This is a genomic window from Streptomyces rhizosphaerihabitans (genome assembly GCF_025399795.1).
Classification (GTDB): Bacteria; Actinomycetota; Actinomycetes; order Streptomycetales; family Streptomycetaceae; genus Streptomyces; species Streptomyces rhizosphaerihabitans.
This window is the reverse complement of the sequence record NZ_JAODTZ010000010.1, coordinates 56,668-112,040: the sequence shown is the minus strand read 5'-3', so window position 1 is coordinate 112,040 and position 55,373 is coordinate 56,668. Positions and strand designations below refer to the sequence as shown.

The window sequence follows — 55,373 nt, the reverse complement described above, 5'->3', positions numbered from 1 at the left end:
GCGTATTCCCCGGACGCCACCGACTGGCGCATCCTCGACGTCCTCCAGCGCGAGGGCCGGTCCAGCTTCGCCGAGCTGGCACGGGCCGTCTCCATGTCCGCGAGCGCGGTCACCGAGCGGGTGCGCCGCCTGGAGGAGGCGGGCGTCATACAGGGGTACGCGGCTGTCGTCGACCCCGAGAGCCTGGGCCTGCCGATCCTGGCGTTCGTCCGGCTCAGGTATCCGAACGGCAACTACAAGCCGTTCCACGACCTCGTCGAGGTCACGCCCGAGATCCTGGAAGCACACCACGTCACGGGCGACGACTGCTTCGTCATCAAGGTCGCCGCGCGCTCGATGGGGCACCTGGAGACGGTGTCCGGCAAGATCGGCACACTGGGCTCGGTGACGACGAGCGTCGTCTACTCCTCACCGCTGCCGCGCCGCCCACTGGGCCACTGAGACCGCCCCCGAGACCGCCACGGGGAGGCTTCCCCGGACCGTCCGTGCCCGGGCGGACCGTCCGTGCCCGGGCGCCGGCACCCGGCACAAGTCTCAGGCCTCCGCGCCCCGCTGCCGTACGACCGAACCCGTTCTCCCCTTCACGACCTCCAACTGGGCATGGATGCGGCGGCGCAGGTCGGCGACGTGGCTGACGATGCCGACGCTGCGGTCGCGTTCCCGCAGCGAGTCGAGGACGTCGAGCACCTCGTCGAGGGTCTGGTCGTCGAGGCTGCCGAAACCCTCGTCGATGAAGAGCGTGTCGAGCCGTACCCCGCCCGCCTCGTCGGTGACCACGTCCGCGAGGCCGAGGGCCAGGGCGAGGGAGGCGAAGAAGGTCTCGCCCCCGGAGAGCGTCGCCGTGTCACGTTCCCGTCCGGTCCAGGCGTCCACGACATGCAGTCCGAGCCCGCTGCGTCCGCGGCCCGCCCGGTCGTCGGAGTGCACCAGGGTGTAACGCCCCGAGGACATCCGCTGGAGGCGCGCGGTCGCGGCGGCGGCGACCTGCTCCAGACGGGCGGCGAGGACGTACGACTCCAGGCGCATCTTGCGCTCGTTGTCCGCCGACGTGCCGGCCGCCAGACCGGCGAGCCGGGCCACGCGGTCGTACTCCTCGCGCAGCGGGGCGAGCCGGCGGGCACCTCTCGTCGCCCGGGTGGAGAGGGCGTCCAGCTCCGCGCAGCGCCGGGCCGCCGCGTCCTGCGTCGACGCGGTGTCCCGCAGGCGCCGGGCGGCGGACTCGGCCGTCTGCTCGGCGGACCGCAGATCGACGGACGGGCGCCGCGCCGCGGCCGTGGTGTCGGCCTCGGCGAGTACGGCGCGCACCGATGACTCCTCCAACTGCCAGGCGTCGAGCCGTCGTTGGAGATCGCGGTGAGCCGCGTCGTCGAGCAGCGCGGCGGCCGCGGCCTGCGGGGTCTCGAATCCGGCGCGGCAGGCCGCGTCGGCGAGGCGCGCGTCGGCTTCCTTGAGGCGCCGCGTGATGTCCTCGGCCGTTCGCACGCGGTCCGCGGCCTCGCCGAGCAACGCGACCATGCTCTCCAGCTGCGCGGCCCGCTCGGACACACTGCCGGCGGTGCCCCGCGCCTGCTCCAACTCCCCTTCCAGCGATACCTTTTCGCGGTCGAGGGAATCCCGGAGCGAGGCCCGTGAGGCGACCCGGCGGGCGGCCCCCTGCTGGGCGGTCAACCGCCGCTCGTGTTCCCGCTCGGCCTGTTCGCGGGCCTCGCGCGCGGCATGCAGCCCGGAGGCCACAGCGCGGGCCTCGGCATGCAGCCGCTCCAACTCCTCGGCCTGTTGCGCGAGTTGACCCGTAGGCGCGTCGCTCGCCTCGGCGGTCGCGGCGGCCAGCGCCTCGCGTACGACACCGAGCCGGCGCTCGGCCTCGGCGCGCTCCTCGTCGGCGTGCTGATAGGCGGCGAGGGCCCGCTCCTCCGTCTCGCGGTCGACGTGACCGGCGATCTTCCGGGCGGGCGCCGGGTGTTCGGTGGCCCCGCACACGGCGCAGGACTCGCCGTCCACCAGTCCGGCGGCGAGTTCGGCGGCGATGCCCCGGAGGCGTTGTTCCTTCAGGTCGAGCCAGCGGGCGTGTACCTCCGTGGCGTGCTCACGTGCGGCGAGGCTCCTCGCGTGGGCGTGCTCGGTGTCCCGGGCCAACTCGTCGCGCAGGCGGGCCGCGGCGAGCCGCTTGAACGCCGGTTCACGCTGGACGGCGAGCTGCTCGGCGCGCGCCGCGGCCTCCTGTGCGGAGTCGATCCGCGCCTCGACGCCCGCGCGGGTGTCCTCCCAGCCGGCCAGCCAGCTCTCGGCGTCCTGGAGAACGTCCTCGTCGGCGCGCTCCTGTCGGTCCAAGGAGGCTCGCTCCGTGCCGAGTTCGGCGAGGCGCCGCTCCGCGCGGCGTGCGGATTCCAGGCCACCCAGTTCCTCGGCGGCCTTGCGCGCGGCGGACGCGAGACCGGGCGCTCCGGCGTCGGCGAACGCCTCCGGCAGGGCGGCACGCGCGCGTGTCTCCTCGGCGGCCGCTCGCCGCTGCTCCGCTTCGGCGGTGTCGCGCAGGTCGAGTGCGGGGGCCACCGCCTCGGCCTTGCGCGCTCGCTCCATCCGCATCCGGTCGTCCCGATGGACGTCGGCGCGCTCCTCCAGACGCGCGGAGCGCTCCTGCGCCTCGGCGAACCGGCGCTGCAACCGGTCCACTTCGCGCACGTCGTCGAGCGCGCGGTCGGCCGCGGCCTGTGCCGATTCGGCGGCCCTGCGCGCGCAGTGGGCGATGGCCAGCCCCTCGCGAGCGGCACTGCGGGCCACCGCGGCCCAGGAGAGCACGGACTCGGTGAGGCCCGGATCGCCGGGCGCGAGGTCGGGCAGCGGCTCCTCGACGGTGGGCCCGGCCTCCTGGTGCATCCGGTGCGCGTCGGCCAGCAACGCGGCGTCACCGGCGCGCACTTCGGCCTCGGCGGCGCGCCGTCGCTCGGCGAGGCGCTTTTCGACCTCGGCGAAGCGGTGGGTGTCGAAGAGCCGGCCGAGCAGTTTGCCCCGGGCCTCGGCATCGGCCCGCAGGAAGCGCGCGAAGTCACCCTGGGGCAGCAGCACGACCTGGCAGAACTGCTCGCGGCTCATGCCCAGCAGCTGGGTGATCTCCTCGCCGATCTCCTGGTGGGAGCGGCTGAGGTCCTTCCAGGAGCCGGCCAAGGAGTCGTACTCGCGAAGCCAGCTCTGCGCCTTCTCCGTCGTGGTGCCCGTGCCGCGCTTCTTGGCGCGCTCCCACGGCGGCTGCCGGGTGACTTCCAACCGGCGTCCGGCGACGGTGAGTTCGAGGCGGACCTCGGTACGGGTGGCGGGTGCCGCGTGGTCACTGCGCAGGCCGAGGCCCTGACCGCTCTGCCGGGCGCCGGGAACCGCTCCGTACAGCGCGTAGCAGACGGCGTCGAGGACGGAGGTCTTGCCCGCGCCCGTCGGTCCGTGCAGCAGGAAGAGCCCGGCGGCGGACAGCTCGTCGAAGTCGACCTGCTGGGCGCCGCCGAACGGGCCGAAGGCGGTGATGTCCAGGCGGTGCAGCCTCATCGGTTTCCCTCGGTCTCCGGCCGGTCGGCCCCCTGGATGTGCGGCGGGCGTGATGTCACCGGGCGGTCTCCCGTACGCTCTCGTCGGCCCGGACCGCGTCGAACGCGTCCCGGAGCACGGCCTGTTCGTGGGCGTCGGGGCCCGCGCCGCGCACATGGGCCACGAAGTCCTCGGCGATCTCCTCTTCGCTGCGGCCCGCGAGTCGGCGGGCGTACGAGACGTCCGGGGCGTGCGGGGAGCGTTCGGGGTCGAAGACGAGGCTGAGCGTGTGCGGGAAGCGTTCGGCCAGCCGTGCCATGGGGTCTGCGGGCCGCACCGGGTCGGTGAGGGTCGCCTCGACCCAGGAGCCCGTGTGGCTGCCCAGCTCCGGGTCGGCGAGCAGGTCTTCCAGATGTCCGCGGACGCGGGCGAGCGGGCGGGGCACGGGGCAGTCGATCCGCTCCGTGGCCAGCGAGCCGCCGGGGCCGAGGTCCACGAGCCACATGCTCTTGCGGTGTCCTGCCTCCGAGAACGAGTACGGCAGCGGGGAACCCGAGTACCGCACGCGCTCGCCGATGATCTGGCTGCCGTGCAGGTGGCCGAGGGCGGTGTAGTCGACGCCGTCGAAGACTCCGGCGGGCACGGAGGCGACGCCGCCGACGGTGATGTCCCGCTCGCTGTCGCTCACCTCGCCGCCGGTGACGAAGGCGTGGGCGAGGACGACCGAGCGGGTGCCCGGAGCTCGGGTGGCGAGGTCGGCGCGGACCCGGTCCATGGCGGCGGCCAGCACTGCTTCGTGGGCCGCCTTCTCCACCCCGAACTCGTCCTTCACCAGGGCGGGTTCGAGATAGGGCAGGCCGTAGAAGGCCACGTCGCCGTGGGCGTCGGTCAGCACCACGGGTGTGCCGCACGCCGCGGGGTCGGTCCGCAGATGGACGCCCGCCCGCCCGATGAGTCCGGCGCCGACGCCGAGCCGGCGCGCCGAGTCGTGGTTCCCGGAGATCATCACGGTGGGCACGCCGAGGTCGGCCAGCCGGTGCAGGGCGTCGTCGAAGAGCTGGACCGCGGCCAGCGGCGGGACGGCACGGTCGTACACGTCTCCCGAGACGACCACCGCGTCCACCTCGTGCTCGCGCGCGGTCGCGACGAGATGGCCGATGAAGTCGGACTGGGCTCCGAGCATGTTCACCCGGTGGAACGCCCGGCCCAGATGCCAGTCGGAAGTGTGCAGGAGCCTCATGATCCCCGAAGGGTAACGGCCGGGCCTGACATCACGGGCGGTTACTCCCGTATCGGCCCGCCATACCCCTCACCGAAATACACCCATCATTTGACGATTGCCCGGATTGTCACGCGTCTCCGTAGGCCTCGCCGCCCAGCTCGAAGCCGGCCGTCCCCGCGGTCGCGTCGGCCAACCACGCCCGGAAGGCCTCCACATCGGCGTCCGGCAACCCGATCTCGATGGTGACCGCCTCGCCGTAACGCACATCACGTACCTCGCGACCGGTGGACCGCAGATCATTCTGCACCTTGCCGGCCCGCTGGTGGTCGACGGTCACCGTGGCCAGCCGGAACCGGCGGCGGGTGATGGTGCCGAGCGCGTCCAGCGCCTCGCCCACCGAGCCCCCGTACGCCCTGATCAGTCCGCCCGCCCCCAGTTTGACCCCGCCGTAGTAGCGGGTGACGACGGCGACGACGTACCGCATGTCGCGGCGCAGCAGCATCTGGAGCATGGGGACGCCCGCGGTGCCGCCCGGTTCGCCGTCGTCGCTCGCCTTCTGCACGGCGGCGTCGGCGCCGATGACGTACGCGAAGCAGTTGTGCGTGGCGTCCGCGTGCTCCTTCCTGACGGCGGCGATGAAGTCCTGGGCCTCCCGCTCGGTAGCGGCCGGGGCGAGGGCGCACAGGAAACGGGAGCGGTTGATCTCGGTCTCGTGCACGCCCTCGCGGGTCACTGTGCGGTACTCGTCCTGCATCACGCCAGCGTATGCGCTGCACGCGCGCGTGACCGACGGACCAGGACCGGGGCGATGACCGAGCCCGCGATCACGCACCGCACATACGAGGCCGACGAGCACACGGACCAGGACCGCTCGCTCAGATTCGCACGCGCCGCACGCGCGCGTGGCCCGCGGCGGACGGCAGACGGCAGACGGCAGACGGCAGACGGCGCCAGCTCGTCCCCTCGATCGGCGCGGGTCACACCTTCTCCTCGCCAGGCCACCGGCCCGCACCCTCGTCCCCGTGCTCCCGCTCGTCCTCGTCCTCGTCCTCGTCCTCGTCCTCGTCCTGCGTGACAACGCAAACGCGCCGTCACCCGCGAGGTGCTCCGCCGTACCGCATCCGCCCGTCGGTCCACGGCTCACGCCGCCAGGATTCATTCCTTCTTGCCCCTCGGCACGACGACGCCCGTCAACAGAGCGTCGCCGGGCCCGAGTTCGTTCCAGGCACTGCCGTGCCAGACCAGGACCGCGACGGCCGAGGTCGGGAACTTCGTCCGGACCTGGTCCAGCGTGTCGTCGAAGCCGTCCCCGGCCAGTTCGAGGACCAGCTCCTCAAGTCCCGGGTTGTGCCCGACCAGCAGCAAGGTCCGTACGTGTTCAGGAACTTCGCGCACGGCTTCCAGCAACTCCGGTACGTCCGCGCCGTACAGCCGCTCATCGAATCGTACGGGCGGCGGAGTGCCCCACTGCTCGGCGGCCAACTCCCAGGTCTCCCTGGCGCGTACGGCGGTCGAGCAGAGCGCGAGGTCCGGCAGCAGGTCGGCTCCCGCCATGGCGCGTCCGGCGGCCGGGGCATCGCGACGGCCGCGCGTCGCGAGCGGCCGCTCGTGGTCGGGCGCTCCCTCGGGCCAGGCGGACTTGGCGTGCCGCAGGACGACCAGTCTTCGCCTCGGGCCCGCAGCGGCGCGCGCGTTCACAGCGACGTTCCGATCTCGCGGGTGAGTTCGAGGCCGAGCAGTCGGTCGGCGTAGGCGTACGTCTCGAAGCGGGCGCCCTCCACGACGTCCGACGTCTCCACCCACCGCAGCACATCCAGCACGGAGAGGACGTCCAGGTCGTCCTCCCAGGCGGCACGCATCCGCAGGCGTACGTCCTCGGGGACCGGCTTGGAGGGCCGCGTCGCCCATCCGGCGACGGCGGCACGCCAGCGCTTGAGCGTGCCCTCGGCCTCCGCCAGGGCGTCCGCGTCGAGGCGCAGGGGCAGGTCCCGGCGCCGCGCGAGCAGAGCCAGACGCAGCGCGGTGGGATCCCCGGGAACGGGAGCGGGACCGCGCCCGGTGTCGACGGGGGCCACCTCGACGCGCAGCCCGTCCGTCGGGGCGGCCCCCGGAGCGAGGACGTCAATGGTCCGGGTCGCCACCGGTCCCGGCTCCGTGTCGCGATGGTCCTCGAACGGCCGGATTCCGAGTTGGGCGGCGCGCGCCCGAAGTCCCGCCTCATCCCAGGGGTCCGCCGGGTCATTCGGGTCCGCCGGGTCCGCCGGGTCCGCTGAGACTGCCTCGTCCGCAGTATCTGCCCGGTCCACGGCGTCCGCCGGGTCCGGCGCCGAAGTCAGCGTCGCCCAGACGGGGTTGCCGCCGATCTCCAGGGCGCGCACCAGGACGTCGGCGACCAGGAGCACCCGCAGACCCGTGATGCCGAACCCGGGCAGATGCACGTGGACGCGGACCAGACCGCGGGCGAGGGCTGCGTCGGTGGGTTCGCCCGTACGGGCGTCGAGGATACGGAGCACGAGGTGAGCCTAGGCGGACGTACGGCCGGGTGCGGGGAGGTGGGGGCCGTTCCGGACATGCGCCCGCGCTTCGCGACGCCTGCCGGGGGACTCCGGGGCCACACGCCCGGCAACTGAGCCCCCGCGCCGCGCACGGGCGCCCACCGGCTTCCGCAAGCCATCACGCGGCGTTCACAGCCGCGCCCTCGCAGTGGAAACTCTGCACTCCCTTTCCGGCCGAGATCGAATTCTGGGGGCCTGCCTGTTCGGTCCCGAGGAGTCGGGGATCGCCGCGTCAGGCCCCCGTGCCCACCATCACGATCAGGACCACCACGAGCAGGGCCACATACACGGTCGAGTGAACGCGGTCCGGAACACGGGCGGTGACGCGCCTCGCCATCGCGATGGTGGGCAGCGATCCGGTGAGCAGGGCGGCGGCCGCGGTGAGATCGATGTATCCGAACTGCCCTGTGCCGGCGGGTGCGGTGGGGGCGAGGGCGTAGACGAGGGTGCCGGCCACGGCGACGGGGACGCTGAGGGGGTTGGCCATGGCGGTCGCCTCGGCCATGGCCAGGCCCCTGCGTCGCAGGAGGGGAACCGTCATGACGCTTCCTCCCACTCCCAGGCCGCCGGCCACCAGACCGATGCCCATGCCGCCGAGCGTGGTGATGCCCCGGCCCAAGGGTTTGGGACGCGTGTGCCGCGGCAAGGATAGGAAGCCCTTCCGCAGCGCACTGTCGGCGATCGTCACCAGCAGGTAGGCGGCGAACAGCAGGCGCAGCGCGGTTCCGTCGACCAACGTGGCCACGAGAGAGCCTGCTGCGGCGCCGATCACGATGAACGCCGCCAGCGGCCAGACGTACGCGCGGCGCAGGCGGCCCGCACGCCACTGCGCCAGCGCCGCCGCCGCGGCATTCACGACCATGACCGCCGCCGAGGTCGCCACGGCGACATGCATGGCGTCCGTACCCGCAGGCGCCGTCGCGGTCAGGACGCCGTAGACGACCGGGACGGTGACAAAACCGCCGCCGAAGCCGAAGAGCACGGTTGTGAGGCCGGTCAGGCACCCGAACAACAGGAGAGTCGAAAACGAGGTCAGCACGGGCAAGACGCTAGGGATATCGCGGCTTGGCGGGCAATCGACGAATTGCCGACTTCCTACGTGGAGCAGACACGGGCGTGATCCCACGTAACCTCGCGGTATGCGCAACATCCCGGTCACGGAGGTGGACGACCTCGATCGAGCCGTTCTGGCCGTCGGCACCGACTACCCCCACGACCACCTGCTCGTCTGGCACGAGCACCGGCGCTGCCAGGTCCTGTACGCGGCCACCGGTGTCATGCGGGTCGAGACGGCGGACGGCACTTGGACCATTCCCACCGCCCGGGCCGTACTGATCCCGCCCATGACCAGACATCAGGTCACGATGGCGGGTGTCAGCACCCGGAGCCTCTACATCGAACCCGCCGCCGTGCCATGGTTTCCCGCCCGTTGCCGGGCCGTCGACGTCTCCGCCCTGCTACGAGCGCTGATCCTGGAAGCCGTCGAGATGGAGCCGCGCTACCCCGAGCACAGCCGCGACGCGGCGGTGGCCGCCCTCATCCTCCACGAGCTCAGGAACCTCACCCCCCTGCCTCTCGATGTCCCGATGCCGTCCGATCCGCGGCTGCGCCGCCTGTGCGAGGCGTTCCTGCAGAAACCGGACATCCACGATCCGCCCGCACGTTGGTGCGCGACCCTCAACGTCAGCGAACGCACCCTCGCCCGCCTGTTCCGGCGCGGCACCGGTCTGAGCTTCTCGCAGTGGCGGCAACGTGCCTGCATCCTGCACTCCCTGCAGCACCTCACCACGGGCATGCCCGTCACGCGCCTCGCCGCGCTGCTGGGCTACGACAACCCCGCCGCCTACACAGCCGCGTTCAAAAAGCTTCTCGGCCGACCGCCGACGGCGTACGGAAGTTCGGACATCAGCGGCAGGTAGACCGGTCACGCCGTAGATCATCAGTTGGTCCAACTCACGTGGAATCGGCGGCGGTTCGGTCGCGGAGCTTTGAGAATCGGCACCTGCGGGGCTCGACACCCACAGGGTTCGACACCAGTGGGGCTCAAACCCCGGGAACCCGACACCCGCGCCGGGGCGGACGAAGAGCACGACCTTGACAATCCCCTTCCGCTGCCTGAAGGCTGACCGACCAGTCGGTTTGAGGGAGTGGATCGTGGCCGAGCTGAGCATCTCCACCGCCGCGGGCGTGTTCGACGCCATCGCGGCAGGTCCGCCCGAGGGCCGCCCCGTACTGCTGCTGCACGGCTTCCCCCAGACGGGGCTGGCGTGGCAGCGGCAGATCACGGCGCTGGCCGCGCAGGGCTGTCGCGTCGTGGCGCCCGACCAGCGCGGCTACTCCCCCGGAGTCCGCCCCAAGCGGCCCGAGGACTACCACATCAGCGTCCTGGTCGACGATGTCGTCGCGATCACGGAGGAACTGGGCTGGTCGGCGTTCGACCTGGTCGGTCACGACTGGGGCGGCGCGGTGGCATGGTGGACAGCCGGCGCCCATCCCGGCCGCGTCCGCACCCTGACGGTCGTCTCGACCCCGCACCCCGGCGCTCTCGCCGACGCTCTGCGCACCGACGAGGACCAGCGCGCGCGATCCCACTACATGCGCGACTGGCGCGAGACGCCCGCGACCGAGGACCGCATGCTGGCCGACGATGCCGAGCTGCTGCGCACGCTCTACGCGGGAAAGGTCCCGCAGGCCAGTGCGGACGCCTACGTCCGGCATCTGTCCCAGCCGGGCGCCCTCACCGCGGCACTGAACTGGTACCGGTCCGGCCGCCCCGACGGCGCGATCGGCGTCATCGAGGTCCCCACCCTGTACGCCTGGAGCACGCAGGACACCGCGTTCGGCCCGGCTCCCGCACGGGATACCGGGCGGTGGGTCAACGGGCCGTACCGGTTCGAGATCCTCCCCGGCGTCAGCCACTGGATCCCCGAAGAGGCACCGGAGACGCTGAACCGTCTGCTGCTCGACCACCTGCAAGCACACGGCAAGCACGGCATCACAGCGAACAGCCCCGACGACGACGCACCGGACGGCGGAGCGGAGGACGCACACCGCCAGTGACCACCGGCCTCCCGAGGAATCACCGCGCTCCACCCACTGTTGTCGCTCACGACGGACCCTGACTGATTCTCCTGGAGGCCGAACGTGTACGGCGACGCAGAGACGATCCGCAAGATCCTCACCGAGAGGGGTGACACCTGGGCGATCGTCGGACTCTCGTCGAACCAGCGCCGCGCGGCCCACGGCGTCGCCGACGTCCTCCAGCGCTACGGCAAGCGGATCGTGCCCGTGCACCCGAAGGCCGAGACCGTCCACGGCGAGCAGGGGTACGCCTCCCTCGCGGACATCCCCTTCGACGTCGACGTCGTCGACGTATTCGTCAACAGCGACCTGGCCGGGCCGGTCGCGGACGAGGCCGTCGCCATCGGTGCCAAGGCCGTCTGGTTCCAGCTGGACGTCATCGACGAGGCGGCGTACGAGCGGACGCGCGCCGCCGGGCTCGACATGGTGATGGACCGCTGCCCGGCCATCGAGATCCCGCGACTCGGCTGAACCGACGGGACTGAACCGAGGCGCCTGAACCGACGTGCCGAAACCGACGGGGCCCCGCCGGCCCGGCGTTCGGCTGCGCGCTGCGCCAACCGACCCGGCCTGGCGGCCCGGCGCAACAGAGCCCGGCTCAACAAGGGCCCGGGCGCATGCTGTTGACGTCACGCGCCCGTACGGGTTTCCTGCTCCGGTGCCCATCCTTCACATAGAAGCACCGAACGACGAGGCCCGCCTCGCGGACTGGCAGTACGTCCACAACACGATCGTCCCGCCCGCCGCCATGTCGCTCGACGACGTGCGCGAGCGCGTCCGGCGCAACCGCCTGGAGGTCGCCTACCTCGGCGACGTCCTGGTGGGCTGCACGACCGTGCGTCCGCCCACCGACGACAGCGCGACGGCGACGGTGATCGCGCGGGTGCTCGCCGAGCACCGCGGGCAGGGCTTCGGCGAGGAGCTGTACGCCCGCGGTCTGGACCAGGCCCGCGCCCTGGGCGCCAAGGTGATCGAGACGGTCGTCCTGGCGGCCAACGAGGACGGACCGCGCTTCGCCCGGCGACACGGCTTCGTGGAGATCGAACGCTACGTCCTGCCGGGCGAGACCGTGGAATATGTCGACCTGAGACTGAACTGAGCGTCGGCGGTACCCGGCGACCGGCCCGAACCGTCGAAGCCGCCGCTTGCCCCGCCAATCGCTCTACCGGCCGACCCGCCGGTCATCGTCCCGGCCGGACGGCCGGACATCCTCCGGGTCGTCCCTCCGATCGTCCTTCCGGTCGTCTTCCCGGTCCGCCCGGTCGAGGAAGCCCGCGACGGTCTCGCGGAAGGCCTCGGGGGCGTCGAGCCACGGGAAATGTCCGCAGCCCGGCAGGACGGCCAGTTCGGCGCTGGGGAACAGGTCCGCGACGGCGGCGGCGACACGCGGCAGCGGTCCGCTGTCCAGCTCGCCCGCGACGAGCAGCACGCGCGCGTCCCAGCCGGCCGCGACCGCGCGGGCCGCGGCGGGCCGGAAGGCGCCGGGAGCCGCGTAGCGATCGGCGGCCTCCTCGTTGGTCTGCTCGACCTCGGTCGCGGCATGCGCCCGCGCCGTCGCGTCCCAACGGCCGTAGAAGAACGGGGTGGCCGCGTCCAGGTCGGCATCGGTCGCCGTTCCGGCCCAGATCCGCCCGTACGCCTCGTGCGCGCTCTCGAACCACGGTTCCGCCGTGCGCCGCGCCGCACCCTCCGCACGGTGCTCCGCGGTGAAGTCGACGCCGAGGGCCCGTGCCCGTCCGGTGACCAGCGTGAGGGTGCGAACGCGCCGCGGGTGGCGGACGGCGTAGAGGAGCGCGAGGTCGCCGCCCGCCGAGTGGGCGAGCAGATCGACCCGGTCGGGTCCGAGGTGCGCGCGGAACGCCTCGACGTCGTCGACCTGCCGGTCGCAGCGATACGTCGCCGGATCGGCCGGGAGCGCCGAGTCGCCGGTGCCCCGTAGATCGAGCACGCACAGCCGGCGGTGCCTCGTCAGTCCGCCGAGGTCTCCGAGGTAGGCGGAGGCACGCATCGGTCCGCCCGGCAGGCAGAGCAGCGGTTCGCCCTCGCCCCTTGTGTGATGGGCGAGTCGGGTTCCGTCGGGGGCGGTGAAGACCGGCACGATCGACATCGTCATCCGCACGGCACCGCGAGAGCAAGCGATTTGACGGATCATCAAGTGACGTACTCCGTCGGAAGGTTGCCCGATACGACCGTAAACATGTGTTCAGCTCGACTCGGGCACGCGTCGCCTTCTTCTCCGGTTCTCCCGCCGTACGCCTCCGATTGCTTCCATCGGGAGATGGACCACATCACGTTCCTCGTGGCGGTCGTCATCGTCACGGCTCTGGCCTTCGATTTCACCAACGGATTCCACGACACGGCGAACGCGATGGCCACGTCCATCGCGACCGGGGCCCTCAAACCGCGAACAGCGGTCCTCATCAGCGGTGTTCTGAACGTGGGCGGTGCGTTCCTGTCCACCGAGGTCGCCAAGACGATCTCCGGCGGATCGTCGACGACACGCTCGTCACTCCGGGCATGATCTTCGCGGGCCTGGTCGGGGCGATTCTGTGGAACCTGCTGACCTGGCTGCTCGGACTTCCCTCCAGTTCTTCGCACGCCCTGTTCGGCGGACTCATCGGCGCGGTGTGGGTCGGCGCCGGCGAGCAGGGCGTGCACTTCGACAAGGCGGCCGAGAAGATCCTCATCCCGGCGGTGGCCTCGCCGATCGTGGCGGGTGTCGCCGCGCTGCTGGCCACCTACCTCGCGTACCGGATCACCGCCCGCGCCCGCGAGAAGTCGGTGACCAGGGGTTTCCGGCTCGGACAGATCGCCTCGGCCTCCCTGGTGTCGCCGGCGCACGGCACGAACGACGCGCAGAAGACGATGGGCGTCATCACGCTGACGCTGATCTCGGCGGGCGCGCTCGGCCATGACGCGGGTCCGCCGGTGTGGGTCATCGCCTCGGCGGGGCTCGCCATAGGGCTCGGCACCTACCTGGGCGGCCGACGGATCATCCGAACCATGGGCAAGGGGCTCACCGACATCAGGTCACCGCAGGGCTTCGCGGCCGAAGCGGCCTCCACGACGGTGATTCTCGCCTCCGCCCACCTGGGGTTCGCGCTCTCCACCACGCAGGTCTGTTCGGGCGGCATCCTCGGCGCGGGACTGGGCAGGAAACTGGCCGAGGTGCGCTGGGGAACCGCGGGCCGTATGGCGGTCGCCTGGCTGGTCACGCTGCCGGCCGCCGCGCTGGTCGGCGGGGTGTCGGCGAGCGTGGTGAAGCACGGCGGGACCTTCGGCACCGTGGTGATCGCGCTCGTCGCGGTGGCTGTCGCCTCGTTCATCGTCGCCGCCTCGCGCCGCAACCCGGTGCACGCCTCGAACGTCAACGACCACCACGAGGTCACCGTCCGTACCGCGACGCCGGCCGGCGTCGGCACGGCCGCCTGAGCGAAGGAGGGTTCCGAAGATGCATCTCGACTGGACCGCACTCGGCGAGGTCGCCGCGGTGAGCGTCGGAGTCACCGTGGCAGCGGTCGTCGTCTTCGCCCTCGGCGTGCTGGGCCTCGCCCGCGTCGAGGCCGCGCGGGACGACGCCACCGGCGGCGACGCCCTGGGGTTCGCCCAGGCCACGCTCTGCTTCCTCGGCTGCGCGGCCGTGGTGGCGTACGGCATCTATCTGATCGTGCCGCAATTCCACTGAAACGGCGGAAACAAGCCGATCGACGGACAATCGGAGCACGGGAAAAGGAGGGCCGGATGACGGAACTGCTGGCAGGTATGCGGGTGGACTACTCCGACCACGACGACCCCGTACTGATCAGGCCGGACGGCAGCCCGGTGGACACCTGGCGGGAGAACTACCCGTACGAGCAGCGCATGGAGCGCAAGGAGTACGAGTGGCACAAGCGGCTCCAGCAGATCGAGCTGCTGAAGCTGCAGAGCTGGATCAAGGTGACCGGACGTCGGCTCGTCGTCGTCTTCGAGGGGCGCGACGCGGCCGGCAAGGGCGGCACGATCAAGCGGTTCACCGAGCATCTCAACCCGCGCGGTGCCCGTGTGGTGGCGCTGGAGAAGCCGACCGAGCGGGAGCGCGGGCAGTGGTACTTCCAGCGGTACGTGGAGCATCTGCCGACCGCGGGCGAGATCGTGATGTTCGACCGGTCCTGGTACAACCGCGCGGGTGTGGAGCGGGTGATGGGCTTCTGCACGGACGACGAGTACCGGCGTTTCATGCGGCAGGCGCCCGCCTTCGAGCGGATGCTCGTCGACGACGGCGTGGACCTGATCAAGTTCTGGTTCTCGGTCTCCCAGAGTGAGCAGCGCACCCGCTTCACGATCCGTCAGGTCGACCCGGTACGACAGTGGAAACTGAGCCCCATGGACCTGGCCTCGCTGGACCTCTGGGACGACTACACGGCGGCCAAGGTCGCCATGTTCCGCGAGACGGACACCGAGCAGGCGCCCTGGACGGTGGTGAAGAGCAACGACAAGAAGCGGGCCCGCGTCGAGGCCATGCGCAGCGTCCTGGCCCGCTTCGCCTACGCCGACAAGGACGAGGAGGTCGTCGGCAGCCCCGACCCGAGCATCGTGGGCGCGGCGGCGAACCTGCTGGAAGAGGGCGAGGAGAGCGAGGACGACGCGGCGCCCACGGGCGACCGCGTGGCCGCGGGCTGGCAGCGTCGCCCGGGGCACTGACTCGACCGCATGCCACCCCGGGTGCACGCGGGCTCGACCGTATGTCGCCCCCAGGTGTCGCGGGCTCGCCCGCACATCGGCTCCAGCACACGCCCGGAGCCCCCGCACGGTGGCCTCAGTCGTGCGCCGGACGGTCGGACAGCCGGTGGTCGGCCAGGCTCAGCGCCTCGTCGACCACCCGGCGCAGATGCCCGTCCCCGAGCGAGTAGATCACCCTGCGCCCTTCCTTCCTCGTGTTCACGAGCCCGGCGAGACGGAGCCGGGCCAGGTGCTGACTGACGGCCGGACGGGCCGCCCCGCACACCTCGGTCAGCGTCGTGACATCGGCCTCGCCGCCGGTCAGGGCGTGCAGCAGCGCGAGGCGGGTGCGATCACCGAGGAGGGCGAGGAGTTCGGCGGCGAGCGCGAACTGTTCCTCGCCGGGGGTGCGCGGGTGCGCATCGTGCGCAGGTGATAGGTGCATGCGTGCGCTCATACGCACATAATGGCGTCGTGGACACCCGCGCGTCCACTCCCGCACGGAAGGGGACGTACGTGAACGACCGGCACGACCACGACCACGGCCATCACCACGAGGACACCAACGGCAATCGCAACGGCAACGGCAACGGCAACCATGGTTCCGAGGACGCCGACGGGCGGGGCCACAGCCACGAAAACGGGCACGAGGGAGCCGACGGGCCGGGTCAGAGGCACGGAGACAGCCACGGTCAGGACCGTGGGCACGAGGACACCAACGGCCCGGGACAACACAGTCACGAAACCGGGCACACGCACGGGCACGGCCACACTCAAGCGCACCCTCACGCCCACTCCCCCGGTCGGCCGCACCCTCACCCTCACCCCCGTTCCCGTCCTCGGGGTCACACTCATCCGCGCGGCCTCGGGAGCCGGCTGCGTCATCTCCTCACCCCCCACTCCCACGAAACGGCCGACAAGCTCGACTCCGCGCTGGAATCGTCGGCCCGGGGCATGCGGGCGCTGTGGGTCTCCCTGGCGGTCCTCGGTACAACGGCCCTGGCACAGGCGGCCGTTGTCGTGCTGTCGGGGTCGGTCGCGCTGCTCGGCGACACCGTGCACAACGCGGCCGACGCGCTGACGGCCCTGCCGCTCGGGGTCGCCTTCGTGCTGGGCCGCCGTGCGGCGACCCGGCGCTTCACCTACGGCTACGGGCGGGCGGAGGACCTGGCGGGCATCGTGATCGTGCTGACGATCGCCGCGTCCGCCGCCTTCGCGGCCTGGGCGGCGGTCGGCCGGCTGCTCGATCCGCACCCTGTGCGGCACCTCCCCGCGGTCGCGGTCGCCGCGCTCGTCGGCTTCGCCGGCAACGAGTGGGTCGCCCGGCACCGCATTCGCGTAGGGCGTGAGATCGGCTCCGCCGCGCTGGTAGCGGACGGACTCCACGCCCGTACCGACGGGTTCACCTCACTCGCGGTGCTGGTGGGCGCGGGCGGCGCGGCCCTCGGATGGCAACTCGCCGACCCGCTGGTGGGGTTGACGATCACCGCCGCGATCCTGCTGGTGCTGCGCGATGCCGCCAGGGAGGTCTTCCGGCGCGTGATGGACGCCGTGGAGCCGGAGTTGGTGGACCGCGCCGAGCGCGCGCTGCGGGAGGTCGCGGGGGTGCGCGACGTGGGCGAACTGCGGATGCGCTGGATCGGGCACCGGCTGCGCGCGGAAGTGGCGGTCGTGGTGGACGGCGAGGCGACCGTGCGCCGGGCCCACGACATCGCCGTGGAGGCCGAACACGCCCTGCTGCACGCCGTCCCGAAGCTGACCGCCGCCCTGGTCCACGCCGATCCGGCACCCGCACCCGGCGAGGCGGATCCGCATCGGACGCTCGCGCATCACGCCGCCGCCTGAGCAGGCCACCGACCCCCGGCAGGAACGGATCCCCATCGGACACCGGCCCGTCGAGGAGGGCGGATCCCGTCGAGGACGGACGGTTCACGACCGGCGTGGACCGTCAGGCGACGCCCAGACCCTCCATCACCACCGCGTTCGGCAGTTCCGCGAACGCCCTGCCCGGTACCAGGAGTTTGCCGCGTCGGCGGCCACTGCCCACGAGGACGTACGGCAACTCGACGACGGCCGAGTCGATCAACACCGGCCAGTCGCCCGGGAGTCCGACGGGCGTGATGCCGCCGTACTCCATGCCGGTCTCGCCGGTCGCGGTGTCCATCGGAGCGAACGAGGCCTTCCGGGCGCCCAGTTGACGTCGTACGGCACCGTTGACGTCGACGCGGGCGGTGGACAGGACGAGGCAGGCGGCGAGCGTGGTCTCGCTGCCACGCCTGCCCGCGACCACCACGCAGTTGGCGGACCGGTCGAGCAGGTCCTTGCCGTAGTGCTCGACGAAGGTGGCGGTGTCGGCCCACTCGGGGTTCGTGTCGACGTAGACGATCTGCTCGGCGGCGGTGCCGCCACGCCAGACGCGCACGGCGTCGGCGACGGGACGGGTGAGTTCGTCCAGGCAGTCGGGGGCGGGGACGGCGTGGTCGAAGTGTCCGATGGGTGCGCGCATGACGGCACGCTAACAGCCGTGCGGACCCGCCCGACGGGAGCCGTCGACGCACGGCCGAATCGACCCGCCGAAGGCCGTCGGCACACGATTCGGAACGGCCCGGCGGAGCTTCGGTTCACGAATCGGGACGGTCCCGCCCAGGACTTCAGCGCACGACACGAATCGGGACGGCCCCGCCAGGGACTTCAGCGCACGAGTCGAGACCGGCCCACCGGGGACTTCAGTTCGCGAACAGGGACGGGCCCATCAGGGACTTCAGTGCACGAGCGGGACCGACACGGCCATGACCATCTCGACCGGGACCTCGCCCCTGTTGGCGTACGTGTGCGGGGTGTTGGCCTCGAACGACACGCTCGCCCCCTCGGGGACCAGATACTCGACGCCGTCGACGGTGAGGGTCATGTCGCCCTCGATGACGTGCACGAGTTCGACGGTGCCGGTCGGGTGCGGGTCGGAGGGACTGCCTTCGCCGGGCATGAGCCGCCAGTCCCACATCTCCAGCGGGCCGGGTGCCTCGGTGCCGGCCAGCAGCCGGTTGTAGCTGCCCGCTTCGGTGTGCCACAGCCGTACGGCCTGGTCGGCGGGGACGATCCGGACCTTGGGCCCCTGCTCGTAGTCGAGGAGGCTGGTGATGCTGACGCCGAGCGCGTCGCCGATCTTGACGACGGTACCCAGGCTGGGATTGGTCCTGGCCTGCTCGATCTGGATGAGCATGCCGCGGCTGACGCCGGCGCGAGCGGCGAGCGCCTCCAGGGTGAAGCCGCGCTCGGTGCGCCAGCGCTTCACATTGCGCGCCAGGGATTGAGTCAGCAGGTCGAGATCCGACACATTCCGTCCAATATTGTGAATGACAGAGTTCAATCAGATGAACTATCGTGTGGTGCACCTGATCGTCCACCGAACTGTACTGCGAGGCACCCCGTGACAGCACTCTTCGCCCTGGCCACCAGCCTCCTGTGGGGCCTGGCCGACTTCGGCGGAGGTCTGCTGACCCGGCGCACGCCCGCTCTCACGGTGGTCGTCGCCTCCCAGTCGATCGCGGCGGTCGTCCTCGGCGCGATCGTGCTGGCCACCGGCGGCTGGAGCGCGGCGGGGCCGCAGCTGTGGTTCGCGGTCGCCGCGGGGCTGGTGGGCCCGGTCGCTCTGCTCTCCTTCTACAAGGCGCTCGCGCTCGGTCCGATGGGCGTGGTCTCCCCGCTCGGATCGCTGGCCGTGGCCGTCCCCATCGGCGTCGGCCTGTTCCTCGGGGAGCGTCCGGGCCTGCTGCAGATCGCGGGCATCGCGGTCGCCGTGGCGGGTGTCGTCCTCGCGGGCGGGCCCCAGCTGCGGGGCGCGGCCGTGCAGCGGCAGGCGATCCTCCTGACGCTGATCGCGGCCGCCGGTTTCGGCACGGTGTTCGCGCTGATCGCGGAGGCGTCGTCGTCGGTCACCGGACTCTTCCTGGCACTGTTCGTGCAGCGCGTGACCAATGTCGTCACCGGTGGCGCCGCCCTGGCCGTCTCCGTTCGACGCGGCTCGCCCGCCCTTGCCCAGGGCGGCTTCCCCTGGGTCTCGCTGCCCGCGTTCGCCTTCGTCGGTCTCGCCGACGTCGCAGCCAACGGTACGTACTCGGTCGCCGCCCAGCACGGCCCGGTCACCGTCGCCGCCGTTCTCGCCTCGCTCTACCCGGTGGTCACCGCCCTGGCCGCGCGCGGTGTCCTCAGGGAGCGGCTGCGCGCGGTGCAGGCCGCCGGAGCGGCGCTGGCGCTGGTCGGCACGGTGCTGCTGGCGACCGGCTGAACCGGCTCCGGCCGACGGACCCGGCCCACACCGGACCGTCCACCCGGTCGAGGACCCGGCCCACACCGGGACACCGGACCGCCCGCCCGGCCTGGAAACCGGCCCACCCGAACGACGGACCCACCACACCGGACCACCGGACCGTCCACCCGGTCGAGAAGCCGGCCCACCCCAGCCGACGGCCCCGCCCCACCCCGCACGACGGACGGTCCCCCTGCACGAGGCACCTGCCCACGCCCGCGCCGACAACCCGTCCGCCCTGCACGAGGGACCGGCCCACCTCCGCGCAACGAACCGTCCGCCCCCGATCGACGGACCGGGTCCGTCCCGTTCAGGACTCGGCGCGGATGTCACCCGACTGCGCGTGTACGTCCTCGGCGGCGTCCCGCGCGTCGAGGTCCAGCTCCGCGAGCCGCGCGACCGTCTCCTCGTCCAGTTCCGACAGCGCCAGCAACTGCTCCGGGGTCACCCCGTCGGGAATCGGCACCGGCGGCGGTGTGCGCAGCGGCGGCTGCCATCCGTCCACGGGGTCCCAGCGTCGGACGACCCGCGCGGGGGCGCCCGCGACGACGGAGTGGTCCGGCACCGAACCGCGTACCACCGCACCGGCGGCGACCACGACGTTGCGTCCGATCCGCGCACCGGGAAGGATCACCGCACCGGTCCCGATCCAGCAGCCGGGCCCGATCTCCACGGGCTCCATCCGCGGCCACTGCTTGCCGATGGGCTCGTGCGGATCGTCGTACGAGTGGTTGGTCGACGTGACATACACATAGGGCCCGAAGTAGCAGTCGCTGCCGATCGTGACCGTCGTGTCGGCGATGACATGGCTGCCGCGGCCGAGGACGACGCCGTCCCCGATGCGCAGGATCGGGTCGGGACCGAGGTCGAGATCGGGCATCAGGCCCGCCGTCAGCGTGACCTGCTCGGCGACGATGCAGTACGAGCCGAGGTGGATCCAGCGTTCGCCGAAGACCGTGCCCAGCGGGAAGGCCAGTCTGGTGTTCTCCCCCATGGCACCGAAGCGGAACCGTCCCGGGTGCTCGGCCGAGACCGCACCCGCGCGCTGCACCCAGGCCCAGCCCGCGTGGACGGCGCGCTGCGCGAGGCGTCGCCGCCATGATGAGAACGTGTTCTTGCTCCTGGACACCCGTTCACGGTACTCAGAGTGGCCATGCCGATGCGGCCGCACGGCTGTGATCTTCGCCCCACCGGGGCGCACGGCGGATGACATACGGTGCCGGTGTACTCAGAGGGACCGGACCACGAGACGACGAGACGGTGACACGGTGACGACACAGCAGGCGCTGATCAGGGGAATCGGCGGCAAGGCCCCGCAGGTGGACCAGGAGGCGTTCGTGGCGCCCACCTCCGTGCTCATCGGAGACGTCCGGCTGAACGCGGGCGCGAGTGTCTGGTACGGCGCGGTACTGCGCGCCGACTGCGGCCCGATCGTCATCGGCGCCGACAGCAATGTGCAGGACAACTGCACTCTGCATGTGGACCCCGGTTTCCCCCTCACCGTCGGGGAGCGGGTCTCGATCGGCCACAACGCCGTGGTGCACGGCGCCACCGTGGAGGACGACTGTCTGATCGGCATGGGCGCCACGGTGCTCAACGGGGCCGTGATCGGGGCCGGATCGCTGGTGGCCGCGCAGGCGCTGGTGCCCCAGGGGATGCAGGTCCCGCCCGGCTCACTCGTCGCGGGTGTCCCCGCCAAGGTCAAGCGTCCGCTGACCGACGAAGAGCGCGAGGGGCTCTCGCTGAACGGCGTCTTCTACGTGGAGCTGGCGAAGGCGCACCGCGAGATCCACGAGTAGCCGCTCTCGTCGGCGGCGGCGGGGGCGGGGGCGGGTTCTACTCCGCGGCGGGGACGGGCTCCGGCTCCGCCGCACCGTGCTCGGTGGCCGCCTTCTTCGCCTTGCGGCGGACGATCAGCATGGAGGCGACACCGATGAGCACCGCGGCGACCAGGCCGAGCCACGAGAAGCGCTTCAGCCAGGACTCTGCGACGACACCGACGTAGTAGATGACCGCGGTGGTGCCGCCGGCCCAGATGATGCCACCGAGGACGTTGGCGATCAGGAACTTCCAGTACGGCATCCGCAGCACACCGGCGAGCGGGCCCGCGAAGATCCGCAGCAGGGCGATGAAGCGGCCGAAGAAGACGGCCCACATGCCCCACTTCTGGAAGGAACGCTCGGCCGTGGCGACATGGGCTTCGCCGAAGTGTCTGGGGAACTTCGCGCCGAGCCACGCGAGCAGCGGACGTCCGCCCTTGCGGCCGATGGCGTATCCGATGGAGTCGCCGACGATCGCCCCGAGGCTGGCGCACGCGCCGAGGACTACCGGGTTGATGCCGCCGTGCTGCGAGGAGAGCAGCGCCGCCGAGACCAGGACGATCTCTCCGGGCAGCGGGATACCCAGGCTCTCCAAGCCGATGACCAGGGCCACGAGCGCGTAGATACTGACCGCGGGCACCGTCTCGAGCCAGTCCTGGACGTGCAACGCCGGTTCCTCCCGTTTCGGTGTACGTAACCCGGGCGACCGCGTTTCGCATGATCACCGGGGTGCGCTTCCCCGGAGCGCTCGCCGGGAAGCCTACCTGGTCGTCCTGAAGGGCGGCCCGGACGTGCGGCTTGTCACGCCGGGAGCGGGGGGCGTCCGCGCTGCGGTTCCGGCCCCTGGTGGCATGCGCGCGCCGGGGAAAATCCGTGATCAGGACCCCGCCGCTCCATCGGCACGCGTCGGCTTTCCCGCGGCCGTCCCGCGCCGGTTCCGCCAGGTCTCGTAGTGGTCGAGGAGGGTCTCCTCGACCGGGCGGTAGGTGATCCCCAGTTCCCGCACGCTCCGGCTGTTGTCCACCCGGAACCGGATGCCGAGGTGTTTGCGGATGTAGTCCTGGGTCAGTCCGAACGCCGGACCGAGGATGCGGACCGGCCAGTGCGGGAGCGCGGTGCGGGGCAGCCGGAGGGCGCGGGGATACCGGCCGCGGATGACGCGCGCCATGTCGTGGAAGGACGTCATGGTCTCGGCCGCGACGATGTAGCGGCCCTTGGCGCCGCTGCGCTCCGCCGCCGCGATGTGCGCGTCGGCGACCTCGCGGACGTCCGCCGTGGTGAAGCTGAAATCGGGGGCGCCGTAGAAGAAGTAGCCCTTGAAGAGTTCGTCCAGCAGGAACAGGCTGCCGGATTCCGATGCGGGGGTGAGGGACGGGCCGAGGATCAGGCCGGGGTTGACGGACACCAGGCGCCAGCGGTCCTGGGCCGCCTCCGCCGTCCAGGCCGCGCGCTCCGCGAGCGTCTTCGCGTAGTGGTACGGGTTGTTCTCGACCGTACTGGTGGTGTTGAAGTACTTCTCCGACAGGACGCCGCCGTCCATGCTGCGGACGTCGATGTAGTCGCCGAAGATCGCGCCGACGGTGGAGGTGAGGACGAGCTTCTCGACCGTCGGTGTCCGTTCCACTCCCGCCAGCACATTGCGCGTGCCGAGCAGGGCCGGGTCGACCATGTCCCGGCGGCCGTCCTTGATCCTCTCCGGCATCAGGAACGGCGACGCCACATGGAAGACCACGCCACAGCCGCTCATCGCCGCGTCGAAGGACCCCTCGGCCAGCAGATCCGCCTCGAACAGAGCCAGCCTGCCGGGAAAAGCCTCCTGCATCTCCCGGAGCGGCCGCACCTTCGCCGCGTCCGCGGTCCCTCGTACGGTGGTGTGGACCCGGTAGCCCCGCTCCAGCAGCCGCCTCACCAGATGACTCCCGACGAACCCGCTGCCGCCGGTCACCAGGGCAGCCGTCCGCCCGCGTACGCCCATGCCCGCACCCCTCGTTCCCGGTTCCCGGCACGCATCGCCGCGATCTGCGGGCGGTGCGTGCGCACCGCCCGCAGATCAGGGTCGGGCATGAACGGCCGGAAGGGAACAGGTGCTCACTCCGCCAGCCAGGACGTGGTGAGGTCCTGCACGGCCGAGCCGTCCGCGTCGGCGAGTTCGATGCCCGTGAAACCCGCTGCCCACTCGGAGCTCCGGTAGCGGAACCCGGGCTCGTCGGCCGTCAGTGCGACGACGACGGCCTGCGCGCACTCGCGGGCGCCCTGGGCCGTGGAGAACGACTTCGCGGTGCGCTCCAGACAGGTGCCGATCACCGGCTGGTAGACACCCGTCCCGGCGACGAGGGCCTCGATGCCGCGGTCGGCGCGGACGTTGGCGACGAACTCGGTGGCCACCGCGCCGGGCTCGATCACGCTGACCGCGACGCCGAGGCGACCATCGCCGAGGAGGGCCGGGACCTCTTCGAGCGTGCTGACCGGGCCCGCCGCGAGGCCCTGGCACCCGCCCTGACGGAGAAGCTGGAGCCGGCCGGGCTGGAAGAGCCGGCCCGCATCCTCCTCAAGCTCAAGTACTGACCCGGCTCACGTCCCCGGACTCTCGCGAGAGGGTGCCGGTGCGCTCCTCCTGCCTACGGGCACTCCCCCGGGCGCCCGGCCGGTCCGGCGCGAACTGCCGGACCGGCCGGGCGCCTTGACGAGAGGTCGCGATCAGGGGCCGATGCCTAGGCGAAGGGCGTGAGGAAGTCCCGTACGGACAGGGCGTGGTCGACGATGCGGGTGTCGCCGATCCAGCCGTAGAAACCCTGCCCGAAGCCCTCGTCGAACTGGGTGGCACCGATGACGAAGGGCTTGCCGAGCGTCGCGATCCCGGTGGACGGCTGCGTCGGATTCCGGGCGATCCTCGAGCCGTCGACGTACAGCACGGTGCGGCGGCCGTCGTTGACGACGGCGACATGGGTCCAGCGGCCCACGGGGAGGACATGGCTCCAGGAAGTCGGGTCGGCGTCCTGCCGTGCCGGATAGACGACGAACTGCAGGAAACGCTCCGGCGACAGGTTGAGGCTGCAGGTGGGCTCCAGCGGGGACCAGCCGGTCGTCTTGCCCGCGTCGCCGTTGCGGCCCTCCCAGCTCAGGATGCCCATCCAGGCGTGGTCGCCCTCGAAGGGGTCGGGCAGCCGGATGAACGTCTCGATGGTGTAGCCCCGGGTGAACTTCGCGCTGTTCAGGGCGGCTTGGGCGCTCGTCGTCAGGACGGCGCCGCGGTCCGGGCTCTTGCCGCCGTCGAAGTGGAGGCTGGCACGGGCGGGTTGACCGGGATGGTGGTCCGGCGACCAGGTGAGGACGCCCGGGCCGCTCGCGTGCAGCCGGCTCACGGTCAGGTCGTTCCCGTGGCCCGTGAGGTCCGGTACGACCGTGCCGTCCGCGACGGGTGCGCCCGGCGCCGTCCCGGAGCCGTCGAAACGCCAGTACGCCACCGTGCCGTGCGGCATCACGGCGGAGGCGGGACGCGGCTTCGTCGGGACGACGGGCGCGAAGCCCTCGAAGCGCTCGTCGAAGTCGATACGCAGGCTGAACCGGTCGACAGGGCCGGTCAGTTCGATGGTCTCGGCTTCCAGCGGCGTCCGCCTCTCGGGGTCCCGGGCGAGGAACCACGGCGCGAACGTCTCGACGTCGATGACGCCCCGGACCAGGTCGAAGGAGTAGGTGCGGATCATCCCGGCACCGCCGTAGTAGCGGTCCTGATAGTTGGTGATGTGAACGTGGACATCGTTGTCGGCGTCGTTGGACAGGACCGTGCGCCCAGACGGCCAGTAGTGGCCGCCCAGGGCGAGGAAGATCTGGTCGTTGCCCCGGACGAGACCGTCCCACAGGCGTTTGCCGTTGTCCGAGAGCCGGGCCGCGCCGTCGTCGTCCGCCCATGCGATGTCGTGCGTGGTGAGCACGGCGGGAAGCGTGGGGTGGGCGTCCAGCACGCCCTGTGCCCAGCGCAGTCCCTTGGCCGACACCCTCCAGTCCAGGGCGAGCACCAGCCACTCCCGGCCGCCCGCGCGGAGCACGTGGTAGCTGTTGTAGCCGTCGGGAGAGGCGCCGCGGAAGGTGGGCATGGAGGCGTAGCGGTCGGGGCCGAACGCCGCGAGATAGGCCGTGTCGCCCCGCTGGTCGTCCGTCGAGGACGGGATGTCGTGGTTGCCCGCCAGGACGCTGTAGGGGACCTTGCCGTGGAGGGTGCGGAAGGTGTCGGCGGCGCGTCCGATCTCGTCCTCGGTGCCGTGTTCGGTGACGTCGCCGAGGTACGTCATGAAGGCGATGTTCGCCTCGGCCCGCTCCGCCACGAGGTAGCGGAAGGTCTCGCGCAGCGGGGCCGGGTCCGCGCTGTCGGCGTCGAAGAGGTACTGCGTGTCGGGAAGGACGGCCAGCGCGAAGCGCGGGCTCTCGGTGTCGAACCGGCCTCCCCGGCCGGTGGTGGCGGCCCGCGCCGGGGCCTCCTCGAACGCCACTGCCGCCGCGCCGGCCGCCGGTACGGCGACCGCGGCACGCAGCAGAGCCCGTCTGTCCGGCCCGTTCTGCTGTCCTGCCGTGCTCATGTGCCCTCCAGGTGAACGAGATTGGGGTCAAGAGGCACGGTGCTGACCGGCTGTGGCCGGGCAGTGGCAGTCAGCTGAACGACGCATTGTGTTCGCCGCACGATTGGCGCCCGGCGGGGTGACCCGGGGCGCGCGGCCCCGGTTCCGGGGCGAAGGACAGAATCACATTCACGCTCTCCGCTGCTGGAACTCCCCTTGCCTTCACAGGAGTTGATAGAACGGATCACCAACTTCCGCCCCACGTCTCCCACAAGGAGCTCGCTGTGACCGTCACCGCCGAAGACATATACGCCATGGCCCCCTACGCCAGGACGCTGGGCGTACGCTTCACCGCCCTGTCGGCAGAGGGAGTGGATGCCGAACTCGACTTCGTGCCCGAACTGTCCACCGTGGGCGGCGGGTTGCACGGTGGCGCGCTGATGGGCCTGGCCGACGTCGCCTCGGCGGTGTGCGCCGCGCTGAACGGCCCCGCGGGCGCCGTTCCCGCCACCACCACCTCCACCACCCATTTCCTGCGGCCCGTTCGCGAGGGTGCCGCGTACGCGAAGGCCCGCGTGCTGCGGGTCGGACGCGACACGGCGGTCGTGGAGTGCGACATCGAGGACGACCGGCAACAGCTCTGCACCCGGGTCACCCAGACGGTGAGCGTACGGGCACCGCGCCGCTGACCGGGGCCGGGGCGAGTGACCAGAAGCGATGCCGTAGGCCGGCAGCCGGGCCGGAAGACCCCGGCTGCCCGTCCGTTCGGACAGCGTGTCAGGCCATGGCGAGCCGGTCCACCAGCAGCTCCACCCTCGGCGCGGCGTCCTCCGGCAGCAGCCGTCCGGCCCGGGTCAGGGTCGCAAGGCCGTGCAGGGACGCCCAGAACACCTCGGTGAACAGCCCCGGGTGGACACCGTCCCCGGCGACCTCGCCCAGGCTCTCCAGCAGCGCGGCGAAGGCGTCCTTCAAGGGCTCCGGGGTGTCCTCGTGTGCGAACGCCAGACCGCCGTCGAGCTGGAAGATGGCGTCGTAGACCGCCGGATTGCGTTCGGCGAAGTCGAGGTAGGCGAGGGCGAGGGCGGTGACCCGCTCACGCGGGCCGTCCACGGTGGAGGTCGCGGCCCGCACCGCCGCGGCCAGCTCGGCAGCGCCCTCGAGGGCGACGGCGCCGATGATCTCCCGTTTGCCGCGGAAGTGACTGTAGAGGACGGGCTGGCTGTACTCGATGCGCTCGGCGAGCCGGCGGGTGGTGACCGCGTCCCAGCCCTGCCGCTCGGCGAGTTCGCGGGCCGTCGCCACGATGAGGCGCTCGCGCTCCGCCCGTTCGCGCTGCTTGCGTTCCTGTACCGACATGATTCGATCCTAGCATCGCTAGACAACGGAGCGGCAGCAGGACTAGCGTTGCCTCATCACCTAGCGGCGCTATATCCCAGGAGGGGTCATCATGCTCGATGCACTCGAGGTCGTCACCACCGTGATCGTCGGCCTGATGGTGGGGGTGGAGTTCTCTGTCGCCTTCGTCATGAACCCGATCCTCAACGCACTCCCCGAGGACAGCGGCCAACTCGGCCATGCCCACGGGGGCCGGATGCTCGGCGCCGTGATGCCGGTCTGGTACATCGGCTCGCTCGTCCTCGTCGTGGTCTGGGCCATCGCCGGATGGCACCACCACGGCACCGGCCTCGTCGTCACCGCCGGCGCGCTGCTGATGCTCAGCGTGGTCATGTCGATCCTGCTGCTCGTCCCGATCAACAACCTGAACAAGACGTGGACCCCTGACAACCGGCCCGCCGACTGGAAGCAGCAGTTGCGCCGCTGGGAACGCTTCCACTACGTCCGCGTCGCCGTCATCATCGCCGCCTTCACCCTGCTCGTCGCCGCCCTCGCCTGAGCCCGCGGGCCGAGACCGCGCAGGTGACGGCACTCCTCCACTCCGCGGGCGGTAGCCGACGATTCGCACGGATCCACACCGCCCCAGCAACCCAGGACCCCCTCCACCGGAGGTTCTGCCTCTATCGAGATCGCGACTTCGGCGAAAGCCAGGTCGTTCGAGAACCCCGGGCGTCCGCCTCCTCGAACGACCTGGCATCCCAGCAGGCCAACGGCTGGCTATCTGACAGATGCGCTACGACAGGACAGCAGGCCGCGCCTGCATCTCGTTCGCGTCGAAACGCCGATGCCTGGAAGGCCGAGCGGCCGCTCCGGGAACAGGCGGTCCGGCCGGCACGGTTGCACCGACCGAGGGACCGGCGCCGCACGGGCGGGGAACACGGAGACCACAAGGTCGTCCGCTCCAGCAGGATCCGGGCCCCACGGTCGCGGTACGCCCGCCGCGCACTCGGACCAAGACGTATTTCTGCAGGAGGACTGTTTCATGACCGACCGGCCCTTGACGCTCATGGCAGTACACGCCCACCCCGACGACGAGGCCACCGGAACCGGAGGGGTCCTCGCGCGGTACGCGGCGGAAGGCATCCGCACGGTTCTCGTGACGTGTACCGACGGCGGTTGCGGTGACGGACCGGAGGGTGTCAAGCCGGGCGATCCCGGGCACGATCCGGCGGCGGTCGCCTTGATGCGCCGTCAAGAACTTGAGGCGAGCCGTGACGTCCTGAAGGTCAGCGATCTGGAGACGCTGGACTACGCCGACTCCGGGATGACGGGCTGGCCGAGCAACGACGCCCCCGGATCCTTCTGGCGGACCCCCGTGCAGGAAGGCGCGGCCCGACTCGCGGAACTCATGCGGCACTATCGGCCTGATGTGGTCGTCACCTACGACGAGAACGGCTTCTACGGCCACCCCGACCACATCCAGGCCCACCGCATCACGATGGCGGCGCTGGAGATGACCGCGCTGACACCGAAGGTGTACTGGACCACGATGCCCCGCTCGATGATGCAGCGGTTCGGCGAGATCATGCGCGAGTTTCATGAGGACATGCCGGAGCCGGATCCTGCCGAGGCCGCCGCGATGGCCGAGATCGGCCTCCCCGACGATGAGATCACCACGTGGGTGGACACCACCGCGTTCAGCGGTCAGAAGTTCGACGCGTTGGCCGCACACGCCAGTCAGGGCGAGAACATCTTCTTCCTCAAGATGGGCAAGGAAAGGTTCGGCGAGTTGATGGGCATCGAGACCTTCGTACGTGTCCAGGACGCCACCGGCGCGGCCGTACCCGAGAGCGATCTCTTCGCCGGCCTGCGCTGATCCGCCCGTCCGACCGGCCGGGGAAGGCTCGTCGACCGCACGACAACGACCGGGCGAGGTACGGCAATCCGGGTGGGGGAACGCGGTCGACAGCGACGCCGAAGACGCAGGTGCAGTCAACGTTCTTCGAGTCGCCGAGCCACCCGGTCGCGACGAGATCTCCCTGGCGGCCTGCCTGACCGGCCAGGGAGCCGCATTCATACAGCGTGTTCCTAACCGTTCGGGCGGAGCGTCCAGATCACGGTCATCTCGCCGGTCACGGCGCCGTCAGCTCGCTGGATGGCGATGGCGACGGGGAACTCGGGGCGCTGACCGGCGTCGAGTTCGGCGACGACGTCGGCAGCGGGCCGTCCGAGCGTCGCGGTGGCCGTGACGGGGCCCATCGCGAGCTTCTTGTACGCGATCTCGGCGCTGACCGCGAGCGGTACGGCGCGGGAGAGCTGGTCCCCGAAGGCGGCGAGAACGATCGCCCCACTCGCCGACTCCCCCAGCGTGAACATGGCCCCGGCGTGCGGTCCGCCGACGTGGTTGTGGAAGTCGCCCTGGTCCGGGAGAGCCACGACGGCCTTCTCCGGAGTGGTCTCCACGAAATCGAGGTTCAAGGTCCGGGCCATCGGCACGGTCGCGGCGAGCATCTCGCCGATCGTCATCTGGTCTGCGCTCATACCGCGATGTTACCCATGGGTAGCAATTCTTGACCAGCCCGGACGCCTGACGCCGAAGTCGATCAGCGGTACAGGCGGAGACGCACTCCGGTACAGGCCTGACGAAACGCGGTGACAGAAACGTTTCACAGACGCCACTAACGTGACTGCCCATGTGGCCAGGACAGCAGCCGCCCGGAGGCGAGCAGAACCCGCAGGACCAGAACCCGTACCAGCAGCCGGGGTACCAGCAGCCGAACCCCTATCAGCAGCCCGGATACCAGCAGCCCGGGTATCCGCAGCAGCCGGGCCCGTACGGACCGCAGCCAGGACAGCCTCAGTGGGGCGCACCGGCTCCCGCGGGCGCGCCCGAGCCGCCGCGCGGGAACGGCAACCGGACGAAGGTGATCGCGATCGTGGCGGCCGGCGCCGTGGTCGTGGCCGCCGGGGTGACGGGCGCGCTCCTGCTCGGCGGGAGCAAGGACGACAAGGCCGACGGCGGCGACAGCGGCAAGGACGCGAACCCCACGACGAGCGCCCCGAAGGACCCGAGCGGGTCGCCCTCCGACGGCGACCCGCGCGGCGGTGCGGGCGAGCAGCCGACGGTCGCCGGCTGGAAGGTCGTCGTCAATCCCAAGTGGGGAACGGCCTTCGACGTCCCCGCGAACTGGGAGGTGGCCTCGCCGGGCACCTCGATCGGATTCGAGAAGGACAACGCGAAAGCCGACGACAAACCGCTGATCGTGATGTCGGCGCCCGCGTACTTCAAGTCCAAGTGGTGTTCGTCCGACGACGACAGGGACGGCCGTACGGAGGACACCGCGCTCGGCGCCGCGGGCACCAAGGGCGCGAGCGGAGCGAAGAGCACCGACGAGGTCGCCGTGAACCAGGTCCCCTGGTGGGTGTTCGGCGGCTACACCCAGCCGGACAAGAAGAGCCTCACCTTCGACGAGAAGGCCAAGCCGTACACCACGAAATCGGGCGTCACGGGCAGCATCGCCTGGGCCAGGTCCAAGAACACTCCCCGGAAGGGCAAGTGCGCGAGCGACGGCAAGGCCATCACGTTCGGGTTCAAGAACTCGGTGGGCGACTACGTGGCGTGGAACCTTTACGGAGCCACCGGCGTGAAGGACGAGATCCCCGACGCGACCATCCTGAAGATCCTGAGCACCGTACGTCTGCACGGCGACCCGACGGGATCCTGAATCGGATCGGACGGAGTCCCGAGCCGGGATCAATGGGACAAGTGGCCTGGCGGCACGGTCGTTTCGGGGACCGCCATGGCACTCGGGTCACAAGCCCCTCTATCGTTACCGGCCATGTGGCCAGGACAGCAGCCGCCCGGGGGCGAGCAGAACCCGCAGGACCAGAACCCGTACCAGCAGCCGGGGTACCAGCAGCCGAATCCGTACCAGCAGCCCGGATACCAGCAGCCGGGGTATCCGCAGCAGCCGGGCCCGTACGGACCGCAGCCGGGACAGCCTCAGTGGGGAGCCCCGTCGGACCCCCTCGGCGCGCCCCAGGCACCCGGCGGCGGTGGCGGTGGCGGTGGCGGTGGCGGCAACAAGACGAAGATCACCGCGATCGTCGCGGCCTCGGTGGTCGTGATCGCCGCCGGAGTCACCGGATTCCTCGTCCTGGGCGGTGGCGGCAAGGACGACAAGGCGGGCGCCGACACGTCCAAGTCCCCGAAGGCGTCGGCCGCCACGTCGCCGAGCGCGAGCGCGAGCGGGAGCGACGGCAACCCGCGCGGCGGCGACGAGGAGAAGGCGACGATCGCCGGCTGGAAGGTGGTCGTGAACCCCAAGTGGGGCACCGCCTTCGACGTACCGGCGGACTGGGATGTCAAGACGCCCGGCACCTTCATCGGCTTCGAGGACGACAAGAAGGGCGACGGCTCCGTACTCATCGGCATGTCCGCGCCCGCGTTCCTCAAGGAGAAGTGGTGCACGTCGGACGACGACAAGGACGGCAACACGAGCGACTCGGCACTGGCCGCCGCAGGCACCAAGGGCCAGAGCGGTGCGAAGAACACCGACGACGTGGCGCGCAATGATTCCGCGTGGTGGGTCTTCGGCGGCTACACGGACCAGAAGGACGCCTCGAAGAAGCTGCTGAAGATCGGCAAGCCCCAGGCGTACACCACGGCTTCGGGAGTCAAGGGCAGCGTCGCGACGACGTACTCCTCGGGCGTCGCCAAGAAGGACAAGTGCGACTCCGACGGCAAGGCGATCACGTTCGCCTTCAAGAACTCGGCGGGCGACTTCGTGTCCTGGACGCTCTATGGCGCCAAGGGCGTCTCGGAGGAGATCCCGAACGCGACCGTGCAGAAGATCCTCAGCACGGTACGGCTGCACGGCGACCCGACAGGTTCCTGAGCCCGGAGACCGAAGCGCGGGGCTTCGAGCCTCCTGACCACCTTCAAGGAGGGTGAGCCGGGGTGCGAAGCCCCCGACGGGGTGGAGCGTGCAGCCGCCGCGTGCTCGGTACGACGGATCGCCCAGTCGATGAGTCCGGTCAGTCCGGTCAGTTCGGTCACCAGGGCACGGATGCGCCGCTCGATCTCGTCCCGGATCGGCCGGACCGCGGCGACGCCCTGTCCGGCCGGGTCGTCGAGTTGCCGGTCGAGGTACCGCTTGCCCGGGAAGACCGGGCGTGCGTCCGGCGGGGGTGATCGCAAGGGTCCCGCCGGTCACGGGGCGGCGGGACCCGTGGAGCCGGCCTTCGGCCGGACGCCCGCGCCGTGGGCTGCGGGACACTGGCCCACTCCCACTGGCCCCGGCGGTCCCGGCGGCGGTGTCGTGCGTCCCGGATGTCCGGAAACCCGACGCGGCGGACCGGGCGGCGCAACAGAGCGCTGCCGCTCCAGTGTCCGACGCGCGGGGCACGCGTCACGCGCGGGGGCACGCGTCAGCCGATGCCGAAGGATCCGCCGGGCGGCTCGGGCGACGGAACCGCGTTCTCGTCGCGCACCGGAGCGGCCCCGCCGATGAAGTCCCTTAGCCCTGGGCCGTGTTCGACCCGTGCCGGAAAGGCGTCAGCGGCGGTGCGACGGGCCAGGGCGGCCATGTCGAGCGGGCGGTGGGAGGCCACGAGCACCGCGTTGCCGAAGCGCCGACCGCGCAGGACGCCGGGTTCGGCGATGAGGGCGATCTCCTCGAACACCGTGGAGAACGTGGCGAGTTGGGAGCGGAGAAAGGCGAAGGGCGCCGCGTCCGCGAGGTTGGCGAGGTAGACACCGCCCGGCCGCAGCACGCGTTCGGCGGCGTCGGCGTAGGCGGTCGACGTCAGGTGCGCCGGTACGCGCGAGCCGCCGAAGACATCCGCGATCAGGATGTCCGTGGAGTCGGGGGCCGCGGCTTCGATCCAGGTTCGGGCATCGGCGCAGTGCACCTCGATGCCGACGCCGCCGGGCACCGGCAGACAGTCGCCGATCATGGCCAGCAGGCCCTGGTCCGCCTCCACCACGTCCTGCCGCGAACCGGGCCGGGTGGCCGCGACGTAGCGGGGCAGCGTGAGCGCCCCGCCGCCGAGGTGCAGCACGTCCAGGGCGCGCCCCGGTTCCGTCACCGTGTCCAGTACATGCCCAAGGCGCCGGGTGTACTCGAACTCCAGATGCGTCGGCTCGTCCAGATCGACGTACGACTGGGGTGCGCCGTCCACGGTCAGCAGCCACGCCCGCGCACGGTCCACGTCGGGCATCAGCTTGGCGGTCCCGTGATCCACGGCCCGCGTCACGGGTATCGGCTCGTCCACGGGTCCATTGTGCGGCACCGGCAACACCACGAACGGGTGCCCGCCCTGTCATGGCGGGCACCCTCGTCGCCGTACCGGCCGGACGCCGGCCGACCGAAGTACCGGGCCGGACGTCAACCGACCGAGGTACCGGCCGGACGTCAGCCGACCGACGTCACCGTCCCGGCGCCGACCGTCCGGCCGCCCTCGCGGATCGCGAAGCCGAGGCCCGGCTCGAGCGGCACCTCGCGGCCGAGCTCGACCGTCATGATGACGGTGTCGCCGGGCCGGGCGACGGCCCGCTCGCCGAGGTCGACGTCGCCGACCACGTCCGCGGTCCGGATGTAGAACTGCGGCCGGTACCCGGTGGAGACCGCTGTCGTACGGCCGCCCTCGCGCGTCGACAGGACGTACACCCGCGCCGTGAAACGGCTGCTGGGTACGACACTGCCGGGCGCGGCGACGATGTGTCCGCGGCGGACCGCGTCGCGGGGCACACCGCGCAGCAGCAGCGCCACGTTGTCGCCGGCCTGCGCCTCCTCCATGGGCTTGCCGAAGGTCTCCAGGCCGGTGACCACCGTGTCGACGCCCGCGCCCAGCACCTCGACGCGGTCGCCGATGCGGATCGTGCCGCGCTCCACGGCTCCGGTGACGACCGTTCCGCGTCCGGTGATGGTGAGCACGTTCTCGACGGGCATCAGGAACGGCGCGTCGAGATAGCGCTCGGGCATCGGCACGTAGGTGTCCACCGCGTCGAGCAGCGCGTCGATCGCCGCGGTCCAACGGGGGTCCCCCTCAAGGGCCTTGAGGCCGGACACCCGCACGACGGGTACCGAGTCGCCCCCGTATCCCTGCGCGGAGAGCAGCTCGCGGACCTCCAGCTCCACGAGGTCGGCGAGCTCCTCGTCCGCCATGTCGGCCTTGTTGAGGGCGACGACGATGTGGTCGACACCCACCTGCCTGGCGAGCAGCACGTGTTCGGCGGTCTGCGGCATGATCCCGTCGAGCGCGGACACGACGAGGATGGCCCCGTCGAGCTGGGCCGCGCCGGTGACCATGTTCTTGACGTAGTCGGCGTGGCCCGGCATGTCCACGTGCGCGTAGTGCCGGGTGTCGGTCTCGTACTCGACGTGCGCGATGTTGATGGTGATGCCGCGGGCGGCCTCCTCCGGCGCGCGGTCGATCCGGTCGAACGGAACGAAGGTGCCGGATCCCCGCTCGGCGAGGACCTTGGTGATGGCGGCGGTCAGAGTGGTCTTGCCGTGGTCGACGTGACCCATGGTGCCGATGTTCAGGTGCGGTTTGGTGCGCACGTAAGCCGTCTTGGGCATGGCTGTACCTCGAAGCCTCTTCGGTGTCAGCGGAGCTGAGTGATGGCCCCGGCGCGTACGGGCCGGGACGGGGACCCCCAGGAGTTACCGACCCTCCCCCTGCGGGGTCCGCCGGACAATCCGGGAAGGGTCAGCTTCGGGCGCCGTCGACGGCTGCCGTGATGATCGGGACGGCAGCCTTCGGGGCATCCGCGACTGCGGATGCTGCGAGGAGGAAGGCGTACCGGAACATGGGGAGATCATTGCCGACGCGTCTGCCCACGTCGAATGGTTTTCGGTGCCCCGTGGCCCGGTGTGGTGCGGACGGTGCGAGCGGTGCGTCGTGAGCCGGGGGATGCGAGGGCAGCCCGCGGTCTCAGGGGCCGATGTTCTTGAGGGCCTCGCGCACGGACAGCGGCGCGAGCCTCGCCCGCTCCGCGGCGACGAAGTCCCGTACCGCCCGCGGGTCGGTCTTGGCGTATTCGCGCAGACACCATCCGATGGCTTTGCGGATGAAGAAGTCGGGATGGCCCGACTGACGGACGCAGTACGCGAAGAGGCGCCCCGTGTCGGTGGCCTCCTTGTGGCGGAGCTGATGGAGCAGCGCAGTACGGGCGACCCACAGATCGTCGTCCTCGATCCAGGCGTCCATGTCGGTGCGCAGTCGCGGGTCGGCGGCCACCAGGCCTCCCACCACATGCGCGGCGAGCGCGTCGACGGTGTCCCACCACGACACGGTGGAGACCAGGTGCCGCGCGACCGGCAGGAACCCCGACGACAGTCGCGTCACGTGGCGGCGCAGGTAGTCGACGGCGAAGTACCGGTACTCGCGTTCCGGCAGTCGCCAGCAGCGCAGCGCGATCGCCGTGCAGTCCGCCTCGTCGGGACGGTCCGTCTCCAGGAGCACGGTGCGGGACAGGGCCCGGCGCTCCGGGGTCGTCAGCCCGAGGAAGGGGGCGATGTCCTTCATGTACGCACGCATCGACGCGGCCCGGTGAGGGTCCGCGGCCGCCGGATAGAGGGTGGTGAGCCGTTCCAGGACGGTGTCCGCGAGCACACTGTCCGGCACCTCGAACCGCGCGCCTGACGTTCCGGAAGCTGTGACGCCCATGAGACGAACCATACGGCGATCACATACGTGCGTCGGCTACTGTCACCGGATGCTCGATGCCACCACCCGCTCTGGGGGCACCGCCACGGCCACTCCCCAGGCCGCCGCCACGGAGCTCGCCGTCGCCACCGACCTGGTCGTCGCCTCGGAGACCGCCGTCGCCGCACCCGCGGTCCTGACCGCCGCACGCACCGGCCTGGGCGCTCGCTGTCTGAGAGCACTGCTCTCGCCGTGGTCGCGGCTCTCCCTGCTGGTCGTGCTGCTCGCGGCCGCCGCGTCGAGCGTGCTGCTCTTCGACCCGCAGCGGCTGCTCGCCGACGGCTGGCCGCCCCAGCTCGGCGGCACCGCGGCGGCCGTCGCGTTCGCCATGGCGTACGGGCTGTGCACGGTCGCGTTCGTGCCCCGCCCCCTGCTCAATCTGGCGGCCGGCGCTCTGTTCGGCTCGCAACTGGGCCTGGGCACCGCGCTGGTGGGCACGGTGCTCGGCGCCGGTGTCGCCTTCGGGCTCGGCAGGATCCTCGGGCAGGACGCGCTGCGGTCGCTGCTGCGGGCCCGCTGGCTGAAGGCGGCGGACGGCCAGCTCAGCCGACACGGCTTCCGCTCGATGATGGTGGCCCGGCTGTTCCCCGGCGTGCCGTTCTGGGCCGCCAACTACTGCGCGGCCGTCTCCCGCATGGGCTGGCTGCCCTTCCTGGTCGCGACGGCGCTCGGTTCGATCCCGAACACCGCCGCGTACGCCGTCGCCGGCGCCCGTGCGTCTTCGCCGACCTCCCCGGCCTTCCTGATCGCGATGGCCTTGATCACGGTCCCCGCCCTGGTCGGAACGGTGGTGGCCTGGCGCAAGCGCCACCATCTGCGCGGTCACTGAGTCACGCCGGCGCCACCGGCGTACAGCCCGGAATCCGCGGTCGCACGGGCCCGAGACTCTCAGAATCCGTGTCGATTCAGAATCCGTGCCGATACGGACCCGAGGCTTCCAGGATCTGCGGTCCACGTGCGCGCGGCCTCCGGAATCCGCGGTCGCTACGGGCGTACGGCCTCCAGGATCATCGCGTTGGCCAGTCCGCCCGCCTCGCACATCGTCTGCAGGGCGTAGCGGGCCCCACGGGCGCGCATCGCGTGCACGAGGGTCGTGGTGAGGCGGGTGCCGCTCGCGCCGAGCGGATGGCCGATCGCGATCGCTCCCCCGTGCACGTTGACCTTGGACAGGTCGGCGCCCGTCTCCTGCTGCCAGGCCAGGACGACGGCCGCGAAGGCCTCGTTCACCTCGAAGAGGTCGATGTCGCCGAGGTCCAGCCCGGCCTTGCGCAGCACCTTCTCGGTGGCCGGGATGACGCCGGTGAGCATCAGCAGCGGGTCCGAACCGGTGACGGCGAAACTGTGCAGACGGGCGATGGGACGCAGTCCTAGGCGGGCGGCGGTCTCGCTCGACGTGATGAGCACGGCGGACGCGCCGTCGTTGACCGGGCTCGCGTTCCCGGCCGTGACCGACCAGTCGATCTGCGGGAAGCGTTCGCCGAAGGCGGGGTCGTAGTAGGCGGGCTTCAGTCCGGCGAGTATCTCGGGGGTGCTGCCGGGGCGGACACTCTCGTCCCGGGTGACGCCCTCCAGGGGCGCGACCTCGGCGTCGAACAGACCACTGCTCCACGCCAGTGCCGCCTTCTGGTGCGAGCCGACGGCGAAGGTGTCCATCCGCTCACGGGTGATACCCCACTTGGCGGCGATGAGCTCGGCACTGATGCCCTGCGGCACCAGACCCTCGGGGTAGCGCTCGGCGACCCCGGGTCCGAAGGGGTCCGTGCCGGCCGGCACGTTGGACCACATCGGCACCCGGCTCATCGACTCCACGCCGCAGGCCACGACCATGTCGTACGCCCCCGACATGACGCCCTGGGCGGCGAAGTGCACGGCCTGCTGGGACGAGCCGCACTGGCGGTCCACGGTGGTCGCGGGGACCGTCTCGGGGAATCCCGCGGACAGCACGGCGTACCGGGTGGTGTTCATGGCCTGCTCGCCGACCTGGTCGACGGTGCCGCCGATGACGTCGTCGATCAGTGCCGGGTCGACCCCGGAGCGCTCGACGAGCGCGCGGAGGGTGTGGGCGAGGAGTTCCACGGGGTGGACGTGGGCGAAGGAGCCGTTCGGCTTGCCCTTGCCCACGGGGGTGCGTACGGCTTCGACGATCACGGCGTCACGCATGGGATGCCTCTCAGGTCTCTGAGGTCGGGAACCGGCGACCGGACGGGTCCGGCCCCTGAACCCGGTGAGTTTGATTTTCCAACTCTCCAAGTGACCCAAGAGTAACCCAGCGAGTTGGAACATCCAACCCACCCTCGTAGACTGACCGCATGAAAGACCCCCGCCCCTGCTCGATCGCCGCGACACTTGCCGTCGTCGGCGAGAAGTACTCGCTGCTGGTCCTGCGCGAGGTGTCTCTCGGAGCCACACGCTTCGACCAGCTCGTACGCAACACCGGCGCCCCTCGCGACGTGCTGACGACCCGGCTGAAGCGCCTCGTCGACGCCGGGCTGCTGGAGAAGGCGGAGTACAGCGACCGCCCCAGGCGCTACGAATACCGGCCGACACGGGCGGGGCTCGAACTGGAGCCCGTCCTGCTGACACTCATGGCCTGGGGTGACCGGCATCTCCAGGAGGGCGGCTTCCGGCCCATGGTCCTGGAGCACGCCTGCGGCCACGAACTGGTCCCCCAGGTGGTGTGCCGGGAATGCGGAGAGCAGGTCGAACACGAGGCCCTCACGGCCCACCCCCAGGCCCCGGGCTGGACGGTGACGGGGCCCGCGGCGGCGTAGCCGCTGACACGGGGGACGCGCACAGGCTCAGGCGCAGGTGCGGGCACAGGTGTAGGCAGCGGGCAGCGGGCAGCGGGCAGCGGGCAGCGGGCAGCGGGCAGCGGGCGACAGTACGACCTAGTCGGCCGCCTCGTAGACGTCGAGCCGTCCGCACATGCCGAACCGGCCCCGCGCGGAAGGCTGTTCGGCTCGCACGACGGCCCCGGCCAGGTGCGACGCGTCCCCCCGTTCCAGTCGGTCGAGCTGGTCCCCCGTCTCCGCGGCGGCGGCCTCGGCGCCGCGCCGCCATCGTTCGCGCCACTCCGCGAGGCGCGGCCGCACCAGGGCCGCGGCGGCCCGGTGGAACGCCGCGAGGGGCGCGGGTCCGTCCGCGTCGCGCAATGCGCGGTACCCCTCCAGGGCGAGATCGCGCCGGGCGCGGGCGAAGCGCGCCTGCTCACCCTCGGGCGCCTCCGCCGGGACGACGGTGGCCGCCGCGTAGGTCCCGGGATCGGTCAGGTACTCCGGGGGCAGCGTCATGACCGCGTCGCCCGCCTCCGGCAGACCGTTGTTCTGCATGAGCACGGTGATGCGCAGGTCGCGCTCGTTGACCAGCCGGTGGATCGTGCCCGGGGTGAACCAGGCGACCGTGCCGGACACGAGTGGCGTCACCTCGTACCCCGATGCCGTCAGCGTCTGGACCGAGCCGCGCCCGCCGGTGACGACGTACGCCTCCGAACAGGTCAGGTGGAGATGGGGAGTTCCGCCGCACACGCCGTCGACCGCGGGCCAGTCGTACACCCGCAGATGCGACACGGCGACGGCTCCCGGGAGCCCGGGGAAACCGGGAGTCAGGGCGTTCACCAGGGGTGCTCCGCAAGGTACTTGACGACGTCCTCGCGTTCCCAGGCCCCCTCGGCGACGACCACCCGGTAGCGGCGGGTGAGCGTGGCGCCGGGCGCGAGTTCCAGTTCGTCGAAGAAGGCCAGGGACGGGGCGACCGCGGCGAAGGGTTCGTTGCGTACGAACCAGTGGGCCGGGTGGGCGCCCCGCGACCCGGCGTGGTCGTTCTCGGGCGCGTGCGCGAAGACGAGAGTGGCGTGGCCGTCGGAGCCGTCGTGCTCCGCCGAGTAGGCGAGCCAGGGTGCCTGGCTCCCCATCAGCCCGGGTCCTTCGGAGTCCGGTCCGATGACCAGCCCGTCCCGGAAGGCGCGCGGTCCGCGCCAGAACAGGCCCGTATAGCCGGCCATCTCGCGCCCCGCGGTCGTCGGACTGCCGAAGCGCAGAGGCTCCTCGCGGCGGTTGGTGACCGCTGAGCTCCAGGTCAGCGCCCAGGAGCCCGCCCCGGGATCGACGTCGTGGACCTCGACGCGGCGCTCCTCGTCGGCCCACAGCTCACCACCGTAGGGATGCCACGTGAGCCGCTCGGAGATGACCGCCCTGCCGCTCTCCGCGGCGACCTCCCCGAAGGCGACATGCGCCATCGACCCGACGCGCTCCGGGAGTTCGAGATATCCCTGTCCGTGGACATAGGTGTTGCCGCCCCACAGGTTCTGGCCGGAGAGGTGCGAGGCCGTCATCTGAAGGCCCTTGTGCCAGCGGTGGTCGTTCGGGCGGTAGTCCGTGACGACGTTGCCGGACAGCGTCCGCAGCGGATGCAGATACGGCTTCGGGGACTCCCAGGCGGCCTCGGGACGGTAGACATAGTTCAACAGCTCGACACCGGTGGAGACTTCGCTGATCGCGATCCGCTCCCCGTGCGTGTGGACGATCCGCAGGCCGGACCCCGGGACCTCGCTCATGCCCGGGCCTCCGCACGTGCCTCCGTGGGCGCCTCGGGCGCCGCCGCCTCGGGCCCGGCGGGTGCCCAGCCGGGCGCGCCGCCGTGCAGTGCCGTGTAGTACGGGTCTCCCGGGCCGATCTCCCCCGCGTGGACGGTCGTGTCCGTGAACGCCGACTTGTAGAGGGCGGTGATCAGTTCCAGACTGGTCCGCCCGTCGGCACCGCTGCTGCGCGGCCGTTCGCCCGCCCGCATGCTCGCGACGAGGTCCCGCAGCTGCGCGAGGTGCGAACTGGGCACGTCCGCGCCGAAATCCCGCCAGGCCGCGACGTCCGCCTCCGGGACATCGGGCGCGGGAGTGATCCGCCAGTTGTCGTTGCTGTGGCCGTACAGATGGGTCAGTTCGACGGTGGCACGTTCGCAGTCGACGCGGATGCGGCTGACCTCGTCGGGGCTCAGGACGCTGTTGACGACGGTCGCCAGGGCGCCGTTCGCGAAGCGGACCAGGGCGGTCGAGACATCCTCCGTCTCCACGTCGTGCACCAGACGACCGGCCATCGCGCGCACCTCCGTCCACGGTCCCAGCAGGTCCAGCAGCAGATCCATCTGGTGGATGCCGTGCCCCATCGCGGGGCCGCCGCCCTCGGTCGCCCAGCGGCCGCGCCAGGGGACGGCGTAGTAGTCGGCGTCGCGGTACCAGGTGGTCTGGCAGTGCGCGACGAGCGGCCGGCCCATGGCCCGCTCGTCGATCAGGCGCCGTACATGCCGGGCGCCCGAGCCGAAGCGGTGCTGGAAGACGATCGCGGCGTACGGCCCGCCGTCCGTGCCCTCCGCCGCCTCGACGGCGTCGAAGTCGGCGAGCGTCGGCACGGGCGGTTTCTCGCACCACACCCACGCGCCCGCACGCAACGCGGCGACGGCCTGCTCCCGGTGCAGCGTGGGCGGGGTGCAGACGGCGACCAGATCGGGCCGCCGTTCCTCGAGCATCCGCTCCAGATCGGTGTACGCGTGCGGAATGCCCGCCTCGCCGCAGAACTCCCGGACAGCACCCTCGGCGATGTCCACGGCGGCGACGATCTCCGTCTCGCCCTCCTCCGCCAGCCGGGCGAGTGCGGGGTGATGACTCCCGCGCGCGATGGCGCCCGCGCCGACGACGGCGACCCTGATGCGGCGACCGTCGAGGGGGTGTTCGCGGCGCGGTTCGTAGAAGCCTGGGGGTCGGCTGCGGTACGGAATACGGTCATCTACCTGATCAGCGCTCCATCGGACGTGATGTCAGACGTCGGCCGGCGCATGGTGCCACCGGACGGACGCGTACCGCCGAACGGACGCGAGCCGGTGACAGCAAGCGCTTTCCCTGCCGCTGCAACGTACGCGGCGGCCGGGCGGCCGGTCAACACCCCGGTCACCGCGCGGTCACCCCCGCAGCCCCCCGCGGCCGGGCCCTCGCACGCGGAGGTTAGGCTGCCCTCAGCGCCCGTGATCACCCCGCACCGCGATCCGGCGCGCCCATCTCCGGCGCTTCGGCTCCGCGTACCGTCTCCCGTTCCGCATCTCCCCCACATCTCCAGTCCCCCATCTCCCGTCCTCCCATCTCCCGTTCCACGATCAGCACTTGGACCACGTAACTTCATGTCTTGGTTTGAATCCCTCGTCCTCGGACTCGTCCAGGGGCTGACCGAATTCCTTCCCGTCTCCTCCAGCGCGCATCTGCGGCTCACCGCGGCGTTCGCGGGCTGGGAGGACCCCGGTGCCGCGTTCACGGCGATCACGCAGCTCGGCACGGAGGCGGCGGTGCTGATCTACTTCCGCAAGGACGTCGGAAGGATTCTGTCGGCGTGGTTCCGTTCGCTCGTGAACAAGGCGACACGCGGCGACCATGACGCGCAGATGGGGTGGCTGGTGATCGTCGGCTCGATCCCGATCGGGGTGCTCGGGATCACACTCAAGGACCAGATCGAGGGACCGTTCCGCGATCTCCGGGTCACCGCCACGATGTTGATCGTGATGGGCGTCGTCATAGGCATCGCCGACCGGCTCGCGGCACGCGACGAGACGGGCGGCAGGCACCGGGCGGCCAAGCAGCGCAAGGTACTTGAGGACCTGAACACCAAGGACGGTCTGTTGTACGGCGTCTGCCAGGCGATGGCCCTGATCCCCGGGGTCTCCCGCTCCGGCGCCACCATCAGTGGCGGCCTCTTCATGGGCTACAGCCGTGCCGCGGCGGCCCGTTACTCCTTCCTCCTCGCCATGCCGGCCGTCCTCGCCTCCGGCGCTTTCGAGCTCAAGGACGCGGCCGCGGAGGGCCATGTCTCGTGGGGGCCCACCATGTTCGCGACGGCCATCGCCTTCGTGGTCGGTTACGCGGTGATCGCCTGGTTCATGAAGTTCATCTCGCACAAGAGCTTCATGCCGTTCGTCTGGTACCGGATCGCGCTCGGGTTCGTCATCATCGGGCTGGTCGGTGCCGATGTGCTGAGCCCGCACGCAGCCGAATCCGCCGGCTGAGACGACCGCCCGAGGCGACCGTTCCCCGCCAGTTCTTCATGGCGCAATCGCGCGCCCGATCTCGCACGGGACGGGATCACCACGTAGCCGGCTGGAAGGACGTGGGGGCCGTTCTCCCGGCCGTCTCCCTCTCACCGAGGTGACGGCGTTCGCCGCCGAAGGGCTGATCATGCGTGGTCGACGACGAACGGCCCGGGCGTCTCCGGCTTGATCCACCGTCACAGGTCAAGGTCGAGCGCCTTGCGGTCGAGGAACAGGGACATCATCGCTCGTACGAGGGAGAACGGGTCGGCGAGCTTCCTGGCAGCCTCCGCCCACACCCCCGGCCGGTGCCACGCCCACCTGTCCGCCGCATCTCCCGATGTCATCCCTCACCCCGGCAAGGAGACCATCGGCGCGCCGGAGCGACGGAGCCGACGCATGTACGTGGAGTCGACACCGGCGGAACGGGGTGGGCCCGGCGGATCATGCGGCGGGCGAGACGGCAGCCTTCCGACTGATCTTCCTGCCGGGGCCGGGACCGGCCAAGCAGCTTTCGACGAGCGGGAATCGAAGGCGCTGTAGGCCGTCTGGCCGAACACTTCTGCGGACTGCTCCGGGGCGTTTTAGCGTGGTCTCCCCGACTGGAGGTGGAGCATGCTGAAGGAGCCGACGCTGAGCCGCTTGGGCACGGAAGCGCGCAGTGTGAAGTTTCCGGACGGCAGCCGCGGGATCATCCTGGTGAAGGCCGGAATCCCGCAGGACGAGGCGGACGCGATCGCGGCGCGGGTCTGGACGGAGCGGCTGGAGCCGAGCGGGCCGAACGGCTGAGCCCATGACAGAACCGGAACCGCCGCCCGTGACGGGACGGGACGGAGAGAGGGGGACGGGCCGGGATCAGGCGCTCTCAGCCGCCGCGTAGAACAGCCGGGCCGTCCTGTGCAGCGAGCTCTTCAGCGGCTGAAGCTCCGCCGCGAGCTCCTCGTTGCCACGGGCTACGGCATCGAGAAGGGCGGCAACCGGCGCTTCGAGGTTCGTGAGCGCACCACCGAGGTCGGCGAGGAACTCGGCCGCCGACGTCACGTCGGCATCGTCGAGCGCCCCGGCCCGCAGGGCCGGTTCGGCGGTCGCGCGGATCTGGTCGGCGAGCTGCTTGCTGACACGGATGTTCTTGACCATCGGGTTCCTCCAGTGGTTCATGGCGTCGAGTTGCGTCCCGCCCCGTCGATGCCGGACTGTCCGCCCCGCGCCCCGTATACACCCGTCCGACGCTTGTGCACCCACCCGACGCGAGTCCAGCCACCCTGCGGGGACCCCTCCTGTCCGCGCAGCTCGCACACGCCCCGGTGGACGTTGCCGTTCACCCGGTCAGCGCGTCGCGGTCCGGGGCAACTCAAGCCGCTGGGCAGGGAGTTCGGCGTCCAGCGGGTCGTCGTTCGGGTGCGTCGTGACGAAGCACATACGGCTTGAGTAGCCGCCCGGTAGCGCAGTGTCAGTCCTTGCGCCTAGGCTGGTGCGCATGTCCCCCGATGTCACTCCGCCTGGTTCCATGCGGTCTGCCGCCGCGTTGAACGAACAGATCCGCGCCCTGTGGACGCGGACAGGCGGCTCCCTGTCCGCGCAGGAGCGGGCGGAGTACGAGCTGTTGGTCGTGAAGTGGGCCGAGGCGATACGCGGCGAGATCATCGAGGCGGCGTAGGGCCGCTCGCGATTCCGGCGCGCACGGACGGCTCACCGCCCTCCGGACACCCGGAGCACCGCCCCCGTCGTGTACGACGCCTCGGGCGACATCAACCACGCGACGGCGGCGGCGACTTCCTCCGCCCCGCCGACGCGGCGCAGCGGGATCGACGAAGCGGCGCGTTCGGCACGACCCGGGTCTCCCATGGTCGCGTGCATCTCGGTGTCGATCATGCCGGGCGCGACGGCGTTGACCCGGATGCCGTCGGGGCCGAGTTCCTTGGCGAGTCCCGTGGTCAGCGCGTCGACGGCCGCCTTGCTCGCCGCGTAGTGCACGAATTCGCCGGGACTGCCGAGCGTGGCGGCCGCCGAGGACACGTTCACGATGGCGCCGCCTCCCAGGGTGGCCATGGACCGGGCGGCGCGACGCGAACACAGCAACGTGCCGAGCAGGTTGACCTCGATCACACGCCGCAGATCTGCGGGGTCGGCGTCCGCGAGCCGCCCGAGCGGTCCGGTCACCCCGGCGTTGTTCACCAGCCCTGTCACCTGCCCCAACCGGTTCGCGGCCGTGTCGAAGAGCCGCTCGACGTCGGCCTCGTCGGAGGTGTCCACACGCACCGTGGCACAGCGTGCCCCGGCCGAGCGGACGGCGGCCGCGGTCCGCTCGGCGGCCTCGCCGTCGCTCACGTAACCGACGACGATGTCGTGCCCGTCCGCCGCGAGCCGGGTACAGGTCGCGGCGCCGATCCCTCGGCTGCCGCCCGTGACGATCGTGACAGGGCGTGCCATAAGAGCCTCCTGGAGTGGCAGACGAGTCGCCGACGCACCCGGCAGGGGTGATCGACTGGGGTGGGACACCCCCATCGACTGGGGTGGGACACCCCCATGGAATCACCATGGACCCGTTCGTCCGCGGTCGATCATGGATCAGCGGCGATCGCGGATCCGCGCCGGTCTCGGCATGGCGTCGCGGACTTCCAGGCTCAGCTCACCCGCGTAGCGGTGCCGCCTCACCCACGAGACCGCCCGGACGGAGCGGACGATGCCGGACCGAATCCTGCCGGACATCGAATATCCCCGCACAGCCTCTTGGCGTGGCAGGCCCCGTGGCCAACACTGAGCCGATGACGCAGCGTGTGGAGCTCGCGACCGTGCTGGACCGGTTCGCCGTGGACGAGATCGTCACCGCGTACGCGGTGGCAGTGGACGACGGCGACTGGGAGGCGTACCGGGGGCTGTTCACGTCGGAGGGCCGCGCCGACTACCGCTCGGCGGGTGGCATCGAGGGCGACGCCACCGAGGTCGCCGGGTGGCTCTCGCAGAGCCTGGAACTGTTCGCGATGCGCCAGCACCTCATCGTCAACAGGCGCCTGCGGTTCGGCGTCCTGGATCAGGACACCGGTGACACGGCCGAGGTGCAGGCGGACTACATCAACCCGATGCGGTTCGCGGGACAGGACGGGGATTCCACCGCGCCCGACCTCGTGTGCGGCGGCCGTTACGCCTTCGGCCTGCTGCGCACCGGCGACGGCTGGCGGCTGCGCCAGGTGGTCGTCCAGGAGAAGTGGCGCCGGATGCCGCAGCCCCTGAACGCGCCCGCGAACGCCTGAGCAGCCACCCGCTTCCGCCGGAGCCGGCGCGTTCTCGGCCCGCGTCCGCGGCCTGGGGCGCTTCCCCATCGGCGCGCCCCTTCCCGATCTCCGTGCCCCCTGTCGGAGATCGCCGCCGACGCGCACACTGGAGGGACCTCGGGGCAGGGAGGCGAAGGATGAAAAGGCCCGACCGTGCGTTCGACCCATGGCTGGTCTCTCCCTGGCGGCGCGGTGTCGTCGCCGCGCTGGCGGGCGCGCTGCCCGTGTTCGCCTTCCCCGCCCCGTCCTTGTGGTGGTTCGCGTACGTGGCGCTGGTGCCCTGGATCCTGCTGGCCCGCTCGGCCCCCACGGGCAGGCGTGCCGCGTACGACGGCTGGCTCGGCGGGTTCGGTTTCATCCTGGCCGTGCACCACTGGCTGCTGCCGAGCCTGAATGTCTTCACGGTGGTCATAGCGGCGCTGCTCGGCGCGCTGTGGGCCCCGTGGGGGTGGCTCGTCCGACGGTTCCTGGCCGGGGTGCCGTCACCGGGCCAGGTCGGCGCCGCCCTCCTCGTTCTGCCGTCGGGGTGGCTGATGGTCGAACTCGTCCGGTCCTGGCAGGGCTTGGGCGGTCCCTGGGGTCTGCTCGGCTCGAGTCAGTGGCAGGTGGAGCCGGCGCTGCGGCTGGCCTCGGTGGGCGGGGTGTGGCTGCTCAGCTTCCTGGTGGTGGCGGTCAACGTCGCCGTCGCGGTGCTGGTCTCGGTGCGTGAGTCCCGTATGCCCGCCGTGGCCGGACTGGTCGCGACGGCCGCCGCGACCTCGGCCGCATGGGTGTGGTCGCCGCGCCCGGAGGTCGACGGCCGGGTTCGCATCGCGGTCGTGCAGCCCGGTGTCGTGGACGGCAGCACGAGCGGCGACAGACGCTTCGCGCGCGAGGAGGCGCTGACCCGGGAACTCGCGGGCCAGGGCGCCGACCTGGTCGTCTGGGGCGAGAGCAGCGTCGGCTTCGACCTGGCCGACCGGCCCGATCTGGCGCACCGCGTCGCGGCGCTTTCCCGCGAGGTCGGCGCCGACATCCTGGTGAACGTCGACGCGCGCCGGTCCGACCGGCCCGGTATCTACAAGAGCTCGGTCCTGGTGGGGCCGCACGGTCCGACCGGCGACCGCTACGACAAGATGCGGCTGGTCCCGTTCGGCGAGTACGTGCCGGCGCGCTCCCTGTTCGGCTGGGCCACCTCCGTCGGCAAGGCCGCGGGCGAGGACCGCAGGCGGGGCACCGAGCAGGTGGTGATGAACGTCGGGCACGGGCTGCGCGTCGGCCCCATGATCTGCTTCGAGTCGGCGTTTCCCGACATGAGCCGCCACCTCGCCCAGGACGGCGCCGAGGTGCTGGTCGCCCAGTCCTCCACGTCGACGTTCCAGCACAGTTGGGCGCCCGAGCAGCATGCCTCGCTCGCCGCGCTGCGCGCAGCCGAGACCGGCCGCTCCATGGTGCACGCGACCCTCACGGGTGTCTCCGCCGTCTACGGGCCGAACGGTGAGCGCATCGGCTCCTGGCTCGGCACGGACGCGAGCGGCGCGATGGTCTACGAGGTGCCGCTGGCCCGGGGCGTCACGCCGTACGTCCGGTTCGGAGACTGGCCGGTGCACGGCGCCCTGCTGGTGATGGCGGCACTGTGCCTGACGGAGGGCACGCGCGCGTTCAGACTGCGGCGGACCTCTCCTGAACCGCTCGTACCACCCGCTCGCACAACTCGTGAGTCGCCAGCGCGTCCCGGGCGCTGAGCACCTTTCCCGCGCGCACGGCGTCGAGGAACGCGAGGACCGCCTGTTCGATGCCACGCTGCCTGGCCACCGGCACCCAGTCGCCGCGCCGCCGCACGGTCGGCTGCCCCTTGTGGTCGATCACCTCGGCGAGATTGACCACCTGACGCTTGGTGTCCTGGCCCGAGACCTCGAGGATCTCCTCGTTCGAGCCGCTCAGCCGGTTCATCACACCGAGTGCCGTGAATCCGTCTCCGGCGAGCTGGAGCACGACGTGGTGCAGCAGCCCGTCCTCGGTGCGGGCCCGCACCGTCACGTCGTCGACCGGTCCCGGCACCAGGAAGCGCAGGGTGTCGACGACGTGGATGAAGTCGTCGAGGACCATGGTGCGGGGCTCCTCGGGCAGCCCTGTGCGGTTCTTCTGCATCAGGATCAGCTCGCGCGGATGTTCGGCGCACTGTGTGTATCCGGGTGCGTGACGCCGGTTGAAGCCGACCGCGAGGCCGACGTTGCGCTCCTCCGCGAGCCGGACCAGCCGCTCCGACTCGGCGAGCTCGTACGCGAGCGGCTTGTCGACGTATGTCGGTACGCCCGCCTCCAGCAGACGCGTGACGATCTCCGGGTGGGCGACGGTGGCCACGTGCACGAACGCGGCGTCGAGGTCCTGGGCCAGCAGGTCCGCCAGGTCGGTGTGGCGCTGCGCCCGCGGCAGGTGAAGGCTGTCGGCGACCCGGTCGAGCGTCGCGGGCGTCCGCGTCTGCAGATGCAGCTCGATCCCGGGCTGCACACCGAGCACCGGCAGATACGCCTTCTGCGCGATGTCGCCGAGTCCGATGCAGCCGACCTTCACAGGGGTCTCCTTCAGTCGCCGACGCGGGTCCCGTCGGAAGCATACGGCCGCTGCGGCGAACGCCGGCCGGCGATTCCGTCGGAGGTGCGCGGGAAGAGCGCGGACCCTGCCTGGGACAAGCCGTGATCGCCGTGCCGCGCAGGGCGATCACGGCGCGGTTGCCCATCCTGTTCGTCCAGGCCGCCCGGAGGGCCTTACGGGCGACGGATGCTTGTCCGGGAGCCCTTGAACGGGGCTCCTTGTCCGGGCTCCCTTGAACGGGGTCCCTTCTCCCCCGGGTGGGCGACGGATTCGCGCCCCGTGCCGGTTGGGCGTCGTGGGCCACTGCCCGCAAAGAGGGGCCGGCACCCCGGCCGGACCCCGCGCACGCCGCGCGACCCGTGCACCCCGCGCACGCCGGCAGCGTGTCAGCTTGCCGATGTCCGTGCCCGCCGGAGGAGCGGAAGGATCACCCGTGCGGGGCATCCTGAACGTCTCCGCTCCCCAAAGCGGTCCGGAACCAGCAGAGTTGCGTGGGTGTATCGAACGACGACAACCGCAACGCTTCTGGTCGCCGTGGCAGTCACCGCCCTCTCCGGCTGTGTGACCGTCCAGCGGACGCCCGCCTCCGGCTCCCCTTCCGCCCCGTCCGGGCCCGCCGCGCCACATGAGGACGGCAAAGGGGGGTCCCAGATCGTGCAGGCCCCGGCCCGGGAGGCGCTGGAGCGCGTCGGTCCCTCACACAAGCCGGCACCCGACGCGGCGCCCCGGCGCCGGGCGGCTCCCCCACCGCGGGCCGTGGCACCCCCGGCCGTTCCAGAGCATGTCCGCCCGGCCCCGCGTCCCGAACCGCGCCACCCGAAACCCCGCGTCGCCGGGCCTCCCGGCGCCCCCGCCATGCCGAAGCGTTCGGACGTGTGCGCCCTCGGCAGCAAGTACGGGGGCTGGAACGCGGACAGCCCGGCGGCGGTCATCTGTGGGAAGACGTACGGAAACTGACCGCACCCGCGGTCCCGGCTCGGGGACGGCACCGCATCCCGGGACCCGGCGCCCGGCATCACGCGTCCGGCGCGGCAGGGCTCGGAGCCACGGCACGTCCCCGGCGAGACGGAACTCAGGCCCGTGCCAGCACGTGTTGGCCCCGGCGAGGCGGGGTCAGGCCCGCGCCACCACGTGCTGGCGGCAAGGCCTGACTCAGAGCCCTGCCACGTACCGCCCCGGCGGGACGGGATCAGGCGCCCACGCCAGCACGTGCTGCCCTGGCGATGCAAGGCTCAGGGCCGTTGTCTGGGCGGTCCCAGGGTCTCGCCCCCGGGACCGCCGAAGCGGTCGGGGCCCGCGGCCTCCGCCGAGGTGCCGGTGTCCTGGAGTCTCAGCTCCAGGCGGCCGATCGCCGCGCGGACACCGTCCCCGTATCTGTCGTCCGCGAGGACGCCGACCGCGCCGCGGGCCCGGCGCAGATGAGTGCGGGCGGTCTCCGAGCGGCCGAGCTTCGCATAGTCGGCGGCGAGGTTCAGATGCAGCGAGGGATAGAACGCGCGTACGGCAAGGGACTGGTGGGGCTCGGTGACCCTGCCGTCGGTCAGCTCCTCGGCCGCCGACAGAGCCCGCAGGTCCCAGGCGAGTTCGTCCGCGGGGTCGTCCTGGGTGTCGGCCATGTAGTGCGCCAGTGTGCAGCGGTGCAGGGCGTCACCACCTTCGCCGATCTCCCCCCACAGACTCAGGAAGCGGCCCCGGGCCTCCTCGCGGTCACCGGCGTGGTGCAGCATGACGGCCTGTCCGATCCGGGTCATCATGGCGTCCGGCGCCGCCTGCCCCTGTTGCTCCGCCACCGCGTCCTCCAGGCTCGTCGCTGTCCCTCACGACGCTAACCGGAGCCGCTGGCAATCCCGCTCAGGCGCCCCCGTACACCGCTGGGCCAGGCCGGTGACGGTCCCGCCCAGCGGCCCGGCCGTCAGCCCAGGTCCGGGATGCGCCAGTCGATCGGCTCATGGCCCTGGGCGGCCACGGCCTCGTTGATCTGCGTGAACGGACGCGAGCCGAAGAACTTCTTCGCGGACAGCGGCGAGGGGTGCGCGCCCTTCACCACCACATGCCGCTCCTCGTCGATCAGCGGGAGCTTCTTCTGCGCGTAGTTGCCCCACAGCACGAAGACCGCCGGGTCGGGGCGGTCGGCCACCGCGCGGATGACCGCGTCCGTGAACTTCTCCCAGCCCTTGGCCTTGTGCGAGTTCGCCTCGCCGGAGCGCACGGTCAGCACCGCGTTGAGCAGCAGCACACCCTGCTCGGCCCACGGCATCAGATAGCCGTTGTCCGGGATCGGGGTGCCCAGCTCCTCCTTCATCTCCTTGTAGATGTTCCGCAGCGACGGCGGGGTCTTCACCCCAGGACGGACCGAGAAGCACAGGCCGTGCCCCTGACCTTCGCCGTGGTAAGGATCCTGACCGAGGATCAGCACCTTCACCCGCTCGTACGGCGTGGCGTCGAGCGAGGCGAAGACCTCCTCCCGCGGAGGGTAGACGGGACCCTTCGCGCGCTCCTCCTCGACGAACTCGGTGAGTTCCTTGAAGTAGGGCTGCTGCAGTTCCTCACCCAGGACGCCGCGCCAGGACTCGGGCAGCATGGCGATATCGGTCACGTCAACTTCCTTCGGTGTGCGATGACTTTCAGACCACAGAACCTACCGTCGCCCACTGACAATCGGTTTCTGGCCCGCGTCGGGGCCGTGTGCCAGGTACCGTGTGCCCCTGCGGCGCAGCCGACCGGTGTCCCGGTTCTCCGGCGACCCGTCCCGCTACCAGCTCGGCTTGCGGTCCAGCTCCCACATCGTCATGATCGTCGACGGGTCCAGTGCCCGCTCGCCGCCCGAGATCTCCTCGTTCGCGGCCACGTACTGCCTGCCCTGCCACAGAGGCAGCAGCCGGGCGTTGTCGACGAGGATCTGCTGGGCCTCCTCGAACTCCTTGACCACCTCCGCGCGATCGCTCACCCTGCGCGACTCGGGCAGCAGGTCGTCGGTGATCCGCGGGGCCGGGTAGGGCGTCCCGAGAGCGTTCTGCTCACCCACGAAGGGTGCGATGAAGTTGTCGGCGTCAGGGAAGTCGGGGAACCAGCCGCGGCCGAACACCGGGTACTCGCCGCCGCGGTATCCCGCTTCGTACGTCTTCCATGGGCGGCTCTTGAGCGTGACCCAGAACAGGCCCGAGCCTTCGAGTTGGCTCTTGAGTTCACGGAACTCCGGGGCGGTCTCGGAGCCGTAGCGGTCGGTCGTGTACCAAAGGGTCAGCGGGACACGCCCGTTGATACCCGCGTCGAGCAGGATCTTGCGGGCCTTGGACCTGCTGGGGCTCCCGTACTCGTCGAAGTAGTCGGTGGTGTGCCCGGTCAGGCCTGCGGGGACCATCGAGTAGAGCGGGTCGACGGTGTCCCTGTAGACCTTGTGCGCGATGGCCGAACGGTCGACGATCTGGGCGATCGCCTTGCGGACGGCCGGCTTGCCTGCCCACGGGTCCTTCGGATTGAAGACCAGGTAACTGATCTCCATGCCCGCGCCGTCGATGAGCTGGATGTCCTTCCGCGCGCCGTTGCCCTGGAGGGCGACGATGTCCGAGGCGGCGAGGCCGCGGTAGGTGACATCGATCTTCTTGTCCTTCAGGGCCCCGACCAGTTGGGCCGAGTCCTGGAAGTAACGGATCGTCACCGCGTTGTTCCTGCGCTCGGCGAAGCCGTCGTAATGGTCGTTCCTGACGAGTTCGGCCTGCTCTCCCTCCCTGTAGGAACGCAGGCTGTAGGGCCCGGAGCCGGAGACCTTGTTGTCCTTGCGCAGGGCGCCGGCCGGGTAGTCGTCGGGGTCGACGATCGACATCGCCGGCGTGGCCAGCACGAACGGGAAGGTGGCGTCCGGCTTGTTGAGATGGAAGACGACCTCGCGCCTGCCCAGAACCTGGACCCGGTCGAGGCTGCCGAGCAGACCGGCGGGACCGCCGCTCACCGCGATCTTCCTGATCCGGTCGATGGAGTACTTGACTGCCGACGCGTCGAGCGGGTCCCCGTCGGAGAACTTCATGTCCGGACGCAGTTCGCAGCGGTAGACGCGATTGGTTCCGTCCGTGAACCTGCACCTCTCGGCGGCGTCGGGCTGCGGGGTGACCGAGCCGGTCGGATAGCCGAGCAGCGTCTGATAGACGTTGCGGAACAACTCCCACGAGCCGTCCCAGGAAGCGGCCGGGTCCAGCGTGCTGGGGGCACTCGTGGTGCCCACCACGATCGGCCCCTGGTCGGCCGGCGATCCCGGGGAGAGAACGCCGCAGCCGGCCACCAGGGTTATGGACGTGATCGCCGCCAGTCGTCGCAGGCATCGGTTCCGGTTGAACACGCGCACGCTCCTCGATCCGCCGTACCAAGGGTCGGCAGACCATACCGCAGTGCCCCGCCGGGGGAACCGTGTTCCCGGCAGGGCACTTGATCAGCACGTTTGTGACTACGTTGTCAGCGTTCCGTGAAGGCGTCGACGCTCCGGATATCGGACCCCGCGTCGCTCGGCCCGGGCAGGCCGTTTGTCGACTACCGACAAAAGGCCGGTCGGACGTTCCCCGCGCGGGGAACGTCCGACCGGCCTTCGCGTCACTCGACTCCGGCGTTGAGGAACATCCCGCCGTCGACCACGAGCGTCTGACCGGTGACCCAGTCCGACTGCTGCGAGGTCAGGAACGCGGCGGCTCCGCCGATGTCGGAGGGTACGCCGAGCCGGCCGAGCGGGTAGGCCGCGGCGGCCTCCGCCTCACGGCCCTCGTACAGTGCGGCCGCAAACTTCGTCTTCACCACGGCGGGGGCGATGGCGTTGACCCGCACCTTGGGCGCGAACTCGTGCGCCAGTTGCACGGTCAGGTTGATCATCGCGGCCTTGCTGATGCCGTACGCGCCGATGAACGGCGAGGGCGCGAGGCCGGCGACCGAGGCGATGTTGACGATCGCACCGCCGTTCTCGCTCTGCCAGGCCTTCCAGGTCTGCTGGGCGAAGCCGAGCGCGGAGACGACGTTGGTCTCGAAGACCTTGCGCGCCACGTTGAGGTCCAGCTCGGCGATCGGCCCGAACACCGGGTTCGTACCGGCGTTGTTGACCAGGAAGTCGACGCGGCCGAAGGCCTCCATGGTGCGCTCCACGGCGACGGCCTGGTGGGCCTCGTCGTGGGCCTTGCCGGCCACGCCGATGACGCGGTCGGCGCCGAGCGTCTCGACGGCCTCCTTGAGGGCGTCCTCGTTGCGGCCGGTGATGCAGACCCGGTCGCCGCGGGCTACCAGGGCCTCCGCGACGCCGTAGCCGATGCCGCGGCTCCCGCCCGTGATGAGCGCGACCTTGCCCGAGAGTTCGGGGAGTGTAGTCATGTGCTTTTCCCCCGTACTCAGTTGAGCGGTCCGCCGGCCACGTACAGCACCTGGCCGGAGACGAATCCGGCAGCCTCGCCGGTGAAGAAGGCGATGGCGTTGGCGATGTCGTCGGGGTTGCCGACGCGCTGCACGGGGATCTGGGTGGCGGCCGCGGCCTGGAAGTCGTCGAAGTCCATCCCGACGCGGGCGGCGGTGGCGGCGGTCATGTCGGTGACGATGAAGCCGGGCGCCACGGCGTTCGCGGTCACACCGAACTTGCCGAGCTCGATGGCCAGGGTCTTGGTGAGGCCCTGGAGGCCGGCCTTGGCGGTGGAGTAGTTGGCCTGGCCGCGGTTGCCCAGCGCCGAGGACGAGGACAGGTTGACGATACGGCCGAACTTGGCCTCGACCATGTGCTTCTGGCAGGCCTTCGCCATCAGGAAGGCACCGCGCAGGTGCACGTTCATGACGGTGTCCCAGTCGGACGCGCTCATCTTGAACAGCAGGTTGTCGCGGAGGACACCCGCGTTGTTCACCAGGATGGTCGGCGCGCCGAGCTCCTCGGCGATCCGCGCGACGGCGGCCTCCACCTGGGCCTCGTCGGAGACGTCGCAGCCGACCGCGAGGGCCTTGCCGCCGGCCGCGGTGATCTTCTCCACGGTGTCCTTGCACGCGGCCTCGTCGAGGTCGATCACCGCGACGGCGCGGCCCTCCGCGGCCAGTCGTACGGCGGTCGCGGCGCCGATGCCGCGCGCGGCACCGGTGACTACGGCGACGCGCTGCTCAGTGGTGGACATTGCTGGTTCTCCTCGCCCTTGGAAAAGCCGGCCCAAGCCCGGCCAAGCTGTCTCGACAACCTTGCGGAGTCTTCGGGGGTCCCGGAAGACCCGCGGCTCACACGGTACGCCCGTCCAGTGAGCGACCGCTTAGTACCTTCAGCAGACGTGACGCTAGAAGCCCTGGCACCCGGTGTCAACGGCACACCGCGCGCATGTGATCCATTACCTGACCAGGAGCTGGAGCAACCGCTCCGTCTCGGCCTGCGGATCGGCGGTCAGGCCGGTGTGCACGGGACCCGGCTGGACCACCGTCGAGCGCGGCGCGATCAGCCAGCGAAAACGCCGTCCGGCATCGTCATGTGCCGCTTGACCAGCTGCTTTTCCTCCGGTGCAGACACCTTCGACAGCGCGCAGCGCGGCCCGTACGCCCTCCGCGTCCGCGTCCGGGTCGAGTGCGAACAGCTTGTTCTCGTCCAGATGGGTACGAGCCGCGACGAAGGAGTGGGCGCGGCAGTACACCAGCACGCCCGCGTTGAAGCACTCGCCGCGCTCGACCCGCGGCA

The 55,373-nt window shown here is 71.1% G+C and carries 56 protein-coding genes and 2 pseudogenes (2 of these 58 only partly in view); 23 read left to right on the top strand and 35 right to left on the bottom strand.

What is annotated here, in order from left to right:
• Positions 1 to 441: the 3' portion of an Lrp/AsnC family transcriptional regulator gene (locus N4G66_RS12890; RefSeq protein ID WP_261704188.1), read on the top strand. Its footprint begins 6 nt before the window's first position; only the last 441 of its 447 coding nucleotides appear in the window; the start codon falls outside the window, past its left edge; the stop codon is at positions 439 to 441.
• Positions 442 to 534: 93 nt separating this feature from the next.
• On the opposite strand, the gene N4G66_RS12885 is transcribed toward N4G66_RS12890, so the two are convergent.
• The 6 genes from N4G66_RS12885 to N4G66_RS12860 all read right to left on the bottom strand — a co-directional run bounded on the left by N4G66_RS12885 (position 535) and on the right by N4G66_RS12860 (position 8,332).
• Complete coding sequence (locus N4G66_RS12885; protein ID WP_261704187.1) at positions 535 to 3,537, bottom strand: AAA family ATPase; 3,003 nt, start codon at positions 3,535 to 3,537, stop codon at positions 535 to 537.
• Between the two features lie 55 nt (positions 3,538 to 3,592).
• Positions 3,593 to 4,756, bottom strand: coding sequence for an exonuclease SbcCD subunit D (locus N4G66_RS12880; RefSeq protein WP_261704186.1), 1,164 nt, complete (start codon positions 4,754 to 4,756; stop codon positions 3,593 to 3,595).
• 109 nt (positions 4,757 to 4,865) lie between these two features.
• A complete protein-coding gene (locus tag N4G66_RS12875) occupies positions 4,866 to 5,492 on the bottom strand; it encodes a YigZ family protein (protein WP_261704185.1) in 627 nt (208 codons plus the stop codon).
• A 401-nt stretch (positions 5,493 to 5,893) separates the two neighbouring features.
• Complete coding sequence (locus N4G66_RS12870; RefSeq protein ID WP_261704184.1) at positions 5,894 to 6,436, bottom strand: SixA phosphatase family protein; 543 nt, start codon at positions 6,434 to 6,436, stop codon at positions 5,894 to 5,896.
• Complete coding sequence (locus N4G66_RS12865) at positions 6,433 to 7,251, bottom strand: hypothetical protein (RefSeq protein ID WP_261704183.1); 819 nt, start codon at positions 7,249 to 7,251, stop codon at positions 6,433 to 6,435. The genes N4G66_RS12870 and N4G66_RS12865 overlap by 4 nt, the downstream gene beginning before the upstream one ends.
• Before the next feature lie 274 nt (positions 7,252 to 7,525).
• Complete coding sequence (locus tag N4G66_RS12860) at positions 7,526 to 8,332, bottom strand: sulfite exporter TauE/SafE family protein (protein ID WP_261704182.1); 807 nt, start codon at positions 8,330 to 8,332, stop codon at positions 7,526 to 7,528.
• Between the two features lie 100 nt (positions 8,333 to 8,432).
• Between N4G66_RS12860 and N4G66_RS12855 the strand changes: the two genes are divergently transcribed.
• From N4G66_RS12855 to N4G66_RS12840, 4 genes are all read left to right on the top strand, one after another.
• On the top strand, positions 8,433 to 9,212 hold the full coding sequence (locus tag N4G66_RS12855; protein WP_261704181.1) for an AraC family transcriptional regulator: 780 nt from the start codon (positions 8,433 to 8,435) through the stop codon (positions 9,210 to 9,212).
• A gap of 244 nt (positions 9,213 to 9,456) precedes the next feature.
• Positions 9,457 to 10,353 carry an alpha/beta fold hydrolase gene (locus tag N4G66_RS12850; protein WP_391858807.1) on the top strand — a complete coding sequence of 299 codons (897 nt, stop codon included), beginning with the start codon at positions 9,457 to 9,459 and terminating at the stop codon, positions 10,351 to 10,353.
• Positions 10,354 to 10,437: 84 nt separating this feature from the next.
• Positions 10,438 to 10,845 carry a CoA-binding protein gene (locus N4G66_RS12845; protein WP_261704180.1) on the top strand — a complete coding sequence of 136 codons (408 nt, stop codon included), beginning with the start codon at positions 10,438 to 10,440 and terminating at the stop codon, positions 10,843 to 10,845.
• Between the two features lie 187 nt (positions 10,846 to 11,032).
• Positions 11,033 to 11,473: a GNAT family N-acetyltransferase gene (locus tag N4G66_RS12840; protein ID WP_261704179.1), complete on the top strand. Its 441-nt coding sequence runs from the start codon at positions 11,033 to 11,035 to the stop codon at positions 11,471 to 11,473.
• Positions 11,474 to 11,536: 63 nt separating this feature from the next.
• Here N4G66_RS12840 and N4G66_RS12835 read toward each other — a convergent pair whose 3' ends face one another.
• Positions 11,537 to 12,472: an alpha/beta fold hydrolase gene (locus N4G66_RS12835; RefSeq protein WP_261704295.1), complete on the bottom strand. Its 936-nt coding sequence runs from the start codon at positions 12,470 to 12,472 to the stop codon at positions 11,537 to 11,539.
• Positions 12,473 to 12,652: 180 nt separating this feature from the next.
• Here N4G66_RS12835 and N4G66_RS12830 point away from each other — a divergent pair.
• From N4G66_RS12830 to ppk2, 3 genes and pseudogenes are all read left to right on the top strand, one after another.
• Positions 12,653 to 13,806 (top strand): annotated as a pseudogene (locus N4G66_RS12830) (anion permease).
• Between the two features lie 19 nt (positions 13,807 to 13,825).
• Positions 13,826 to 14,059, top strand: a complete 234-nt coding sequence (locus N4G66_RS12825) for a hypothetical protein (protein ID WP_261704178.1) — start codon at positions 13,826 to 13,828, stop codon at positions 14,057 to 14,059.
• A gap of 56 nt (positions 14,060 to 14,115) precedes the next feature.
• Positions 14,116 to 15,054, top strand: a complete 939-nt coding sequence (ppk2, locus tag N4G66_RS12820; RefSeq protein ID WP_261704177.1) for a polyphosphate kinase 2 — start codon at positions 14,116 to 14,118, stop codon at positions 15,052 to 15,054.
• Between the two features lie 115 nt (positions 15,055 to 15,169).
• Here the strand turns inward: ppk2 and N4G66_RS12815 are convergent, their stop codons facing one another.
• The gene (locus tag N4G66_RS12815; RefSeq protein ID WP_261704176.1) at positions 15,170 to 15,529 is read right to left on the bottom strand and encodes an ArsR/SmtB family transcription factor; all 360 of its coding nucleotides are present in this window, start codon (positions 15,527 to 15,529) and stop codon (positions 15,170 to 15,172) included.
• A gap of 59 nt (positions 15,530 to 15,588) precedes the next feature.
• Here N4G66_RS12815 and N4G66_RS12810 point away from each other — a divergent pair, with 59 nt between their 5' ends.
• A complete protein-coding gene (locus tag N4G66_RS12810) occupies positions 15,589 to 16,917 on the top strand; it encodes a cation diffusion facilitator family transporter (RefSeq protein WP_391858806.1) in 1,329 nt (442 codons plus the stop codon).
• A 103-nt stretch (positions 16,918 to 17,020) separates the two neighbouring features.
• On the opposite strand, the gene N4G66_RS12805 is transcribed toward N4G66_RS12810, so the two are convergent.
• Both N4G66_RS12805 and N4G66_RS12800 read right to left on the bottom strand, forming a co-directional pair.
• Positions 17,021 to 17,578: a YbaK/EbsC family protein gene (locus N4G66_RS12805; protein ID WP_261704175.1), complete on the bottom strand. Its 558-nt coding sequence runs from the start codon at positions 17,576 to 17,578 to the stop codon at positions 17,021 to 17,023.
• Between the two features lie 255 nt (positions 17,579 to 17,833).
• Positions 17,834 to 18,406: a helix-turn-helix domain-containing protein gene (locus N4G66_RS12800; protein ID WP_261704174.1), complete on the bottom strand. Its 573-nt coding sequence runs from the start codon at positions 18,404 to 18,406 to the stop codon at positions 17,834 to 17,836.
• A 93-nt stretch (positions 18,407 to 18,499) separates the two neighbouring features.
• On the opposite strand from N4G66_RS12800, the gene N4G66_RS12795 reads away from it, so the two are divergent.
• Positions 18,500 to 19,357: a DMT family transporter gene (locus N4G66_RS12795; protein ID WP_261704173.1), complete on the top strand. Its 858-nt coding sequence runs from the start codon at positions 18,500 to 18,502 to the stop codon at positions 19,355 to 19,357.
• 331 nt (positions 19,358 to 19,688) lie between these two features.
• On the opposite strand, the gene N4G66_RS12790 is transcribed toward N4G66_RS12795, so the two are convergent.
• The gene (locus tag N4G66_RS12790; RefSeq protein ID WP_261704172.1) at positions 19,689 to 20,507 is read right to left on the bottom strand and encodes an acyltransferase; all 819 of its coding nucleotides are present in this window, start codon (positions 20,505 to 20,507) and stop codon (positions 19,689 to 19,691) included.
• A gap of 139 nt (positions 20,508 to 20,646) precedes the next feature.
• Between N4G66_RS12790 and N4G66_RS12785 the strand changes: the two genes are divergently transcribed.
• Positions 20,647 to 21,177 carry a gamma carbonic anhydrase family protein gene (locus N4G66_RS12785; protein ID WP_261704171.1) on the top strand — a complete coding sequence of 177 codons (531 nt, stop codon included), beginning with the start codon at positions 20,647 to 20,649 and terminating at the stop codon, positions 21,175 to 21,177.
• A gap of 37 nt (positions 21,178 to 21,214) precedes the next feature.
• On the opposite strand, the gene N4G66_RS12780 is transcribed toward N4G66_RS12785, so the two are convergent.
• The 4 genes from N4G66_RS12780 to N4G66_RS12765 form a co-directional block, all read right to left on the bottom strand.
• Positions 21,215 to 21,865 (bottom strand): DedA family protein, encoded by a 651-nt coding sequence (locus N4G66_RS12780; RefSeq protein WP_261704170.1) that lies wholly within the window; start codon positions 21,863 to 21,865, stop codon positions 21,215 to 21,217.
• Between the two features lie 210 nt (positions 21,866 to 22,075).
• The gene (locus N4G66_RS12775) at positions 22,076 to 23,173 is read right to left on the bottom strand and encodes an NAD-dependent epimerase/dehydratase family protein (protein WP_261704169.1); all 1,098 of its coding nucleotides are present in this window, start codon (positions 23,171 to 23,173) and stop codon (positions 22,076 to 22,078) included.
• A gap of 113 nt (positions 23,174 to 23,286) precedes the next feature.
• Positions 23,287 to 23,601, bottom strand: a complete 315-nt coding sequence (locus N4G66_RS12770; protein WP_261704168.1) for a hypothetical protein — start codon at positions 23,599 to 23,601, stop codon at positions 23,287 to 23,289.
• 308 nt (positions 23,602 to 23,909) lie between these two features.
• Positions 23,910 to 25,772 carry a LamG-like jellyroll fold domain-containing protein gene (locus N4G66_RS12765; protein ID WP_261704167.1) on the bottom strand — a complete coding sequence of 621 codons (1,863 nt, stop codon included), beginning with the start codon at positions 25,770 to 25,772 and terminating at the stop codon, positions 23,910 to 23,912.
• 263 nt (positions 25,773 to 26,035) lie between these two features.
• Here N4G66_RS12765 and N4G66_RS12760 point away from each other — a divergent pair, with 263 nt between their 5' ends.
• On the top strand, positions 26,036 to 26,440 hold the full coding sequence (locus N4G66_RS12760) for a PaaI family thioesterase (RefSeq protein WP_261704166.1): 405 nt from the start codon (positions 26,036 to 26,038) through the stop codon (positions 26,438 to 26,440).
• A gap of 88 nt (positions 26,441 to 26,528) precedes the next feature.
• Here the strand turns inward: N4G66_RS12760 and N4G66_RS12755 are convergent, their stop codons facing one another.
• Positions 26,529 to 27,107, bottom strand: coding sequence for a TetR/AcrR family transcriptional regulator (locus N4G66_RS12755; RefSeq protein WP_261704165.1), 579 nt, complete (start codon positions 27,105 to 27,107; stop codon positions 26,529 to 26,531).
• Positions 27,108 to 27,198: 91 nt separating this feature from the next.
• On the opposite strand from N4G66_RS12755, the gene N4G66_RS12750 reads away from it, so the two are divergent.
• Positions 27,199 to 27,645 carry a DUF1772 domain-containing protein gene (locus N4G66_RS12750; RefSeq protein ID WP_261704164.1) on the top strand — a complete coding sequence of 149 codons (447 nt, stop codon included), beginning with the start codon at positions 27,199 to 27,201 and terminating at the stop codon, positions 27,643 to 27,645.
• Positions 27,646 to 28,128: 483 nt separating this feature from the next.
• Entirely contained in the window at positions 28,129 to 28,962 is an 834-nt protein-coding gene (locus tag N4G66_RS12745; RefSeq protein ID WP_261704163.1) for a PIG-L family deacetylase, read from the top strand.
• Positions 28,963 to 29,174: 212 nt separating this feature from the next.
• Here N4G66_RS12745 and N4G66_RS12740 read toward each other — a convergent pair whose 3' ends face one another.
• Entirely contained in the window at positions 29,175 to 29,627 is a 453-nt protein-coding gene (locus tag N4G66_RS12740) for a DUF4442 domain-containing protein (RefSeq protein ID WP_261704162.1), read from the bottom strand.
• A gap of 152 nt (positions 29,628 to 29,779) precedes the next feature.
• Here N4G66_RS12740 and N4G66_RS12735 point away from each other — a divergent pair, with 152 nt between their 5' ends.
• Both N4G66_RS12735 and N4G66_RS12730 read left to right on the top strand, forming a co-directional pair.
• Positions 29,780 to 30,811, top strand: coding sequence for a DUF2076 domain-containing protein (locus N4G66_RS12735; protein WP_261704161.1), 1,032 nt, complete (start codon positions 29,780 to 29,782; stop codon positions 30,809 to 30,811).
• Positions 30,812 to 30,925: 114 nt separating this feature from the next.
• On the top strand, positions 30,926 to 31,984 hold the full coding sequence (locus N4G66_RS12730) for a hypothetical protein (RefSeq protein ID WP_261704160.1): 1,059 nt from the start codon (positions 30,926 to 30,928) through the stop codon (positions 31,982 to 31,984).
• A 149-nt stretch (positions 31,985 to 32,133) separates the two neighbouring features.
• Here N4G66_RS12730 and N4G66_RS12725 read toward each other — a convergent pair.
• The 4 genes and pseudogenes from N4G66_RS12725 to N4G66_RS12710 all read right to left on the bottom strand — a co-directional run.
• Positions 32,134 to 32,268: pseudogene (locus N4G66_RS12725) on the bottom strand (phosphotyrosine protein phosphatase); the annotation flags it as partial.
• Positions 32,269 to 32,516: 248 nt separating this feature from the next.
• On the bottom strand, positions 32,517 to 33,362 hold the full coding sequence (locus N4G66_RS12720) for a spermidine synthase (RefSeq protein WP_261704159.1): 846 nt from the start codon (positions 33,360 to 33,362) through the stop codon (positions 32,517 to 32,519).
• Positions 33,363 to 33,502: 140 nt separating this feature from the next.
• Positions 33,503 to 34,672, bottom strand: a complete 1,170-nt coding sequence (gene tuf, locus N4G66_RS12715; RefSeq protein ID WP_261704158.1) for an elongation factor Tu — start codon at positions 34,670 to 34,672, stop codon at positions 33,503 to 33,505.
• 355 nt (positions 34,673 to 35,027) lie between these two features.
• A complete protein-coding gene (locus tag N4G66_RS12710) occupies positions 35,028 to 35,762 on the bottom strand; it encodes a DNA alkylation repair protein (RefSeq protein ID WP_261704157.1) in 735 nt (244 codons plus the stop codon).
• A 49-nt stretch (positions 35,763 to 35,811) separates the two neighbouring features.
• On the opposite strand from N4G66_RS12710, the gene N4G66_RS12705 reads away from it, so the two are divergent.
• Positions 35,812 to 36,630 (top strand): TVP38/TMEM64 family protein, encoded by an 819-nt coding sequence (locus N4G66_RS12705; protein ID WP_261704156.1) that lies wholly within the window; start codon positions 35,812 to 35,814, stop codon positions 36,628 to 36,630.
• A 155-nt stretch (positions 36,631 to 36,785) separates the two neighbouring features.
• On the opposite strand, the gene N4G66_RS12700 is transcribed toward N4G66_RS12705, so the two are convergent.
• On the bottom strand, positions 36,786 to 37,961 hold the full coding sequence (locus N4G66_RS12700) for a thiolase family protein (protein WP_261704155.1): 1,176 nt from the start codon (positions 37,959 to 37,961) through the stop codon (positions 36,786 to 36,788).
• Positions 37,962 to 38,110: 149 nt separating this feature from the next.
• Here N4G66_RS12700 and N4G66_RS12695 point away from each other — a divergent pair, with 149 nt between their 5' ends.
• Complete coding sequence (locus tag N4G66_RS12695; protein ID WP_261704154.1) at positions 38,111 to 38,572, top strand: winged helix-turn-helix transcriptional regulator; 462 nt, start codon at positions 38,111 to 38,113, stop codon at positions 38,570 to 38,572.
• Positions 38,573 to 38,689: 117 nt separating this feature from the next.
• Here the strand turns inward: N4G66_RS12695 and N4G66_RS12690 are convergent, their stop codons facing one another.
• From N4G66_RS12690 to N4G66_RS12680, 3 genes are read right to left on the bottom strand one after another with little or no spacing between them, the layout of a single operon-like run.
• The gene (locus N4G66_RS12690) at positions 38,690 to 39,406 is read right to left on the bottom strand and encodes a cupin domain-containing protein (protein ID WP_261704294.1); all 717 of its coding nucleotides are present in this window, start codon (positions 39,404 to 39,406) and stop codon (positions 38,690 to 38,692) included.
• Positions 39,407 to 39,411: 5 nt separating this feature from the next.
• Positions 39,412 to 40,353 (bottom strand): DUF6807 domain-containing protein, encoded by a 942-nt coding sequence (locus tag N4G66_RS12685; protein ID WP_261704153.1) that lies wholly within the window; start codon positions 40,351 to 40,353, stop codon positions 39,412 to 39,414.
• Positions 40,350 to 41,567, bottom strand: a complete 1,218-nt coding sequence (locus N4G66_RS12680; protein ID WP_261704293.1) for a Gfo/Idh/MocA family protein — start codon at positions 41,565 to 41,567, stop codon at positions 40,350 to 40,352. Before N4G66_RS12680 ends, N4G66_RS12685 begins: the two co-directional genes overlap by 4 nt.
• A gap of 396 nt (positions 41,568 to 41,963) precedes the next feature.
• Here N4G66_RS12680 and N4G66_RS12675 point away from each other — a divergent pair, with 396 nt between their 5' ends.
• Positions 41,964 to 42,839, top strand: a complete 876-nt coding sequence (locus N4G66_RS12675; protein WP_261704152.1) for an undecaprenyl-diphosphate phosphatase — start codon at positions 41,964 to 41,966, stop codon at positions 42,837 to 42,839.
• 218 nt (positions 42,840 to 43,057) lie between these two features.
• On the opposite strand, the gene N4G66_RS12670 is transcribed toward N4G66_RS12675, so the two are convergent.
• Entirely contained in the window at positions 43,058 to 43,207 is a 150-nt protein-coding gene (locus N4G66_RS12670) for a hypothetical protein (protein WP_261704151.1), read from the bottom strand.
• Positions 43,208 to 43,475: 268 nt separating this feature from the next.
• Between N4G66_RS12670 and N4G66_RS12665 the strand changes: the two genes are divergently transcribed.
• Positions 43,476 to 43,649, top strand: a complete 174-nt coding sequence (locus N4G66_RS12665; RefSeq protein WP_261704150.1) for a hypothetical protein — start codon at positions 43,476 to 43,478, stop codon at positions 43,647 to 43,649.
• Positions 43,650 to 43,715: 66 nt separating this feature from the next.
• Here the strand turns inward: N4G66_RS12665 and N4G66_RS12660 are convergent, their stop codons facing one another.
• Positions 43,716 to 44,018, bottom strand: a complete 303-nt coding sequence (locus tag N4G66_RS12660) for a hypothetical protein (RefSeq protein ID WP_261704149.1) — start codon at positions 44,016 to 44,018, stop codon at positions 43,716 to 43,718.
• Positions 44,019 to 44,337: 319 nt separating this feature from the next.
• Here N4G66_RS12660 and N4G66_RS12655 point away from each other — a divergent pair, with 319 nt between their 5' ends.
• Positions 44,338 to 44,517, top strand: coding sequence for a hypothetical protein (locus tag N4G66_RS12655; protein WP_261704148.1), 180 nt, complete (start codon positions 44,338 to 44,340; stop codon positions 44,515 to 44,517).
• Positions 44,518 to 44,549: 32 nt separating this feature from the next.
• Here the strand turns inward: N4G66_RS12655 and N4G66_RS12650 are convergent, their stop codons facing one another.
• A complete protein-coding gene (locus N4G66_RS12650) occupies positions 44,550 to 45,290 on the bottom strand; it encodes an SDR family NAD(P)-dependent oxidoreductase (RefSeq protein ID WP_261704147.1) in 741 nt (246 codons plus the stop codon).
• A gap of 335 nt (positions 45,291 to 45,625) precedes the next feature.
• Here N4G66_RS12650 and N4G66_RS12645 point away from each other — a divergent pair, with 335 nt between their 5' ends.
• The gene (locus N4G66_RS12645; protein WP_261704146.1) at positions 45,626 to 46,111 is read left to right on the top strand and encodes a nuclear transport factor 2 family protein; all 486 of its coding nucleotides are present in this window, start codon (positions 45,626 to 45,628) and stop codon (positions 46,109 to 46,111) included.
• Positions 46,112 to 46,269: 158 nt separating this feature from the next.
• Positions 46,270 to 47,856 carry an apolipoprotein N-acyltransferase gene (gene lnt / locus N4G66_RS12640; RefSeq protein ID WP_261704145.1) on the top strand — a complete coding sequence of 529 codons (1,587 nt, stop codon included), beginning with the start codon at positions 46,270 to 46,272 and terminating at the stop codon, positions 47,854 to 47,856.
• Here the strand turns inward: lnt and N4G66_RS12635 are convergent.
• From N4G66_RS12635 to N4G66_RS12600, 7 genes are all read right to left on the bottom strand, one after another.
• Positions 47,774 to 48,685 (bottom strand): Gfo/Idh/MocA family protein, encoded by a 912-nt coding sequence (locus N4G66_RS12635; protein ID WP_261704144.1) that lies wholly within the window; start codon positions 48,683 to 48,685, stop codon positions 47,774 to 47,776. The genes lnt and N4G66_RS12635 overlap by 83 nt on opposite strands.
• Positions 48,686 to 49,938: 1,253 nt before the next feature.
• Positions 49,939 to 50,496, bottom strand: coding sequence for a hypothetical protein (locus N4G66_RS12625; RefSeq protein ID WP_261704142.1), 558 nt, complete (start codon positions 50,494 to 50,496; stop codon positions 49,939 to 49,941).
• A 122-nt stretch (positions 50,497 to 50,618) separates the two neighbouring features.
• Complete coding sequence (locus N4G66_RS12620; protein WP_261704141.1) at positions 50,619 to 51,302, bottom strand: uracil-DNA glycosylase; 684 nt, start codon at positions 51,300 to 51,302, stop codon at positions 50,619 to 50,621.
• 156 nt (positions 51,303 to 51,458) lie between these two features.
• A complete protein-coding gene (locus tag N4G66_RS12615; protein WP_261704140.1) occupies positions 51,459 to 53,039 on the bottom strand; it encodes an ABC transporter substrate-binding protein in 1,581 nt (526 codons plus the stop codon).
• A gap of 248 nt (positions 53,040 to 53,287) precedes the next feature.
• Positions 53,288 to 54,049, bottom strand: coding sequence for an SDR family oxidoreductase (locus N4G66_RS12610; RefSeq protein ID WP_261704139.1), 762 nt, complete (start codon positions 54,047 to 54,049; stop codon positions 53,288 to 53,290).
• Between the two features lie 17 nt (positions 54,050 to 54,066).
• Positions 54,067 to 54,828, bottom strand: coding sequence for a 3-oxoacyl-ACP reductase FabG (gene fabG / locus N4G66_RS12605; RefSeq protein ID WP_261704138.1), 762 nt, complete (start codon positions 54,826 to 54,828; stop codon positions 54,067 to 54,069).
• 204 nt (positions 54,829 to 55,032) lie between these two features.
• A protein-coding gene (locus N4G66_RS12600; RefSeq protein WP_261704137.1) for a DUF3037 domain-containing protein crosses the window boundary here: on the bottom strand, positions 55,033 to 55,373 show its 3' portion. Its footprint extends 43 nt past the window's final position; the window shows 341 of its 384 coding nt (coding positions 44-384); its start codon lies off the right edge, out of view; it ends in the stop codon at positions 55,033 to 55,035.

Excerpts from the sequence above, each read along its gene's own strand:
- tuf (WP_261704158.1), bottom strand. The coding sequence starts at position 34,672 with ATGCCCAAGACGGCTTACGTGCGCACCAAACCGCACCTGAACATCGGC.
- N4G66_RS12765 (WP_261704167.1), bottom strand. The coding sequence starts at position 25,772 with ATGAGCACGGCAGGACAGCAGAACGGGCCGGACAGACGGGCTCTGCTG.
- N4G66_RS12885 (WP_261704187.1), bottom strand. The coding sequence starts at position 3,537 with ATGAGGCTGCACCGCCTGGACATCACCGCCTTCGGCCCGTTCGGCGGC.
- N4G66_RS12775 (WP_261704169.1), bottom strand. The coding sequence starts at position 23,173 with ATGGGCGTACGCGGGCGGACGGCTGCCCTGGTGACCGGCGGCAGCGGG.
- ppk2 (WP_261704177.1), top strand. The coding sequence starts at position 14,116 with ATGACGGAACTGCTGGCAGGTATGCGGGTGGACTACTCCGACCACGAC.
- N4G66_RS12655 (WP_261704148.1), top strand. The coding sequence starts at position 44,338 with ATGTCCCCCGATGTCACTCCGCCTGGTTCCATGCGGTCTGCCGCCGCG.
- N4G66_RS12750 (WP_261704164.1), top strand. The coding sequence starts at position 27,199 with ATGCTCGATGCACTCGAGGTCGTCACCACCGTGATCGTCGGCCTGATG.
- N4G66_RS12685 (WP_261704153.1), bottom strand. The coding sequence starts at position 40,353 with ATGAGCGAGGTCCCGGGGTCCGGCCTGCGGATCGTCCACACGCACGGG.
- N4G66_RS12805 (WP_261704175.1), bottom strand. The coding sequence starts at position 17,578 with ATGCGCGCACCCATCGGACACTTCGACCACGCCGTCCCCGCCCCCGAC.
- N4G66_RS12825 (WP_261704178.1), top strand. The coding sequence starts at position 13,826 with ATGCATCTCGACTGGACCGCACTCGGCGAGGTCGCCGCGGTGAGCGTC.
- N4G66_RS12705 (WP_261704156.1), top strand. The coding sequence starts at position 35,812 with ATGCTCGATGCCACCACCCGCTCTGGGGGCACCGCCACGGCCACTCCC.
- N4G66_RS12650 (WP_261704147.1), bottom strand. The coding sequence starts at position 45,290 with ATGGCACGCCCTGTCACGATCGTCACGGGCGGCAGCCGAGGGATCGGC.
- N4G66_RS12700 (WP_261704155.1), bottom strand. The coding sequence starts at position 37,961 with ATGCGTGACGCCGTGATCGTCGAAGCCGTACGCACCCCCGTGGGCAAG.
- N4G66_RS12610 (WP_261704139.1), bottom strand. The coding sequence starts at position 54,049 with ATGACTACACTCCCCGAACTCTCGGGCAAGGTCGCGCTCATCACGGGC.
- N4G66_RS12695 (WP_261704154.1), top strand. The coding sequence starts at position 38,111 with ATGAAAGACCCCCGCCCCTGCTCGATCGCCGCGACACTTGCCGTCGTC.
- N4G66_RS12755 (WP_261704165.1), bottom strand. The coding sequence starts at position 27,107 with ATGTCGGTACAGGAACGCAAGCAGCGCGAACGGGCGGAGCGCGAGCGC.
- N4G66_RS12730 (WP_261704160.1), top strand. The coding sequence starts at position 30,926 with ATGTGGCCAGGACAGCAGCCGCCCGGGGGCGAGCAGAACCCGCAGGAC.
- lnt (WP_261704145.1), top strand. The coding sequence starts at position 46,270 with ATGAAAAGGCCCGACCGTGCGTTCGACCCATGGCTGGTCTCTCCCTGG.
- N4G66_RS12670 (WP_261704151.1), bottom strand. The coding sequence starts at position 43,207 with ATGACATCGGGAGATGCGGCGGACAGGTGGGCGTGGCACCGGCCGGGG.
- N4G66_RS12855 (WP_261704181.1), top strand. The coding sequence starts at position 8,433 with ATGCGCAACATCCCGGTCACGGAGGTGGACGACCTCGATCGAGCCGTT.
- N4G66_RS12710 (WP_261704157.1), bottom strand. The coding sequence starts at position 35,762 with ATGGGCGTCACAGCTTCCGGAACGTCAGGCGCGCGGTTCGAGGTGCCG.
- N4G66_RS12815 (WP_261704176.1), bottom strand. The coding sequence starts at position 15,529 with ATGAGCGCACGCATGCACCTATCACCTGCGCACGATGCGCACCCGCGC.
- N4G66_RS12665 (WP_261704150.1), top strand. The coding sequence starts at position 43,476 with ATGCTGAAGGAGCCGACGCTGAGCCGCTTGGGCACGGAAGCGCGCAGT.
- N4G66_RS12735 (WP_261704161.1), top strand. The coding sequence starts at position 29,780 with ATGTGGCCAGGACAGCAGCCGCCCGGAGGCGAGCAGAACCCGCAGGAC.
- fabG (WP_261704138.1), bottom strand. The coding sequence starts at position 54,828 with ATGTCCACCACTGAGCAGCGCGTCGCCGTAGTCACCGGTGCCGCGCGC.
- N4G66_RS12875 (WP_261704185.1), bottom strand. The coding sequence starts at position 5,492 with ATGCAGGACGAGTACCGCACAGTGACCCGCGAGGGCGTGCACGAGACC.
- N4G66_RS12660 (WP_261704149.1), bottom strand. The coding sequence starts at position 44,018 with ATGAACCACTGGAGGAACCCGATGGTCAAGAACATCCGTGTCAGCAAG.
- N4G66_RS12880 (WP_261704186.1), bottom strand. The coding sequence starts at position 4,756 with ATGAGGCTCCTGCACACTTCCGACTGGCATCTGGGCCGGGCGTTCCAC.
- N4G66_RS12675 (WP_261704152.1), top strand. The coding sequence starts at position 41,964 with ATGTCTTGGTTTGAATCCCTCGTCCTCGGACTCGTCCAGGGGCTGACC.
- N4G66_RS12740 (WP_261704162.1), bottom strand. The coding sequence starts at position 29,627 with ATGAGCGCAGACCAGATGACGATCGGCGAGATGCTCGCCGCGACCGTG.
- N4G66_RS12745 (WP_261704163.1), top strand. The coding sequence starts at position 28,129 with ATGACCGACCGGCCCTTGACGCTCATGGCAGTACACGCCCACCCCGAC.
- N4G66_RS12645 (WP_261704146.1), top strand. The coding sequence starts at position 45,626 with ATGACGCAGCGTGTGGAGCTCGCGACCGTGCTGGACCGGTTCGCCGTG.